The 57084-nt window shown below is 62.9% G+C and carries 53 protein-coding genes and 2 pseudogenes (2 of these 55 running past the window's edge); 40 read left to right on the top strand and 15 right to left on the bottom strand.

Translation table 11 applies throughout. The features are described from left to right. Positions 1-550, bottom strand: partial view of an ABC transporter permease gene (locus JNB89_RS23960; RefSeq protein WP_041729242.1) — the 5' portion only. It extends 482 nt beyond the left edge of the window; the window shows 550 of its 1032 coding nt (coding positions 1-550); the start codon lies at positions 548-550; the stop codon falls past the left edge of the window. Beyond that, positions 543-2063, bottom strand: a complete 1521-nt coding sequence (locus JNB89_RS23965) for a sugar ABC transporter ATP-binding protein (protein ID WP_223216846.1) — start codon at positions 2061-2063, stop codon at positions 543-545. The genes JNB89_RS23960 and JNB89_RS23965 overlap by 8 nt, the downstream gene beginning before the upstream one ends. A 269-nt stretch (positions 2064-2332) precedes the next feature. Between JNB89_RS23965 and JNB89_RS23970 the strand changes: the two genes are divergently transcribed. The 14 genes from JNB89_RS23970 to JNB89_RS24035 all read left to right on the top strand — a co-directional run bounded on the left by JNB89_RS23970 (position 2333) and on the right by JNB89_RS24035 (position 16108). After that, positions 2333-3034 (top strand): FadR/GntR family transcriptional regulator, encoded by a 702-nt coding sequence (locus tag JNB89_RS23970; RefSeq protein WP_220363844.1) that lies wholly within the window; start codon positions 2333-2335, stop codon positions 3032-3034. A gap of 232 nt (positions 3035-3266) precedes the next feature. Further along, positions 3267-4649, top strand: coding sequence for an amidase family protein (locus JNB89_RS23975; protein ID WP_346656224.1), 1383 nt, complete (start codon positions 3267-3269; stop codon positions 4647-4649). A gap of 23 nt (positions 4650-4672) precedes the next feature. Then, complete coding sequence (locus tag JNB89_RS23980) at positions 4673-5554, top strand: polysaccharide deacetylase family protein (RefSeq protein ID WP_135892198.1); 882 nt, start codon at positions 4673-4675, stop codon at positions 5552-5554. A gap of 66 nt (positions 5555-5620) precedes the next feature. Next, positions 5621-6958: an MFS transporter gene (locus JNB89_RS23985; protein WP_013341058.1), complete on the top strand. Its 1338-nt coding sequence runs from the start codon at positions 5621-5623 to the stop codon at positions 6956-6958. Then, positions 6933-7733, top strand: a complete 801-nt coding sequence (locus tag JNB89_RS23990) for an SDR family NAD(P)-dependent oxidoreductase (RefSeq protein WP_049789951.1) — start codon at positions 6933-6935, stop codon at positions 7731-7733. Before JNB89_RS23985 ends, JNB89_RS23990 begins: the two co-directional genes overlap by 26 nt. A gap of 34 nt (positions 7734-7767) precedes the next feature. Beyond that, positions 7768-8526, top strand: coding sequence for an SDR family NAD(P)-dependent oxidoreductase (locus JNB89_RS23995; RefSeq protein ID WP_220363845.1), 759 nt, complete (start codon positions 7768-7770; stop codon positions 8524-8526). 17 nt (positions 8527-8543) lie between these two features. Beyond that, positions 8544-8870, top strand: coding sequence for a hypothetical protein (locus JNB89_RS24000; protein ID WP_220363846.1), 327 nt, complete (start codon positions 8544-8546; stop codon positions 8868-8870). Next, positions 8854-9924, top strand: a complete 1071-nt coding sequence (locus tag JNB89_RS24005) for a CobW family GTP-binding protein (protein ID WP_220363847.1) — start codon at positions 8854-8856, stop codon at positions 9922-9924. Before JNB89_RS24000 ends, JNB89_RS24005 begins: the two co-directional genes overlap by 17 nt. Positions 9925-9965: 41 nt before the next feature. Then, on the top strand, positions 9966-11165 hold the full coding sequence (locus JNB89_RS24010) for an ABC transporter substrate-binding protein (RefSeq protein ID WP_220363848.1): 1200 nt from the start codon (positions 9966-9968) through the stop codon (positions 11163-11165). A 138-nt stretch (positions 11166-11303) separates the two neighbouring features. After that, positions 11304-12296: a GntR family transcriptional regulator gene (locus tag JNB89_RS24015; RefSeq protein WP_223216844.1), complete on the top strand. Its 993-nt coding sequence runs from the start codon at positions 11304-11306 to the stop codon at positions 12294-12296. A 375-nt stretch (positions 12297-12671) separates the two neighbouring features. Then, positions 12672-13454, top strand: a complete 783-nt coding sequence (locus JNB89_RS24020) for a hypothetical protein (RefSeq protein ID WP_220363850.1) — start codon at positions 12672-12674, stop codon at positions 13452-13454. Further along, positions 13451-14758, top strand: coding sequence for an MFS transporter (locus JNB89_RS24025; protein ID WP_220363851.1), 1308 nt, complete (start codon positions 13451-13453; stop codon positions 14756-14758). The genes JNB89_RS24020 and JNB89_RS24025 overlap by 4 nt, the downstream gene beginning before the upstream one ends. A 7-nt stretch (positions 14759-14765) precedes the next feature. After that, positions 14766-15335: a hypothetical protein gene (locus tag JNB89_RS24030; RefSeq protein ID WP_135892206.1), complete on the top strand. Its 570-nt coding sequence runs from the start codon at positions 14766-14768 to the stop codon at positions 15333-15335. Continuing rightward, entirely contained in the window at positions 15332-16108 is a 777-nt protein-coding gene (locus JNB89_RS24035) for a DUF4105 domain-containing protein (protein ID WP_220363852.1), read from the top strand. Before JNB89_RS24030 ends, JNB89_RS24035 begins: the two co-directional genes overlap by 4 nt. A 188-nt stretch (positions 16109-16296) precedes the next feature. On the opposite strand, the gene JNB89_RS24040 is transcribed toward JNB89_RS24035, so the two are convergent. The 4 genes from JNB89_RS24040 to JNB89_RS24055 form a co-directional block, all read right to left on the bottom strand. Beyond that, entirely contained in the window at positions 16297-18081 is a 1785-nt protein-coding gene (locus JNB89_RS24040) for an alpha/beta fold hydrolase (protein WP_220363853.1), read from the bottom strand. Between the two features lie 65 nt (positions 18082-18146). Further along, positions 18147-19967, bottom strand: coding sequence for a clostripain-related cysteine peptidase (locus JNB89_RS24045; RefSeq protein ID WP_220363854.1), 1821 nt, complete (start codon positions 19965-19967; stop codon positions 18147-18149). 319 nt (positions 19968-20286) lie between these two features. Beyond that, the gene (locus tag JNB89_RS24050; RefSeq protein WP_220363855.1) at positions 20287-21936 is read right to left on the bottom strand and encodes an FAD-dependent oxidoreductase; all 1650 of its coding nucleotides are present in this window, start codon (positions 21934-21936) and stop codon (positions 20287-20289) included. Between the two features lie 142 nt (positions 21937-22078). Continuing rightward, the gene (locus JNB89_RS24055; protein WP_218741324.1) at positions 22079-22552 is read right to left on the bottom strand and encodes a DUF3331 domain-containing protein; all 474 of its coding nucleotides are present in this window, start codon (positions 22550-22552) and stop codon (positions 22079-22081) included. A gap of 242 nt (positions 22553-22794) precedes the next feature. Here JNB89_RS24055 and JNB89_RS24060 point away from each other — a divergent pair, with 242 nt between their 5' ends. The 3 genes from JNB89_RS24060 (at position 22795) to JNB89_RS24070 (ending at position 25531) form a co-directional block, all read left to right on the top strand. Beyond that, entirely contained in the window at positions 22795-23766 is a 972-nt protein-coding gene (locus tag JNB89_RS24060; protein WP_218741362.1) for a GlxA family transcriptional regulator, read from the top strand. A gap of 159 nt (positions 23767-23925) precedes the next feature. Further along, positions 23926-24726 (top strand): SDR family NAD(P)-dependent oxidoreductase, encoded by an 801-nt coding sequence (locus JNB89_RS24065; RefSeq protein ID WP_220363887.1) that lies wholly within the window; start codon positions 23926-23928, stop codon positions 24724-24726. Between the two features lie 43 nt (positions 24727-24769). Further along, entirely contained in the window at positions 24770-25531 is a 762-nt protein-coding gene (locus JNB89_RS24070; RefSeq protein WP_220363856.1) for an SDR family oxidoreductase, read from the top strand. A 182-nt stretch (positions 25532-25713) separates the two neighbouring features. Here the strand turns inward: JNB89_RS24070 and JNB89_RS24075 are convergent, their stop codons facing one another. Together JNB89_RS24075 and JNB89_RS24080 are read right to left on the bottom strand one after the other, a co-directional pair. Next, the gene (locus JNB89_RS24075) at positions 25714-27216 is read right to left on the bottom strand and encodes an MFS transporter (protein WP_220363857.1); all 1503 of its coding nucleotides are present in this window, start codon (positions 27214-27216) and stop codon (positions 25714-25716) included. A gap of 220 nt (positions 27217-27436) precedes the next feature. Then, positions 27437-28456 (bottom strand): sulfonate ABC transporter substrate-binding protein, encoded by a 1020-nt coding sequence (locus JNB89_RS24080; protein WP_220363858.1) that lies wholly within the window; start codon positions 28454-28456, stop codon positions 27437-27439. 251 nt (positions 28457-28707) lie between these two features. On the opposite strand from JNB89_RS24080, the gene JNB89_RS24085 reads away from it, so the two are divergent. Further along, positions 28708-29940 (top strand): alpha-hydroxy acid oxidase, encoded by a 1233-nt coding sequence (locus JNB89_RS24085; RefSeq protein WP_220363859.1) that lies wholly within the window; start codon positions 28708-28710, stop codon positions 29938-29940. Then, positions 29937-30665: an IclR family transcriptional regulator gene (locus tag JNB89_RS24090; protein ID WP_220363860.1), complete on the top strand. Its 729-nt coding sequence runs from the start codon at positions 29937-29939 to the stop codon at positions 30663-30665. Before JNB89_RS24085 ends, JNB89_RS24090 begins: the two co-directional genes overlap by 4 nt. An 11-nt stretch (positions 30666-30676) precedes the next feature. Here JNB89_RS24090 and JNB89_RS24095 read toward each other — a convergent pair whose 3' ends face one another. Next, the gene (locus JNB89_RS24095) at positions 30677-31399 is read right to left on the bottom strand and encodes an IclR family transcriptional regulator (protein WP_013341036.1); all 723 of its coding nucleotides are present in this window, start codon (positions 31397-31399) and stop codon (positions 30677-30679) included. A 165-nt stretch (positions 31400-31564) separates the two neighbouring features. Here JNB89_RS24095 and JNB89_RS24100 point away from each other — a divergent pair, with 165 nt between their 5' ends. The 10 genes from JNB89_RS24100 (at position 31565) to JNB89_RS24145 (ending at position 42645) form a co-directional block, all read left to right on the top strand. Continuing rightward, entirely contained in the window at positions 31565-32257 is a 693-nt protein-coding gene (locus JNB89_RS24100; RefSeq protein ID WP_013341035.1) for an RraA family protein, read from the top strand. Next, positions 32257-33204: an NAD(P)-dependent oxidoreductase gene (locus JNB89_RS24105; RefSeq protein WP_220363861.1), complete on the top strand. Its 948-nt coding sequence runs from the start codon at positions 32257-32259 to the stop codon at positions 33202-33204. The genes JNB89_RS24100 and JNB89_RS24105 overlap by 1 nt, the downstream gene beginning before the upstream one ends. A gap of 20 nt (positions 33205-33224) precedes the next feature. After that, positions 33225-34151 carry an SMP-30/gluconolactonase/LRE family protein gene (locus JNB89_RS24110; RefSeq protein WP_220363862.1) on the top strand — a complete coding sequence of 309 codons (927 nt, stop codon included), beginning with the start codon at positions 33225-33227 and terminating at the stop codon, positions 34149-34151. Between the two features lie 99 nt (positions 34152-34250). After that, the gene (locus tag JNB89_RS24115) at positions 34251-35612 is read left to right on the top strand and encodes an MFS transporter (protein WP_223216847.1); all 1362 of its coding nucleotides are present in this window, start codon (positions 34251-34253) and stop codon (positions 35610-35612) included. A gap of 43 nt (positions 35613-35655) precedes the next feature. Then, a complete protein-coding gene (locus tag JNB89_RS24120) occupies positions 35656-36807 on the top strand; it encodes a porin (RefSeq protein WP_220363864.1) in 1152 nt (383 codons plus the stop codon). Positions 36808-36820: 13 nt separating this feature from the next. Continuing rightward, on the top strand, positions 36821-37864 hold the full coding sequence (locus JNB89_RS24125) for an amidohydrolase family protein (RefSeq protein ID WP_220363865.1): 1044 nt from the start codon (positions 36821-36823) through the stop codon (positions 37862-37864). Further along, positions 37864-39138, top strand: a complete 1275-nt coding sequence (locus JNB89_RS24130) for an MFS transporter (protein WP_220363866.1) — start codon at positions 37864-37866, stop codon at positions 39136-39138. The genes JNB89_RS24125 and JNB89_RS24130 overlap by 1 nt, the downstream gene beginning before the upstream one ends. Then, positions 39135-40373 (top strand): MFS transporter, encoded by a 1239-nt coding sequence (locus JNB89_RS24135; protein WP_220363867.1) that lies wholly within the window; start codon positions 39135-39137, stop codon positions 40371-40373. The genes JNB89_RS24130 and JNB89_RS24135 overlap by 4 nt, the downstream gene beginning before the upstream one ends. Positions 40374-40387: 14 nt before the next feature. Further along, positions 40388-41704, top strand: coding sequence for an MFS transporter (locus JNB89_RS24140; RefSeq protein ID WP_220363868.1), 1317 nt, complete (start codon positions 40388-40390; stop codon positions 41702-41704). 2 nt (positions 41705-41706) lie between these two features. After that, positions 41707-42645 (top strand): amidohydrolase family protein, encoded by a 939-nt coding sequence (locus tag JNB89_RS24145; protein ID WP_220363869.1) that lies wholly within the window; start codon positions 41707-41709, stop codon positions 42643-42645. 3 nt (positions 42646-42648) lie between these two features. On the opposite strand, the pseudogene JNB89_RS31155 reads toward JNB89_RS24145, so the two are convergent. Both JNB89_RS31155 and JNB89_RS24150 read right to left on the bottom strand, forming a co-directional pair. Further along, positions 42649-42777: pseudogene (locus tag JNB89_RS31155) on the bottom strand (ABC transporter substrate-binding protein); the annotation flags it as partial. A gap of 11 nt (positions 42778-42788) precedes the next feature. Then, the gene (locus JNB89_RS24150) at positions 42789-43691 is read right to left on the bottom strand and encodes a LysR substrate-binding domain-containing protein (protein ID WP_220363870.1); all 903 of its coding nucleotides are present in this window, start codon (positions 43689-43691) and stop codon (positions 42789-42791) included. Positions 43692-43841: 150 nt separating this feature from the next. On the opposite strand from JNB89_RS24150, the gene JNB89_RS24155 reads away from it, so the two are divergent. The 6 genes and pseudogenes from JNB89_RS24155 to JNB89_RS24180 all read left to right on the top strand — a co-directional run bounded on the left by JNB89_RS24155 (position 43842) and on the right by JNB89_RS24180 (position 49237). Then, on the top strand, positions 43842-45167 hold the full coding sequence (locus tag JNB89_RS24155) for an NAD(P)/FAD-dependent oxidoreductase (RefSeq protein WP_220363871.1): 1326 nt from the start codon (positions 43842-43844) through the stop codon (positions 45165-45167). 70 nt (positions 45168-45237) lie between these two features. Continuing rightward, a pseudogene (locus tag JNB89_RS24160) lies at positions 45238-45461 on the top strand (hypothetical protein); the annotation flags it as partial. A 33-nt stretch (positions 45462-45494) separates the two neighbouring features. After that, positions 45495-46307 carry an ABC transporter substrate-binding protein gene (locus JNB89_RS24165; protein ID WP_220363872.1) on the top strand — a complete coding sequence of 271 codons (813 nt, stop codon included), beginning with the start codon at positions 45495-45497 and terminating at the stop codon, positions 46305-46307. Positions 46308-46361: 54 nt separating this feature from the next. Beyond that, positions 46362-47159: an amino acid ABC transporter permease gene (locus JNB89_RS24170; protein WP_220363873.1), complete on the top strand. Its 798-nt coding sequence runs from the start codon at positions 46362-46364 to the stop codon at positions 47157-47159. A 23-nt stretch (positions 47160-47182) separates the two neighbouring features. After that, positions 47183-48523 (top strand): NAD(P)/FAD-dependent oxidoreductase, encoded by a 1341-nt coding sequence (locus JNB89_RS24175; RefSeq protein WP_220363874.1) that lies wholly within the window; start codon positions 47183-47185, stop codon positions 48521-48523. A gap of 30 nt (positions 48524-48553) precedes the next feature. Next, complete coding sequence (locus JNB89_RS24180) at positions 48554-49237, top strand: SDR family NAD(P)-dependent oxidoreductase (RefSeq protein WP_220363875.1); 684 nt, start codon at positions 48554-48556, stop codon at positions 49235-49237. 83 nt (positions 49238-49320) lie between these two features. On the opposite strand, the gene JNB89_RS24185 is transcribed toward JNB89_RS24180, so the two are convergent. Further along, entirely contained in the window at positions 49321-50301 is a 981-nt protein-coding gene (locus tag JNB89_RS24185; RefSeq protein WP_220363876.1) for a LysR family transcriptional regulator, read from the bottom strand. Positions 50302-50447: 146 nt separating this feature from the next. Here JNB89_RS24185 and JNB89_RS24190 point away from each other — a divergent pair, with 146 nt between their 5' ends. The 3 genes from JNB89_RS24190 (at position 50448) to JNB89_RS24200 (ending at position 53690) form a co-directional block, all read left to right on the top strand. After that, positions 50448-51812 carry an MFS transporter gene (locus JNB89_RS24190; protein WP_220363877.1) on the top strand — a complete coding sequence of 455 codons (1365 nt, stop codon included), beginning with the start codon at positions 50448-50450 and terminating at the stop codon, positions 51810-51812. Beyond that, entirely contained in the window at positions 51809-52303 is a 495-nt protein-coding gene (locus JNB89_RS24195) for a GAF domain-containing protein (RefSeq protein WP_220363878.1), read from the top strand. The genes JNB89_RS24190 and JNB89_RS24195 overlap by 4 nt, the downstream gene beginning before the upstream one ends. Before the next feature lie 145 nt (positions 52304-52448). Further along, on the top strand, positions 52449-53690 hold the full coding sequence (locus tag JNB89_RS24200; protein ID WP_220363879.1) for a metal-dependent hydrolase family protein: 1242 nt from the start codon (positions 52449-52451) through the stop codon (positions 53688-53690). A gap of 225 nt (positions 53691-53915) precedes the next feature. Here the strand turns inward: JNB89_RS24200 and JNB89_RS24205 are convergent, their stop codons facing one another. Next, complete coding sequence (locus JNB89_RS24205; protein WP_220363880.1) at positions 53916-54053, bottom strand: hypothetical protein; 138 nt, start codon at positions 54051-54053, stop codon at positions 53916-53918. Here JNB89_RS24205 and JNB89_RS24210 point away from each other — a divergent pair. Both JNB89_RS24210 and JNB89_RS24215 read left to right on the top strand, forming a co-directional pair. After that, the gene (locus tag JNB89_RS24210) at positions 54052-55074 is read left to right on the top strand and encodes a methyl-accepting chemotaxis protein (RefSeq protein WP_220363881.1); all 1023 of its coding nucleotides are present in this window, start codon (positions 54052-54054) and stop codon (positions 55072-55074) included. The genes JNB89_RS24205 and JNB89_RS24210 overlap by 2 nt on opposite strands. A gap of 433 nt (positions 55075-55507) precedes the next feature. Beyond that, positions 55508-55825 (top strand): DUF4148 domain-containing protein, encoded by a 318-nt coding sequence (locus JNB89_RS24215; protein WP_220363882.1) that lies wholly within the window; start codon positions 55508-55510, stop codon positions 55823-55825. Between the two features lie 141 nt (positions 55826-55966). On the opposite strand, the gene JNB89_RS24220 is transcribed toward JNB89_RS24215, so the two are convergent. Both JNB89_RS24220 and JNB89_RS24225 read right to left on the bottom strand, forming a co-directional pair. Beyond that, on the bottom strand, positions 55967-56950 hold the full coding sequence (locus tag JNB89_RS24220) for an aldo/keto reductase (RefSeq protein ID WP_220363888.1): 984 nt from the start codon (positions 56948-56950) through the stop codon (positions 55967-55969). 13 nt (positions 56951-56963) lie between these two features. Then, positions 56964-57084, bottom strand: partial view of an SDR family NAD(P)-dependent oxidoreductase gene (locus tag JNB89_RS24225; RefSeq protein WP_220363883.1) — the 3' portion only. 653 nt of this gene lie beyond the right edge of the window; 121 of the gene's 774 nt are visible here — the last part of the coding sequence; its start codon lies off the right edge, out of view; it ends in the stop codon at positions 56964-56966.

Genomic DNA, 57084 nt, shown 5'->3' on the forward strand with positions numbered 1-57084 from the left:
GAAAGCCGTCGGGTCCGATATGCGAGATCTTGAAGAGCGCGCCGTTGCCGAGTTCGCCGAAGGCGTCGCCGAGTCCCGAGACGGGGCGTGCGCCGGTGATCTGCAACGCGACGCCGCGAGCGACCAGCATCATCCCGAGCGTCGCGATGAAGGGCGGCAGTCCCATTCGCGTGACGCAAATGCCGTTGACCCAGCCGCAAGCGGCGCCCACCAGCATGCCGCCCAGCATTGCCACCGGTACAGGCACGCCGGCCTTGACGAGCAGCGCCGCCGCGACGCCGGAGAGCGCGAGCACCGAGCCCACGGAGAGGTCGATGCCGCCGGTAATGATCACGCAAGTGGCCGCGACGCCGAGGTACGCGATCGACGTCACCTGCAGCGCGACCGTCATCAGATTGCCGACGGAAAAGAATGCGCTGCTCGCCAGTGAGAACGCGACGATCAGCACCACGAGGCTGCCGAGTGCGGCGAACTTCTGGATCAGGTCACGACGACGTTGGCGCGCCTGCCGCTCGATGGCCTGCGTCTGGTCGGAGGTCATTTCAAGCATGGCTTCTCCCTGATGCATAGTGCAAGATCTCCTGCTGACTGGTCTGTTTGGTGTCGAGGACGGCGGTGATGCGGCCTTCATGGAATACGGCGATGCGATCGGTCATGCCGAGCAGCTCCGGCAACTCGGAGCTGATGAGCACCACGCCGACGCCATCCGCGGCGAGCCTGTCCATCAGTCCGTAGATCGCGTATTTCGCGCCGACGTCGATGCCTCGCGTCGGCTCGTCGAAAAAGAGAATGCGCGAGCCGCGATACAGCCATTTGCCGATCACGATCTTTTGCTGATTGCCGCCGGACAGATTGCGGGCGACCTGTCTGACTGTCGGCGTGCGGATGCCGAGATCGCGCACGTAGCGCTCGGCGACCGACGCCTCGTCTGCAAAGCGCAGAAAACCGCGTGAGGAAACGCCGCCGATGTTGGCGAGCGTGATGTTGGCGGAGACGGTCATCGACAGCGCGAGGCCGTCTTTCTTGCGGTCTTCCGACAGATACGCAATGCCGTGGCGGATCGCCTCGCGAGGCGAGCCGATCGACACCGGCGTATCGCCAAGCATGATGGAGCCCGAGTCGGGCCGCTCCGCGCCGAAGATCGCGCGAGCCACTTCGGTGCGGCCCGCGCCCATCAGGCCCGCAAAGCCGAGAATCTCGCCCTTGCGCAGATCGAACGAAAGGGGGCCGAACGTGCCGGTGCGCTGCAGGTCCTGCACGCGCAGCAGGATGTCGTTGGTGGGTACGGATTCGCGCGGCGGATACGCGTCGTCGAGCGGGCGCCCGACCATGCGCGCCACGATTTCATTGATGGTGGTCGCGGCAAAATCGCTCGTTGCAATATGACGGCCGTCGCGCAGCACGGTAACGCGATCCACGATCCCGGCCATTTCGTCGAGGCGGTGCGAGATATACACGATCGCGACGCCATCGGCACGCAGCTCCTTGATGATGCGAAAGAGCTGGGCCGTCTCGGTCTCGGTCAGGGACGACGTGGGTTCGTCCATGATGAGCACGCGTGCATTCAGTGACAGCGCTTTCGCGATCTCCACCATCTGCTGTTGCGCAATCGAGAGCGCCCCCACCAGCGTCGTGGGCGACACGTTCAGCCCAATGCGTTGCAGGCATTGCCGTGCGTCGGCGTTCAGCTTGCGGTAGTCGACGAACGGTCCGCGCTTGGGCTCGCGCGCCAGGTAGATGTTCTCGGCAACCGACAGGTGCGGCACCAGGTTCAGTTCCTGGTGAATGATCGCGATGCCTGCCGCCTGTGCCTCGAGAGCGGACGCGAATTGCACCGGCTTGCCCTGGTAGGTCACGACGCCGTCGTCCGCGCGGTACTGACCGCTGATGATCTTCATGAGCGTCGATTTGCCGGCGCCGTTCTCTCCGCAAACCGCGTGAACCTCGCCCGAGCGTATATCGAGATTGATTCCGTCGAGCGCAACGACGCCCGGGAAGCGCTTGCCTACACCCTTGAGTTGCAGAATGTCTTCGCATTCCGGCGGCTTGGGCTCGCGCTGCATGCTGTGCTGTGCCAATTGCGTCTCCATTTTTTTCGCGGCTCTGACGTTACGTTGCCGGGGGCGCTCACCGGCTGGTCTGTCCAATCTGGAAAGCATTAGAGCGGAACCGCGTGTTACTGGTCAAGCCAATTTGATGAATCGAGAGGTGGTCAACCGCTAAGGAAAACCCTGGGCGGTCTGTATGGCCCGCCGTTAAAGGCTTTGGGCCGCTGTGCTAGTATTTGTGACCGGTCCGTTTTCGCGGGCCATTCACCCAATCCCTTCGTCCAATGAAGCAAACCGAGCCAAAGCGGCTTTACCAATCTGTCGCTGCCCAGATTCTTTCGCTGATCCACCAGCGCGAACTGGCGGCGGGCACGCGCCTGCCGCCCGAGAGGGAACTGGCCAACACGCTGGGTGTGTCGCGGCCGTCGCTGCGCGAAGCGTTGATCGCGCTGGAAATCGGCGGGCAGATCGAAATACGCATGGGTTCGGGCGTTTATGTGCGGGACCCCGAAGAGGGTGACGACAGCACGGTGCCCGCCTTGGGCGAAAGTCCAACGGAGCTGATGCAGGCGCGAATGGCGGTGGAAGGTTCGGTGATCGTTCTGGCCGCGGGCAAGCTGTCGGCGGCCACGCTCGACAAGCTGCGCCGCACGGTCGAGCGCATGAAGCGTCTCGCGGCCGCGGGCAAATCGCCCGTGGATGCAGACCGGCAGTTTCATATGCTGATCGCCGAGACGGCGGGCAACTCGGTGCTAAGCCGGTTCGTCGCCGAAATGTTCGACAGCCGGCATGACCCGATCGCCGCTGCGATTCGCGACCACTCCGAGAGCCCGCAAACCTGGTCGGCGGCGGTCCGGGAGCACGAGGAGATTCTCAAAGCCTTGCAGGCGGGCGATCCGATTGCCGCTCAGACGGCAATGCGCAGTCACCTGAAAGCCTCAGGTGAGCGGTGGATTACGGATGAGTTGCTCCGGCAGTTAGGCTGAGGTTTGGCTGAGTCAGCCGTGCGGCGGCGGCTGCGCGTCCACTGCTTCCGGGCGCTCCCGCATCCATTGTTCAGCGCTGAGACGCCACATCGCCAGTACTTGAGCTAGCCGCGCGGTGCGACCGCCTAGCTCAGCGTGAATGACAGCAACCAGGGGTTTTCCCTGTGTTGCTGTTTTTTTTTGTCCTGCCCAATGTAAACGTATGTTGTCAACGATATACATTTAATTGGGTGTGAAAGTGACTTTTCATCCGTCGGACAAACCCAGCGCAAGCGACCTCGTTGCCGCATTCAAGGACGGCTCAGCCGACGCCGAAACCGTCGCGCGCCAGTCGGTGGCGTACGCCCGCACGTGTAACGCGGCCTTCATCTCGGTCGACGAACAACGGGCGATTGCCGAGTCGCGCGCCGCCGCGGCCCGCTGGCGCGAAGGCCGCCCGGCCAGTGCGCTCGACGGCGTGCCCATCGCGTGGAAGGACCTGTTCGACGTGGCGGGCAGCGTCACCACGGCCGGCTCGGCGTTGTATCGCGAGCGCGCGCCAGCAACCGGAGATGCGCCGCTCGTTGCCGCAGCGGCGCGCGCCGGGCTCGTCTGCATCGGCAAGACCAACCTCAGCGAATTTGCGTATTCGGGGCTCGGGCTCAATCCGCATTTCGGCACGCCGTTCAATCCCGCATTCGACGCAAGCGTCGCGGACGGTGGCCATCGGGTGCCTGGCGGCTCGTCGTCCGGTGCGGCCGTTGCCGTCGCAACCGGCGTCGTGCCGATCGCCGTCGGCACCGATACGGCGGGCTCGATCCGTGTGCCGGCCGCGTTCAACGGCCTCGTCGGCTATCGCGCGAGCAGGGCACGCTATGCGCAGCAAGGCATGATCGGGCTGTCTGAATCGGCCGATACCTGTGGCCCGCTTGCCCGCACCGTGGCCGACTGCGCGGCGTTCGACGCGGTTGTAGGCGGCCGTGACTTGCACCGCGCACTCGACGATCTGCGCGGGCAGCGCTTCGTGGTGCCGACCGGATGGCAACCGCGTTTTGCGGTGACTGAGGAGGTCGGCGCGGACTTCATGCGATTCATCGCGCGTCTGTCGGAGGCCGGCGCGCGCGTCGACGAAGTCAAGGTAGGCGCTTTCGACGCTGCCTGCGACCTCATAGCCACGCGAGGATGGTTCGGCTCGCTGGAGGCGTTCGAGCGCTATCGCCGCGTACTCGACTCAGAGGCCGCCGCATGCATTGACCAGCGGGTTCGCACGCGCCTCGAAATGAGCCGGGACGTGCCGACATCGCGCCTTGCCGAGTTGCTCGAGGGACGCGCGCGTCTGATCGGCCAATTCGGCGCCGAGCTGGGCGATGCCACGCTGCTTTTGCCCACTGTCCCGCATGTCGCGCCCGAATGCGCGCCTCTGGAAGCGGACGCCGAGCGTTTCGCCCGCGTCAATCTCGCCACGCTTTCAATGACGATGCCCGGCAGCTTCCTCGATACCCCCGCGTTCGCAATGCCCGCAGGTGCCGACGCGGCGGGCTTGCCCACCAGCGTGCAACTGATGCGCGCTCAGAACGACGACGACGCGCTGATCGCGCTTGCCCTGACCGTGGAACGGACGGTCGCCCCGAACTGATTCCCTCAAAGGAGAAACTCAAGATGGCAAAGGAAATTCTGGTCGCATTCGGTATCGACGTGGATGCGGTGGCGGGATGGCTCGGTTCATACGGCGGCGAGGATTCGCCCGACGACATTTCGCGGGGTCTCTTCGCCGGCGAAGTCGGGTCGATGCGCCTGCTCAAGCTGTTCGAGCGCGAGAAGCTCAAGACGACCTGGTTCATACCAGGCCACTCGATCGAGACGTTTCCCGAGCAGATGAAGGCGGTGGCCGACGCGGGCCACGAGATCGGCATTCACGGTTACAGCCACGAAAATCCGATCGCGATGACGCCCGAGCAGGAAGAAGCCGTGCTCGACCGCAGCATCGAACTCGTGACGAAGCTGAGCGGCAAGCGGCCGACTGGTTACGTCGCGCCGTGGTGGGAGTTCAGCAACGTGACCAACGAGTTGCTCGTCAAAAAGGGCATCAAGTATGACCACAGTCTGATGCACAACGACTACCACCCGTACTACGTACGAGTAGGCGATTCGTGGACGAAGATCGACTACAGCAAGCATCCCGACACCTGGATGAAGCCGCTGCAGCGCGGTCACGAAACCGATCTCGTCGAAATTCCGGCGAACTGGTACCTCGACGACCTGCCGCCGATGATGTTCATCAAGAAGGCGCCCAACAGTCACGGCTTCGTCAATCCGCGCGACATCGAGCAGATGTGGCGCGACCAGTTCGACTGGGTGTATCGCGAGCACGATTATGCGGTGTTCCCCATCACGATCCATCCGGATGTATCCGGCCGGCCGCAAGTGCTGCTGATGCTGGAGCGCCTGATTGCGCATTTCCGCCAGCACGAAGGCGTGCGCTTTTGCACCTGTGACGAGATTGCCGACGACTTCCTGCGGCGTCAGCCCCGTCAACCCTGATTTCAACGCAGTCAACCGACAAGAGTCCCGACCATGTCCACTCCGCAGCTCCAAAGGAGCGCCACGATGAAAGAGAATCCGCTGTCCGCCTCCGGTTTCAAGCTGGAGCAGATCCTGCCGTCCGATGTGAAGCGGGCGACCGTCGTCGCCTTCTTCGCGTGGGTGTTCGCTGTGTATGACTTCATCCTGTTCGGCACGCTGCTCCCTGAGATCGGCAAGCACTACAACTGGGACGCGGCAGCACAGGCGGAGATCGCCACGCTGGTCGCCATCGGCACGGCGGTCATCGCGTTTGCGATAGGGCCTTTACTCGACAGACTCGGACGCAAGGCGGGCCTGCTGTGGACGGTCGCGGGCGCGGCGTTGTGTTCGGGGCTTACCGTGGTGGGCGGCGCAATGGGACAGGTGCCGCTCGTGCTGATCCGCTCGCTGTCGGGCTTGGGCTATGCCGAGGAAACCGTCAACGCGACCTACCTCAACGAACTGTATTCAGCCGCCAACGATGCGAAGCTCAATCGCAACAAGGGCTTTATCTACAGCCTCGTGCAAGGCGGCTGGCCGATCGGCGCGCTGATCGCTTCAGGACTGACTGCTTTGCTGCTGCCGCGGATCGGCTGGCAGGGGTGCTTCATCTTTGCGACGTTTCCCGCCATCGTCATTTTCTTCATGACGCGGCGGCTGAAGGAAAGCCCCCAATTCCTGCTGCACCAGCGTATCAAGCACTTGCGCGAAGGCGGGCAGGACAGCGAAGCGCGCACCCTGGCGAGCGTTCATTCCGTCGATTACGAGGAGCACAGCCGCGCGGGCCTTGCCGAAGCATTTCGTGGCAGCGCACTGCGCGCGACGCTCGTGCTGGGCGGCGGCATCCTGCTCAACTGGTCGGCGATTCAGGTGTTCAGCGTGCTCGGAACGACGGTGCTGACGCGCGTGCATAACGTGTCGTTCGAGAACTCGCTGCTGATTCTCGTGCTGTCCAATGTGATCGGCTATTGCGGCTACCTGTGCCACGGTTTCATCGGCGACAAGATCGGCCGGCGCAATACGCTCGCAATCGGCTGGATGCTCGGCGGTCTCTCGTTCGCGGCAATGCTGTTCGGTCCGAGCAGCGCGGGCGTCGTGGTCGCGCTGTATAGCCTGGGTCTGTTTTTCCTGATCGGACCGTATTCGGCGGCGCTGTTCTTCATCGGCGAAAGCTATCCGACGGCCATTCGCGGCACCGGCAGTTCGATCGTCCACGCGATGGGTCCGATCGGCGCGATTCTCGCCGGCGTGGGCGTCACGTGGATGCTGAACCACGGCGGCGACTGGCTGCACGCGGCGCTCTGGTTCGGCGCGGTGCCGTGCTTCCTGTCCGGCGTCCTTATCTTCTTCGCGCGGCATGTCGATCCCGCCAGAACCAAATAACCCAAGTGGAGGTTTTTTCGTGAAAGTAGCTTTGGTAACCGGCGCGGCGAGCGGCATTGGACAGGCGCTCGCAGTGGCCTACGCGCAAGCGGGCGTGGCGGTGGTGGGCGGGTACTTCTCTCGCGACGCGCACGATCCGCGCAGCACCGAGCAGGCCGTCGAGCAGGCGGGCGGCCAGTGCCTGATGCAGGCAGTCGACGTCACGTCGGCCGATCAGGTGGAGGCCTTTGCGTTAGCGGCAATGGAACGCTTCGGCCGTATCGATTACGCGGTCGCCAACGCCGGCCTCTTGCGCGCAGCGCCGCTCACGGAGATGCTCGACGAGCAGTGGCATCAGATGCTGGACGTCGATCTCTCCGGCGTGATGCGGACCTTTCGGGCAGCGGCGCGCCACATGCAAGACGGCGGGGCGATGGTCGCCGTTTCGTCCATCGCGGGCGGCGTGTACGGATGGGAAAACCACACACATTATTCGGCTGCCAAGTCGGGGGTGCCCGGCTTGTGCCGCGCCGTCGCGATGGAGCTCGCGCCGCGCGGCATCCGCTGCAATGCCGTGATTCCGGGCCTGATCGAGACGCCTCAATCGCTCGATGCGGTCAATTCGCTCGGCCCCGATGGTCTGCGCGAGGCGGCCAAGGGCATTCCGCTTGGACGCGTCGGCAGGCCGCAGGAAATCGCTTCGCTGATCCGCTACCTGACGAGCGACGACGCTTCGTACATTACCGGGCAGTCGATCATCGCAGACGGCGGTCTCACCGTGCGGTGGCCAGGCTGAATTTCGCCCACACCTACACAGGGAAATTTTCGAAATGGCATCAATGTTCTCACTCGACGGCCGCCGCGCGGTCGTCACGGGTGCTGCGAGCGGCATCGGCGCCGCCATCGCGCTGGCCTATGCGCAAGCCGGCGCACGCCTCGTGCTGGCTGATCTCGACGAGAAACGCCTCGCGGCTCACGCCGACGCCTGCCGTGCAAGCGGCGTACAGGTCGAGACGATCGTCGCCGATGTTGGTGACGAGTCGGGCGCACACGGCATTGTCGATCGCTGCATCGCGGCTTACGGCGGCATCGACATCCTCGTCAACAACGCGGGCATGCTGACCCAGGCGCGTTGTACCGACCTGACCACGCAGATGTGGGATGAAATGCTGCGCGTCGATCTGCGCAGCGTGTTCTTGTGTTCGCGGCGCGCGCTGCCGTCCATGACCGCGCAGCGCTTTGGCCGCATCATCAACGTGGCGTCGCAACTCGGCATCAAGGGCGGTGCGGAACTCGCGCACTATGCCGCGGCGAAAGCCGGTGTGATCGGCTTCACCAAGTCTCTTGCGCTCGAAGCCGCGCCGGATAACGTGCTCGTCAACGCGATCGCGCCGGGTCCCATCGAGACACCCCTCGTGGACGGAATCAGCGCATCATGGAAGGAAACGAAGTCGAAGGAGTTGCCGCTGCGGCGCTTCGGCCGTGCCGAAGAAGTCGCGCCGACGGCCGTGCTGCTTGCCTCCGATCCGGGCGGCAATCTGTTCGTCGGGCAGACGTTAGGCCCGAATTCCGGCGACGTCATGCCCTGAGCGGCGAGGAGCAGACAATGTGCGGCATGTGCGGATTGCTCGGCGGCGGACGTCACTGGTCCAATTCAGTCGCGCCTGGTGAAACTGCCGGCGCGCGACGGCAGCGCTATGTGCAGGTCGCGCATGCGAATCGCGTTCTTGCAGCTTTCCGGCTCAAACTGGCGGATTTTCACGGGCAGTCCTTTGTGCTGTCTTCGCCCACCGGCGCGCAGATCATTGTCGAGGACTTCATGCAGATCTGGAAAGCCGCCGAAACGATGCTTGGCCGTCCTCTCGATCCGCTGACGCTGTTCGCCGACGAAGAAGAGCGCACATCAAGGAGCACACATGAGCCTCGCTTATGACGTGATTCCGGTGACAATCGTCACAGGCTTTCTTGGCAGCGGCAAATCCACTTTGCTCGCCGATGTCCTCAAGGGCGACGCCGCGCGCGACACCGCCGTGCTCGTCAACGAGTTCGGCGAAGTCGGGCTGGACAACCTGCTGATAGGCGAGCTCGACGCGCAGACCGTGCTGCTCGATAACGGCTGCGTGTGTTGCGCGATACGCGGGGAACTGAAAGATGCGCTTGCCACCCTGTTTTCACGGCGCGCGCGGGGCGAAGTGCCCGCGTTTTCGCGGGTTGTGCTGGAGACGACGGGGCTCGCAACGCCGGCGCCTATCGTTGCAACCCTGCTCGGCGACCCCGTGGTGTCGAGCCATTATTCGGTCGGTGCGATCGTCACGGTTGTTGACGCCGTCAACGCCGGCCAGCAGCGCGCACGGCATGCGCAATGGCTCGCGCAAGTGACGGCTGCCGATCGCATCGTTGTCAGCAAGGTGGACCTCGTTAGTCAGGCCGCACTCGCCGGGCTGGAGCGATCGCTTGCCGAACTGAACCCGGCTGCAAGCATCGCACGCCGTACATGCACGGACGACGCCGCCCTTGTACTGGATTCCGCGTCGAACTCGCACGATTTCGCAGAATTCGTGCGGCGCACGGGTAGCACACGCACAGATGCAACGCACGCGGTCAATCCCCTCGCGCGGCTGAACGCAACGCCTGCGCACCGCGATGAACTGGCAGCGCTGAGAGCCTTCTGCATCGAGTTCGACGAGCCTCTGGACTGGCCGGTCTTCACCCTGTGGCTGACTATGCTGCTCAACCGGCACGGTGATAACATCCTGCGCGTCAAGGGCATTCTGGCGCTCGCCGGTGCGACGCAACCAGTCGTGATACATGCTGTGCATCATCTCGTGTATCCCATCTTGCATCTCGATGCCTGGCCGGGCGACGGCAAGCATGAAGCGCATCGGTCGCGTCTGGTCTTCATCGCGCAAGGTTTCGAAGGCGACGCGCTTGCCGATTCTTACCGGCGTTTATGCCGGCATCTTCAAACAGCGGAAGCGATAGCTTGAAACCTGCCAGTTCTGCCAGTTCCAGTCGATCTGCGCCTGCCGTGCAATCGTCCAAGGTCGAATTGCGTGTGCTGGGCACCACCGTCACACTCCAGGAGCACATTCGCAAGCGGGCGGAGCAGGACCTGGGTATCCGCCTGCGCTTCATCGTTCAGGACGGCGGTGCCGTGCAGCGCGACGGCGCGATGCACCCGGACCGCTACGAACTCTATGACCAGTGGTTCCACAGCCTCGACTGCCTGTGGCCGACGCACGCGCTGCAGCCCATCGAACTGGCGCGCATTCGCCGTTGGGACGAAGTGAATGCGCTGCCGCGCACGGGACGCATCGGTCAGGCACCCGAGCGGGGTACGACGGGTAGAACCGGCGCTGCGGGCTGCACGCCCGCCGACCGGCTCTACGTGCAGGAGGACGGGTCGCTCGGCCAGAAGCCGAGCCCGCATGTCAGCATGCTGCCGCTCACGCACAATGCGGACAGCTTCGTCTATCTGGAAGATGCGTTGCCCGCTTCGCTTGCACAAGGAGAGGAGAGCTGGGCCTGGCTGCTCGCGCCAGAACTGGCGGGACGCGTCGCATTGCAGGCAGATGCCGCCATCGGCGCAATCGACGCGGCGCTCGCGGTCCAGGCGAGCGGCCTCATGCGCTTTGACGACATTGGCAATCTCAGCATCGAGGAAATCGACGGACTGATTGCAATCCTCATCGACTTCAAGCGGCGCGGGCACTTTGCGGGGTTCTGGTCGAGCTTTGCCGAGGCCGCGCAATTGATGATCGCGAATAAGGTGGCGATACAGAGCATCTGGTCGCCGGCCACCGTCGAACTGGAGCGTGCGGGCCTCAAATTCAGGCTCGCGCGGCCGCGTGAGGGCTACCGCGCGTGGTTCGGCGGAATCGGCATATCGCGGCTCGCCCACGGCCGCGTGCTGGACGCCGCGTACAAGTATCTGAACTGGTGGCTGGAGGGCTGGCCCGGCGCGACGGTTGCCCGGCAAGGCTTCTACATTTCCAATCCGGAGCGCTCGCGCGAGCATATGAAGCCCGACGAGTGGGCTTACTGGTACGATGGAGCTCGCGCTTCGACGGATCTTCCCGGCCCTACCAGCAAGCATCTCGTGCCTGCGGGCCAGGTGCGGGACGGGGGCAGTTACGTTGCGCGCATGAGCCGGATTGCGGTGTGGGATTCGGTTATGGATGAGCATAACTACCTGGTGCGCCGCTGGACCGAGTTCATGAGGTCCTGAAGGCGCTTTCGTACGACGATGACAAGACGTGCTGGCGTTCTCCAACCTTCCAATACAGCGAAGGCCAAACATCGGCCGGCCGCACCGCGGGACGCGGTCCCGGTCGATGCAACCGGTTCTGACAATCGAGTCGATACGTTGACCGAAGCCGATAGCCGGCTGCGCTATCGTGTGATTCACGATCAGTTGAAATCGGCCATTGCGCTCGGAAAAATTCCGCCGGGGCTCGTGCTGCTCGAAGGACCAGTCGCGCGCATCTTCGGCACGAGCCGCGTGCCGGTGAGAAAAGCGTTTGAGATGCTGCACGCAGGCGGCCTTCTGGTGACCTTCGAAGGGCGCGGCTTTCTCGCTGCCAGCCCCGACGGCAGCGTGCCCGAGCCGCTGCGCACGCCGATTTCCGAAGACATGCTCGGCTTCGATCGTCCGCCTGAGCCCCTCGATATCCCGTCGAACAGTGAACGCATTTCCGACTCGCTGGAGTCCGCGATTTCGCTCGGCATCGTGTTCGGACATTTTCGTATCGACGAAAGCATTGCGGCCGAATCATTTGGTGTGAGTCGCGGAACGGTGCGCGAGGTGCTCAGCAGACTGCGTGATCGCGGTCTCGTCGAGAAGTCTGCTTACTCCCACTGGCTTTGCGGACCGCTTACAGCCCGCGCGGTGCGCGAAGATTATGAACTGCGTAGATTGCTCGAGCCGGCTGCACTGGCAGCAAGTGCGCCGTCGTTGTCCAGAGCACAGCTGGAGGCGGCGCTCGAGGAGGTGCAGGGCGCTATCGCGCGCCCCGAGTCCGTCGATGCAGGCGCGCTATATCGTCTGGAAGCGACGTTGCATCAAACGCTGCTCGCCGGTGCTCCGAATCGAAAGTTACTTGCAGCCATCAGCCATGCGCACATTCCGCTGATCGTGAACCACGCGTTTTACGATGCGTTCGGGCTTCATCCCGAGACGAGCATGCTGCTCGAGCATCGCACGGTGATCGAGCTTCTTTTGCGCGGAGAGTTTGATGCGGCGGCGAGGGCGCTTGCGCAACACCTCGAGCATGGAGAGGCGCGCACACGTCAGCGGCTGAAAGTGCTCGCCGTGCTGCCCGAGCCTGATTTGCCCGGGTATATGCAGCGGATTGCGTGAGCGTCACTGAACGAATCGGCGGCGAGGCCCACGGGCACATGCCGCTGATTGCGTCCGCATCGTCGCTACCAAGGCTTCCGACGTGCCACGCGCAATCCAGCGCGCATTGCGCCGCGAGCCCCGAGCGTATCCATTGCACAGCGGTTACCTCCGGGCGATAAGGCCATCCAGTTGCATGGCCGATCACTTCGCCATGCCCCCGCAGCAGCCGGAAAGCGGCCTAAAGTTTTCTAAAATTCTTCCGTAATACTGGGAGGCCCCTTTTCCTGTCGACGCTGCCGCCCCACGCTGCAGCGTGTCCGGCCAGGTAAGGCTTGATTCGTGCCGGCTTCCGGCATTGGTCGCGTCGCACCCCCCTCCCAGGATTCGAACTCAATGAAGAAAGCAGTACTCGCGGACGCGGTCGGTGGTGTGGTCCTGACCGTATTTGTCACCGCCGTCCTGACCGGGCTGCATGCGCAGGTGGGCGGCAATCACGGCATTGTCAACTTTCTCGGCAGCGCGGAATTGCCCATCGTGGCATCTGTGTTGATGCTCGACTCGCTACGCGAAGCGATAGGTTCGATCTACGAAGGCGAGCATCGCCAGAACATTTTCGTCGCGGGGATCGTGCTCTTCGTGGTGGCGTTGCTGCTGGCGTCCAAAGGGGTGGACATCGAAGTGGCGCGTCATCGCGCGCTCGAAGACGCGGTGTTAGGAGCAACTGCCGTGACGCAGATGCCGGCGGCGCAGCAGTACGCGTGGTTGCACAGTGCCGAGCAGGCATTGCCATTGCCCGTATGGGTGGTTCCCGCCAACGTGCTGGTTTGGGTTGCGGCAATCGCCGTGTCTATCTGGAATCGCGCACTTGCAATCGGCGAGAAAGAGCGCTCCATCTCGCGCGAAAACGTCGAGGCCTTCGTGCGTCTGCTCGACGAAAGCCGTCGTGGAGACGCAGTCGTCACCGCGCTGCTCGAAGACGAGCGGCGTGCGCGCGCGGAACTGGAGCGTGACGATGGTGCGCCGGGTGCGGAGGAACGCGAAAGCGTACGGCGCCGCCGTGATGCGCAGCGCCGGCACCAACGGGCGCTCGACGCCCTGCAGCTCTGTCTGCGACGCGATCTGTCGCAGCGTGAAACCGAACATCACGTTCAGCCCGCCGTCTGCGAACCAAAATGATCCAGCTTCTTCTACTTCTACTAGGCCCACGCTTCGCAGTAAGGCATTTGCCGAAACTGCTGGCGTTCGGGGCGATATGGCTCGCGATAGGCGCCGTCGTCGTGGTGGACGCGCTCGATGGCGCACTGTGGTTTCCGCTGCAAACCTTCGGCGTGCTGTTACTCGCCGAGGGCATCGCTGCGCTCGCACTCGCACGCAGCGGAATTTCTTTGCAAACCGGCTTCCGTTATGTGAAGGGAGCGATCGGCGTATTGATTGGCGTGCTGGTAATCGCGCGTCACAGCTACAGCGATTTCCTGCTGGCGATGCTGTTTGGTGCAGGCTTCGCGCTGGAGGGATGTCTGCTGATCGCAGCAGCATGGATAGTGCGTTACCGCCATTGGCGCTCGACGATTGCAATCGGCGTGTTCAGCCTTGTGCTCGCCGTCATCTTCTTCCAGCCGTATCCCACACATTATCGCGGCACGGTCCCGTACTGCATCGGCATGTGGCTGGTTGTCAGCGGCGTGCGCATGATCTGGCTTTACCGGCGTTTGCGCAAGAGCGGCTATGGCAGGGATTGCGCGACTGCGCCGGCCTGTGCCGACACCGGCGCGGTGGAAGCAATCAAGGACTCGCCGATGATCGTGCATGTCTGGACGCCAGTCGGATCGTCAAAGAACGCGGCGGTTCGCCGGCCGGTGATTGATCGCTATATCGCGGCGGTCGACATCAACGGTGTCATTTCCACCGGGCATGCGGCGCTCGAAGCGGGCAATCTTTATCTGAGCCTTTATCCGGCAGTGGAAATCGACCGCTCGCCCGACGAATTCGCCCGGCTTCTGCGCGCCGATTCGTCGAACGACGTACGCGGCCGTTATTTGCCGAGCTACCCGGAAGAGGCCGCGGCGTGGTGCGATTCGACGATGAAGATTGCATTTCGCCGCTACGATGCCGCACGGCTCGTAGCATTCGCGACAGAATACAAGGCGACCGAGATCTACAACCTGACGAACCGCAACTGTTCCAGTACGGTCGCCGAAGCAATCGACGCAGCACTGGAAGGCAGCGAATACCGCAACGGCGGCTGGCGCGACGTGCTGGGTCTTATCGTGTTGCCGGAACTCTGGATTGCAGCGCAACTGCGTCATCGCGCGCAAACCATGGCATGGACGCCCGGCCTGGTACTCGACTACGCACGCGCGTTGCGCGTCGTTTCGCAGCCGCCGGCGATAGGCTGGATCGCACTCGCGGCGCTCGCGTGGCGGCAGTCGCGTCGGGCGCGCGTCACGCAGAACGCCAACGCCAACGCGGAACAGCGCTGAGCGGACCATGGAGAAGTTTACGCACGTCCGCATTGTGATGGGCATGATCGTTAGTCTGGGACTCACGCACATGCTCAAGGGCCTGTCATCGGCAATCCAGCATCCGGGTAAGACCCGGATCTATCCCGTGCACATGGCGTGGGTCGCGTCTATGGTGCTGTACATCCTGCACTTCTGGTGGTGGGAGTTTTCGTTGCGGGAGATTGCGCAATGGACTTTCGGCATCTATCTGTACCTGCTGTTTTACGCGTTCATCATCTATCTGCTGTGTTCGATGCTGTTTCCCGACTCGCTAAAGGAATACGACGGCTACGAGGACTACTTCATGTCCCGGCGCGCGTGGTTTTTCGGGCTTCTCTTCGCCGTTAGCCTCGTCGATGTCGGCGATTCGGTCATCAAAGGTGAAGTGCATCTCTCGCGCCTCGGCGATCTGTACTGGCTCAGGACCGCCATGGTGGCGATTTGCTGTCTGGTCGCCATTCGCACACGCAACCGCCTTTTCCACACGAGCTTCGTCGCACTGAATCTGGCCGCACAGGTGCTGCTCATCGTTCATTCCTACTGGAGCGACGCATGATGCGTCGCTGGCTGGCGCAGCCGCTTAATGTTCACCCCGCACCGCCGTGGGCGACGGAATACGAACGCACCGCTTCGGTTCAATGGCAAGAGGGCGTTGCGCGAATCTGCAATGTTCGCCATTTCGTCTATCGCACGCGCGACGATTTCATGCCCGCGTGGTATGACGCGAGCTATGACCTCGACGCACTGCGTTCAGTCGATCTTGTCATGTCGCGTTGGGCCGGCGAATCTGTTGCCCATGTCTTCGTGAGTTTTGGTTTTGCCGATGGCCGCTATCTGGCCGTGTCGATCGAAACGCGCCGGCGCAGCGATCAGCGCTATTCCGCGCTCGGTGGTTTCTGGCGCAACTATGGGCTGATTTACGTGGTGGCCGACGAACGCGATCTTCTCGGCGTGCGCACTGACGTGCGGCGCGAGCGCGTGTGCCTGTATCGCGTGCAGATGCCGGACGAGGCCAAGCGCGCGCTGTTTGCCGGCTATTTGCAGCGGGTGGAAGCGCTCAACCGGCGGCCAGAGTTCTACAACACGCTGTTCAATAACTGCACCACCAACATTCTCGGCCATGCGCGTGCCATTGCGCCGCATTTGCGCTACGACTGGCGCATTCTTTTAAGCGGCCACGCCGACGACTACGCGTACCGGATGGGACTGCTCGACAGCAGTACTCCGTTCGAGTGTCTGAAGGCGCGCAGCCTCATCCGCCGTCCTGCGGATGCGCAGATCGACGAAGCATATTCGCGAGTAATTCGCGAGCAATTGGTGAGCGATTGAGCGATCGGCATGAGCAGTCCGCATGAGCAATAGTGCGGCCTGAGCAAACGCCCAAAAGAAGCCGGCTCCGCTTTGCCGCGCGTCACGCATGGATGACGGGCGGCGCGGCACTCGCGGTCCACTGACCGACGTGTTGACGACATCGGCACGAACCAGGTTCGTGCCGACCATCCGCTCCCAAAGATCATTCAGAAAGCGGCAGGTTGCGCCTGGCCGACCGTGTCGTGGATGCGCTCGAGCAGTCGTTTCGCGGCGACGGGATCGGTGAAGAGCGGCGCGTCATCCATTGCGCTGTGTGCGACGGCGGCGGCCGCACTAGGCGTGGCCTGAGGCACACCCTGAATCGCGATGCCCGCGCAACTCGTGTTGCGGGCCGGCGTCGCGCCGCTCAGGAAATAGTTGGCGACGCTCGCATCGACGCACGACGTGCCATACGGAAACAGCCCGTGCGTGTATTCGCCTTGCACCTGAATCATGCTGGCATGCGGCATGTCGTTGAACGTCGCCAGCGCGCCGGGCAGCGGCGTGAGCACGTCGTACTCGCTCTGAAGCAGCAGAAGCGGCGACGCAGTGCGAGCCGCATTGGCGAGGGCGGGCTTTTGTACCGTCACCGGACCCCAGAACATGCAGGGATTATTGATGTCGCTGCTATCGTGGATCGGCGCAGCTTTGACGATTGCCACGGCGCGCGCGATCCAGTAAGCCGGGCTTGACGGCACCGGCGCATCCGAACAGCGCACGGTAAAGTTCACCCAAGGTAAATCGGACGCGTTGCCGACGACGTAATGGTTCGTGAGGTACGCCTGGTAAGTGTCGACGGTGCCGAGCGCAGCTTCCCGGGCTGCCCCGTCGATGGTCGTGTCCATCGGCGAGTACAGGTATTGGGTTAGCGCGGCGCGATACTGCTCGACGCTCGGATGGCTCGCCGCAACCTGGATCACGGCGGTTTCGGCAGCCATCAGCGGCACGACCAGCCCGATCTTCCCGCGATGCGGAGCGACCTGATACATCAAGCCGGCGAAGTAAGACTTGGCCCAGTCTGGCGTGGCGGTGACAAGGCCGCGGATTCCTTCGATCGTGTTTGGAATCGCTACCTGATCGGCCATCGTCAACGCGTACAGCGAGAGGATGTCGTCGTAGGCGGTTTGTTCCGCCACCGCCTGCGACTGCAGCGGCATCGGCACATCGTAGTCGACCACGCTGTCGAGCAGCATGCGTCCTGCTCTCTGCGGAAAGAGCGACGCGTACCACGCACCGAGCAGCGTGCCGTATGAGTAGCCTATGAAATTGAGCTTTGCTTCACCCAGCGCCGCGCGCAGCACGTCCATGTCGCGCGCCGTGGCGTCGGTGTTGACGAAGCGCGCAAACGGCACGTCGCGGCATGCGTCGGCCACAACCTTCATATTTGCGAGCGCATTGTTGATGTTCTCGTTGCTCATGTCCGCCGGCAGATAGTTCGTGTGAACGAGCGGCTTGCCAAGCGTGCATTCGAGGCGGGTGCTGAAGCCGACGCCGCGCGGCGAAAAGCCGACGAAGTCGTACTTTCTCGCCATGTCATAAACGGCACGATAGCCGCCGCTGGACGGATTGGCGAGACGCGCCACGCCGGCGATCTGCGCGCCGAGGCTGTAGCCGTCGCCGCCGGGTCCACCCGGATTGAAGACGATCGCACCGAGCCGTTGCGAAGGCGCGAGCGCGCTCACGCGCATCACGCCAATCCGAATGTCGCCTGCGGACGGATGATCGTAGTCCTCGGGCACGGCAAGCTCGCCACACGCGAGGTCGGCGCCGAGCGCCGCGACGTCGAGCGTATCCAGGCCGGCGGTTTGAGTGGCGCTGCATGGTTGCCAGGCGATGTGCTGGCTCTTGTACGAGGCGAGCGGGTCGTTCTCTTGCAGGTCGCCGCCGCAGCCGGACAGTGCGAGCGCGGCGAGCGCCGCTATCAGAAGGGCGATAGGAAATAGGCGTTTCATTGGATCGATTCAGGTTCGTTGCCGGGCGCGGTCCGGCGGCGGGCTGCGCCGGACCGGCCGAATGCTCAGGGACGCGCCACCAGTGACGACATTTGCGCCTGCTGCACGAGGTTGGTGACGAGCACGCCTTCTCTGTAGGTTCCTGCTGGAAGCGCGGTCATTGCGAGCGTCAACGCACCACCTGAGAATGCGGGCGAGGCGGCGCTCAGATCGCCGAATGACTGCGTCGTGATGTTGTAGCTCGCCGCGAGCGTGCGGATCTGTGCATCGGGCCCCGGCAGCGGTTCCAGACGCGGCGAGAAAGGGTTGACCGACGTATCTTCGGTCATGCCGAGCAAGGTCCAGGTGCCGGCCGCGTCGCGGCTTGCGACGAGATACTCGGCGGTACCGTCGACGTCGAGCGGAATGCCGTACAGCGTATCGCCGCTGTTGGTGATGCCGGTGCGCGCGAGTTCGCCGATGATCACCGGGTAGCCGTTCAGCGTGAGCCAGTTGCCCGACAGCGGGACGCGCTGCGTCATGCGCGGCAGCATGTCGTCGACCGTCTCCGGAATGATGACCGGCATCGTGCCCGCCACCGTGAGCGTGCCATCCGCGGCGACGGCGGAAACGAGCGTGGCGTCCACCGAGGCAACGGCGTCGTCCGCCGCGATCTGCGCCACGAGGTAACCGGGAACGGACGCGCTCGTGTCGATCGAGATCGCATGCGGCAGCGCGTTCACGGCCGCGACGTATGAACCGGTGAAAGCGATGTAGGCGGGATCGAAGTGTGTTTGCGCGTAAGCGGTCTGCAAATAACTGCTTAGCGACGACGCGGTCGGGAAGTAAACGCTCAGGCCGGCCGCGTCGGGAAACGCCTCGCCGTTCTTCACGTACACCACGGCTGCGCGCGCGGCGTTGGCCAGTGCTTTGGACGCATCCACGGCAATACCGGCGCGCGCGGTCAGATCGGCGAAGCCCGCAATGTCCACTTCGTCATGCTGGCGCGCGCCGTTCATGCCGAATGAGGGAGCAAGCCGCCGCGCCGCACCGAGCGCTGGCCAGGACTGCGGATCGCTCGCGATCGGCGCGATCGCGTTGGTGAACGAAGTGAGCGCGGTCCTCACCGCGCCGACCTTCGACAGATCGACCAGAGAAAGCGTGGCGGTCGGCGTATCCGAATGCCGCTCGACGTATGAATCGATGATGCCCTTGCCGTAGCTGACTGCGTCCGTTGCGAGCGTACGCACCACTTGCGTATAGTCCCAGCCCGAACCCGGCTCCAGTTCTTCGGAGGCGAGCAGGTAATCCGCATACGGTGAAATTGCATCGCTCGCCTCTACTGCGGCCATCAGGCAGGCGTCGAAGCCGATCAGATCGAAATGCACGCCGCTGCGCGCATTGGCGACCGCAAGCGCGGTTGTGAGCGTAGGAAGCGTGAAGTGGTCGTTGCTGAAATTTTCGTCGTAGCCGTAGCCGGACCAGCCGCTGCCGTGATTCCACAGAACCAGCCTGTAGTGCGCGGCCGGATAGGTGTCGTGAGCCCAGCCGATGAAATCCGACAGTGCGGTCGAATCCGCCATGTCGATCTCACCGAGATGTGCGACCGTTTCGAGCTTTCCGCTCTGGCCGATTACGTGACGCTGCACGTCTTTCCAGTCTTTCACGTGGCTGTCGTCGGCGCCCGCGGCGGACGCACCGCCAGTCTCGATCACGACATGGCTGCCGGCGGGAAGCTGCGCTTTGAGCATATCGGCGATATTGCCGCTTGCCTCGCCGCCCTCGGACTCGAGATCCGAGCCGACGATGTACACCATCAGCGTGGTGTTATTCGCAGCAGGTCCGGAGGACGAAGAGTGGATATCGCCGCCGCACGATGCCAGGGCCGCGCTGAGGGCAAGCGCCATCCCGGAGCGCCAGAGACAATGAAACCGCATCAAAAACCTTTCCGTTAGCTGGCAGATGCAGCGCATAGGCGCGTCCGCTCGATGTCGGGTCGAAACGGCGAGAGGCGGGCCGCATCGGAAGAGAGCAACACCTTGCTAACGGATCCATTACCAGGAACTTGAGTTTTTGAAGCCGGTTCTTACAAATTAAATCAGCGTGTGTGATCGCAAGTCCGGTACAACCTGGTTCCAGCTCGATAAAGAGCGCATACGGAATGATTCTGTCGCGCGTGGTCTTCGCATTTCCCGTGTGCCGCAGGCCAATCCACCACCACGGCGCTTATGCCTGAGCGACCGATCGCTCCAGATGACGATGAATCTGTGCAACGACGGCAGCGCCGTCTCCCACTGCAGCGGCAACCCGTTTTGTCGACGTGGAGCGGACGTCCCCCGCGCAGAACACGCCGCGCACGCTTGTTTCATGCTCCTGCAACCCAGGTCCGGCGGCTTCGCCCGTAAGCACGAAGCCGTTCTTGTCGACCGCGACGCCGCATCCGCCAAGCCACGATGTATTGGGAGATGCACCCGTAAACAGGAACACGTGTTCCGCAGATACAACCGACCGTTGCGTCCCGCTCAGCAGCTCTACTTCCTCGAGTGTCGTGGTGCCTCTAAGCGCGGTAATCTGAGTGCCGTACGTTACCTCGACATTGTCCAGCGCAGCGATACGATCGATAAGATATTGCGACATACTGGCCTTCAGGCTTTTTCCTCGTACCAGCATACGAACTCGTCGCGCGCGCGACGCGAGGTACACGGCGGCCTGTCCCGCGGAGTTTCCGCCGCCGACCAGCAATACGTCTTGTCCCGCGCAAAGCTTCGCCTCGACGGGCGAAGCCCAATAGTATGTTCCTCGTCCCTCGAAGCGTTCCAGGCCCTGAATGTCGGGTCTGCGATAAGCCGCGCCCGAAGCAATGACGATTGTTCTGGACCGGATGGTCACGGCGGAGGACAACCGCAGCGCGAACGGTGTGATGCCGCAATCAAGGTGTTCCGCCTGGGCGGGAATGGCTACGTCGGCTCCGAATTTCTGCGCCTGTACGTACGCGCGAGCGGTGAGCGCATGGCCGGAAATTCCCGTTGGGAATCCGAAGAAATTTTCAATGCGCGCGCTGGCACCCGCCTGTCCGCCCGGCGCACTATGATCGAGTACGCTGACTTTCAGCCCCTCGGACGCGGCATATACCGCTGCCGCCAAACCCGCTGGCCCCGCTCCGACAATTGCGACATCGTAAACATGCTCCGGATCGAAGTCGGGGAGCCAGCCCAAGGCGTTGGCAAGCTCGGCCTCATCGGGTGCTCGCAAGATGGTGCCGTCCGGATGCAGCACGAGCGGGTAGTCGGAGTCATCGCGAACCCACTTCGCTACGTAACGGGCTGTCTCGTCGTCTTCCGACGACGCGCCGATGACTGCGTGAGGAACATTGTTACGTCGCAGAAAACTTTGCAATGCGTGGAGGCGGGCGTTATGCGGTTGACTGACGATAACGATTCCATTGCCTCGCTCGATGAGCGCAACCCGCCTGAGAATAAGAGCCCGCATAATGCGCTCACCTAGCTCTGCTTCGGCGATCAGGAGCGCCCGGAGTCTGTCGGGAGGAATGTGAATTGCCGAAACGTCTCCCACAGCATCGCCGTCTACGATGCATCGACCGCCGGATAGCTGTCCAACCTCTGCCACGAAGTGTCCAGGACCGTTTTCACTAACAACAGCAAGACGCCCGAACGCGTCGCGGCTAGTCACGCGAATCATTCCGCGCAATACCACACACATCCCGAATCCGGGTGCGCCGACTTCGAAAATCCGTTGTGACGTCCACGAACGAACAATGCCGTATTGACGCAATCGTGCTATTTCGGCGTCGGTCAGTTGCGGGTACTTCTGTTCATGACGGTCGGTAGCCGGCGCTAACCATGTGAAGCTGGTCATTTGGGTTCCTGCGGTTGCGTGCGCGATGGGAAGTTCCATGCGCCTGATTGGGCTGCCTGGTACGTCGACATGCCTGGTACATCGACACAGCGCGCGGTCAGCCCAAACGAGCGGCACGACACGCACTGCAAGGCGGTATGCGTTATGCGGCGGCTCTTTCGAGCCGGGTAGAAGCGAACCTTGCAATCACGTCCGACGCGAGAATCATGCGACGCCAGTTCGCCGGGACGAACGTCATGCTGCGGCGAGGGCTGAACACATCGTCGCCTGGCCGGATGGGGCGACCGGAGAGAGCACAAAAACCGTCTTCGCGCGCCAGACCCAAACGCCAGATCTGTTCTGCGTAATGCCCCGTTTGCGAATCGCTCCAATAGATACTCAGCGTATTGGCGGACAGCACTTCTTGCACGACGATTCGGGCTGGCGGCGGGGTCCATTCGGCCCAGTGATCTGCGCGCTGAGCCGGAAGTCTTGCCCGGCGCATCTGCTTTTTAGCCGTGCGCTCTAATGGCAAAGTGGAAAGCAACGGTGCTGGGCGAAGCAACATTATCAAGGCCCGTTCGATGATCTCGTCGTCGTTCGGCGGTGACACGGTTGTAGACGATGGCATTTTCATAGGACGAAGACTGCGATGATTGACAACGCGTTGTGTTCTTTCTCGATCTATGGGACGAATCGACGAAAGGTCATGCCATGCTGGTTCGCAATGCTTGTCATCTGGACAGACACGGACTTGGCTCAAGCAATATCCGCTTCAATTATCGACGTAGCCCCACCGGTGCTTATCATCCATGCCGCACACAGTTTTTTACAACGACATTTATACTCATGTTTTCGGACACGACGGCTCGCGCATCAATGCATCGAATTGGCTACTTTTTGACAGACGACTTCCAGGTCATGGCCATTGGGACCCAGACAGTATTTGAAATCGCCAATATCGTTGCGCGTGAGCCTATTTATCATGTGACGAATTACTCGCTCCAGGGCGGAGAAATCCGCTCGTCGCTCGGCGTCTCGGTTATTACCAGGCCGGCCGATTCGAATGCGACGGCAGACACCTGGATGGTCAGCGGCGTAGCCAATCCAACCGGCCGCACCACGAATGCGGAAGCACTCCGATTCATCAGCGAGGCGGCTACGCGCTCACGGCGCACCGCGGGCCTCTGTACGGGCGCGTTCGTTCTCGCTGAAGCGGGGCTTCTAAATGGTAAACGCGCGACCACGCACTGGGCGTTCGCAGAGGCTTTGCAGGCTCGCTGGCCGCTCATTCAGGTCGAAGCCGACCGCATCTTTATTGTCGACGGCGCGATATGGACGTCAGCGGGTTTGACGGCGGCGATGGACCTGGCGCTTGGCCTCGTGGAAAAGGATCTCGGTGCGGACTTCGCGATCAGGGTGGCACGTGCGATGGTCATGCCTCACCGGCGCTCGGGCGGACAGTCGCAGCACTCTGAAATGCTGGCGCTCGCGCCGAAGTCGGATCGGATTCAGAAGGCGCTAGAACATGCACGCCTCAATTTGTCCAAACCCTTGCGCGTAGACGATCTGGCGAAGGCGGCGCATCTTAGCAGCCGTCAATTCACGCGCATTTTTCTTTCCGAAACCGGCATATCCCCCGCGAAGGCAATCGAGCGTCTGCGTCTGGAAGAGGCGAGAAATCTGATTGAACGGGGCCGTCATTCGCTTGAAACGATTGCCCGCGAAACAGGGTTTCGTGACAGACGTCATCTGCGGGAAGTGTTCACGCGAGCCTACCAGATGACTCCGCAGTCGTTGAGGAGAGAGTCGCGCAATGTCACTGGTGACGATCACCGGATCGACGAATAATGAAATGACGGCTTTCGTGCCGCTCGAAATTCGATGCGCCGCCAGTCGGCCATCCGTATCTGGAATGTCCTGAAACATGACCGTTAACGTCATTTGAGTTAGTGACCTTCGGCACCACAATTCACTCCGACACAATTGTCTTCAACACGGAGCGACATGATGGCGCAAGGACATGCAGGCACGGCAGTGATTACGGGCGCATCCTCCGGCATGGGTGCAATCTATGCCGAGCGCCTCGCGCGACGCGGTTATGAACTCATACTCGTTGCCCGCAACCGTGAGCGCCTCGCCGCGCTAGCGAGCCGTATCACGACGCAAACCCAACGCAGCGTTGAAATTCTCGATGCTGACCTCGGGACTCAAGCTGGCCTGTCAGTCGTCGAAGCAAAGCTGAAACAGGACGCGACGATCACGCTGCTGGTCAATAACGCGGGGGTCGGTACGCACACGCCTCTCGTGGACAGTGACGTCGATGCAATGTCGCGCATGGTCGATCTCAACGTGACGAGCGTGATGCGTCTTACCTACGCCGCCGTGCCCGGCTTTCTGTCGCGCGGCAAAGGCGCCGTCATCAATATTTCGTCGGTCGTCGCGATTGCGCCGGAAGCGCTCAATGGTGTCTACGGTGCAAGCAAGGCCTTTGTGCTCGCTTTCAGCCAGTCCCTTCAGCACGAGCTTGCCGGCAAAGGAATCCGGATCCAGGCCGTGTTGCCGGGCGCGACGGCTACCGATTTCTGGCAAACGGGAGGGCTGCCGCTCGAAAACCTGGACAAGTCGATCGTGATGTCCGCGGAAGACATGGTCGATGCGGCGCTGGTCGGGTTCGAGCGGGGCGAACTCGTGACGATTCCTTCGCTGCACGACGTCGCCAAATGGGAAGCATACGAAAACGCGAGGCGTGCAATGTCGCCTCTGTTGTCGACCAACGTTCCGGCACCGCGCTACACGACCATTCATTGAAATCGGCTGCAGGTACACATCTAATTCTAAGGAAGCGGTGATCATGAAACTCTCAGGCAACACGATATTTATTACGGGCGGCACATCTGGTATCGGACGTGCGCTGGCCGAAGCGTTCCATCAACGCGGCAACAAGGTGATCATCGCCGGGCGGCGCAAAGCGCTGCTCGACGAGGTTGCAAAGGCGAACCCGGGCATCGATGTGATTGAACTCGACATTGCGGACGGCGCGCAGATTCAACAGGTGGCGCGGGAATTGATCGGGCGCTATCCCACGCTGAACGTCCTGATCAACAACGCGGGCATCATGCCGTTCGACAACGCGGGCAGCGCGCTCGACGATGCGCGGGCGGTGCATCTGATCAATACAAACCTGCTCGGTCCGGTGCGTATGAGTGCGGCGCTTGTCGAACATCTGAAGCAGCAGCCGGAGTCGACCATCATCAACAACAGTTCCGTGCTCGCCTATGTACCGCTCGCTGCCACTGCGCTGTATTCCGCAACCAAGGCAGCCATTCATTCGTACACCATGTCGCAGCGATTCATGCTGCGCGACACCAGCGTGCGCGTGCTCGAAATCGCGCCGCCATGGGTCGACACGGATCTCGTCCACAGGAGCGGCGATCCGCGTGCAATGCCGCTCGACGCGTTCATCGCCGAGACCATGGACAAGCTCGCTACCGCGACGCACGAAGTGTTGGTTAGCGCTGCGAAGCCGCTGCGAGACAACGTTGGACCGGGCGAGTACGCGTTCTTCGACCAGTTCAACTTCTCGTTGAAAGACAACCCTATTCCAGTAGCCTGATGTACCGCAACTGCAACCGCGATCACGATAAAGCGGCGCCCGGCGCCGCTTTCTTTCCGCTGCCAGTCTGATTATTTCGCCGGCTTCGGTTCAGACATTTGCGCTAAAAAAACGGAAGGCAACGGCGCTGACAAGATCGCTTTACTCCACGACAGCCGCGGGCTACTCATCGCACGAGAGCGTCATGCACTTACGCGATGGCGGGCGTCCGCATCGGCTCGCGCATCGCGATAGTCTTCTGCGTCAATGTCATAGCCCGACGGCTCCCAACGGATTGCGAGCAGTACCAGCAGGGAACTCAGCGGTGCAATGGCGATGACCCAGAACACTTTCGTACCGAGCGCGGCTGCGAGCACGGGGAACAGGAACAGTGAAATGGTCGATGCGGTACGCACGAGCGTCTGGTTGAAGCCTACGCCGATGCCGCGCAACGACGTTGGATAACTGAGCGATGCATAGGTCATCGAATGAGAGCCGGGTCCGAAGCCCTGGCCGAACAGATAGCCGCCCAGCAGCAGAATGGCGACGATCACGAGCCCGCCGCCGCTCGGCTTGCCGATGAGCGCCAGTCCGATCAGCGAGACGAATTGCAGCGAATGCCCGAGTACCGTCATCTTCCACGCGCCGGCCGTGGGCGCGGTGCGCACGCCGATCAAGCCGCCAACGAAAGCGAACAACAGGTTCAGTGCTAGCGAGGCGACGATCGTCGTGAGCGGACCCTGCGCGAAGAAGCTCGTAATGATGACGGGCAAGCCGAAGATGATCGCGTTGTACCCGAACGACGACGCACTGCCGATCACGGCAGCAAGTATCGTGCGTTTGCGGTACGTGGCGTTGAACAGCACGCCATAGTTTCGCCATGAGGCGCGGCGCGGCTGCGCGACGGGCGCCGAGGTCCGCTCGACGGTGGCATCGACGCCATAAGAGCGCTTCAGGATGCGCGCCGCGCCTTCGAGGTCTCCCTGGTTGGCTGCCCAGACGGGCGATTCGCTGATATAGCGGCTACGCACGAGGATGATGGCGATGGCGGGCACCGCGCCGAACGCGAGCGTGAGCCGCCACAACCAGCCAAGCTGATGCTGGGGCAGGATCGCGTAAAGGCCGAGAATCAGCAGATAGCAGGTGCTGGTCGCCGCATACCATGCAGGGCACCACGCGGCCACACTCGCCGCCTTGTTGCCTTTGCCCGCTACGCGCGAGAACTCGGCAAGAAACGCCATCGCCACGGGCAGATCGAGTCCGACGCCGAAGCCCATCAGAAATCGGGCAGTGCCAAGCACCCACGCATTCGGCGCAAGCCCTGCAGCGATTGCGGCGATCACGAAGAACAGCATGTCCGCCATGAACACACGATACCGGCCGATCCGGTCGGTCAGATAGCCGCCGAACAGCGCGCCGAGGATTGCGCCGAAGGTGATCGCCGATGAAACGAAACCTACCTGTACGGGCGTCAAGGCAAACTGTTTGGCAATGTCCTTGATGCCGTACGCGAGTGAGGTCAGATCGTAGGCGTCGAGAAAGACGCCGCCAAGCGCGATCGCGATCACGATGCGGGCATTGCTGCCTTTCGCTGCACCCGCGTTGACGATGCGCGACACGTCTTGCGCCGAACGAATGACGGTGGGAGCCGGCGACTGTTGTGAGGAGTCGTCTACGATAGCGGACGCAATAGCGATAGTGGACATGGTGACGGTCGAACCGGAAGCCGAAGATCCATGCATGCTAGCGGCGGCATTCGCGTCTGTTAAACGACGAATACGTATATGCTAATTGCGGCGTTTCCCTTTCAATCGACAGAGGCTTCTCATGAACGGCGGACTGCGCCCGGCGAGCGCGCCCCAGGTCAACAGTCGTCGGGCACTTTAGCGACCCGGCAATCAGCCATAGGTCGGACGTGGTATGTACTCAACTCTTCCAGCGCGCATCCGCAAGGCTCAGTTTGCCAGGAATCAGCTTGAGCGCACTGAACGCATCGGCAATCTGCTGCTGATAAGCCAGGGTCGCCTCGGTGATCGGTTGAACGCCGTAGCCGGTGCGCTTGAGAGCGACTTCGAGTATCGACTGATCCAGTCCCACGAGCGGCGACAATAGCGCCGCCACTTGCGCGACGTTCTCGCGCGCCCAGGCGTCCACGTCGTTGACTTCGTCGAGGAGCGCGTGCAGCGCCTGCGGTTGCGCCGACGCGAACTTGCGGGCCGCGACGTAGTACTGAATGTTGCGCACGAGGCCGTCGCCGTTGGCAAGCGTGCGTGCGTTAGTCTGACGTTCAATCGCGGCGAGGTAGGGGTCCCAGATCACCCAGGCATCGACGCTGCCTTGCACGAAGGCGGCGCGTGCATCGGCAGGCGTCAGATAGACGGGATGGATGTCCGTATATGCCAACCCGGCCTGCTGCAGCGCTTTCACCAGCAGGAAATGAACATTCGAACCCTTGTTGAGCGCCACCTTCTTGCCACGCAGTTGTGCGACGGTGCGAATCGGCGAGTCCTGTGCGACGACGATTGCTTCGCCGCGCGGCGCCGGCGGTTCGTTGCCGATGTAGACGAAATCGACGCCACCCGCCTGCGCAAAGATCGGCGGCGTTTCGCCGACGCTGCCCACATCGACGGCGCCTGCGTTCAAGCCTTCGAGCAATTGCGGGCCAGCGGGAAATTCCAGCCATTGCACGCTGACGCCCTGGCTTGCGAGCCGCTTTTCGAGCGTGCCGCGCGCCTTGAGCACGACAAAGTTCCCGTATTTCTGAAAGCCGATCCTCAGCCGGTTGTTCGTGCCTTGTGCGCGAGCCGCGCTTGTCGCGAATGGCGCAAGCGGCGTGAGCAGCTCGCCAAGCGCAGCGCCCGCCACGCCGACGCCGACGCGCCGCAGCAGTTGACGCCGGTCGGGATCGGTAGGAGAAGGGGCGATTGATTCGTCGCGTTTGTTCATCGGCTTTGCGTGTCGGTAATGGAGAACAGACTGTTGACGTTAAGTCGCGGGGCGCATGAATTCAAACAACGTTTGCGCATATCGAAAGCAGGGAAACGGCTTTGATGGTGGCTACGAGTCATTGCGCCATTTTCATAATGGCGTTATGATTTTCGAAAGGCCACGGCGCGATTACATGACACGCCGTCGCGGTCCACGAATGCGCACAGGTGTCCTGCCTCTGACGGCATGCGAGCATCGGAGAGGGGGCAATGAAAGCGGAACAGATCAAGCATTCTCCGGCGCAGCCGGTTCCCAATGCGCTGCGGCGATACTTGTCGCTCGATGACTTCGAGATCGCCGCGCGGCGGCATCTTCCGCGTCCGATCTTCGGGTACATTTCGGGCGCTGCCGAGCGCAATGCATCGCTGGACGACAACCAGCGGGCCTACTCGGAGTATCGTTTCGTGACGCGTGTGCTTCGAGACGTGTCGCGCCGCACGCAGGCGACCACGCTGCTCGGCAAGACTTATCGCGCGCCTTTCGGCATCGCGCCGATGGGAATTTCCGCCTTGTCCGCTTATCGGGGCGATCTCGTGCAAGCACAGGCCGCTCGAGAAGCCGCAATCCCCATGATCATGAGCGGCTCGTCGCTCATTCCGCTCGAAACAGTGGCGAGAGAGGCACCAGACACGTGGTTCCAGGCCTATCTGCCCGGTGAACCCGAGAAGATTCGTGCGCTGATCGAACGCGTCGAACGCGCAGGCTACGACACACTCGTCGTGACGGTGGATACGGCCGTGCTGGCCAATCGCGAGAACAACATTCGAACGGGTTTTTCCACTCCGCTGAAGCCGAGCATCAGGCTCGCGTGGGATGGCGTCACGCGTCCTCGCTGGTTGGTGGGGACCGCGCTCAGAACACTGGTCAAGCACGGCATGCCGCATTTCGAGAACTCCTATGCGACCCGAGGCGCGCCGATATTTTCGGGCCGTGTGGTGCGGGATTTCGGCGCGAAGGATCATCTGAACTGGACGCACGTGCGTCAGATCCGGTCGCAGTGGAAGGGAAAGCTCGTCGTGAAGGGCATTATGGCGGTCGAGGATGCGCTCGCCGCGCGCGACCACGGCGTCGACGGAATCATTGTCTCGAACCACGGTGGGCGTCAGTTGGACGGTACGGCCGCTCCGCTTCGTGTGCTGCCGCGAATTGCCGATGCAGTCGGGCGCGACATGGCCGTGATGATTGACGGCGGCATCCGTCGGGGCACCGATGTATTGAAGGCGCTTGCGCTCGGCGCCGACTTCGTTTTCGTCGGTCGCCCGTTCAACTATGCCGCTTCGGTGGCCGGCAAGGCGGGGGTCGCGCACGCTATCGGCATCCTGCACGCGGAGGTGCAGCGCAATCTCGGCTTGCTGGGGCTCAACAGCATCGACGAATTGACTCCGGACGTGCTCATCAGGTTGCCCGAGGGCGCGGCTGCAAGCGGGAGCGCCAGTCAATGAAGCCGGCAGACAAGGAAGCAGAACCGGTCGACCGTTCCGTCGCCGCAGTGGACAGAACGCTCGCGCTGCTGGAGGCGTTTCTGGGCAAGCCGGGCGGACGTTCGCTGTCTGAGCTGGAAGAGCGAACCGGCCTCTTCAAGAGCGTGATCCTCAGGTACATGCTTTCATTCGAAGCGCGCGGCTTCGTCCACAAGGAGCCGGGCGGCGCATACCGGCTGGGCGTCAAGGCCGCGCAGCTCGGCCGCGCATTCGAAAGCAGCGTGGAACTCGTGTCGACGTTGCGGCCGTTCGTTGAACGGCTCAGCGAGCGAACCGGCAGCAGCGCCTCCGTCTACGTGCGCGACGACGATTGTCGCGTCTGTCTGCTGCGTGCGGAACCGGAGCGCGATGTGCGCGTCTCGATCCGCGCCGGCACACGCCGTCCGATGGACAAATCGGCGTCGAGTCTTGCGTTCAGGCGCTTCGAGCGCGAGACCGTGCAGGCATTCGAGGCAGCGGGCGTCGCGGGCGTCGCTTCGTCGGCGGGTGTCGGCGATCCGCTGCTTGCCTCGATGGCGGCGCCGCTTTTCGGCATCGACGATGCATTTGTCGGCGTGCTGACGCTCTCGGGCGTCATCGGCCACTTCAACGTCGACGATAAACGCGTGCGCTCGCTCCTGTTCGAGGAAGCGCTCGCCGCCAGCGCATTGCTCGGCGCTACGCTGACAGAGCACGGTGGCAATTGAGGCGGGCGCGTTCAGCGTCGCTCGCCCGCGCCGTACATGCGCTCGCAGAAAGCGGCGCTCGCGCCGAGCCGGCGCGAAAGGTCCGAGGCGGCCTGCAATTGCGGGGCAATCAGTTCACCCGTTTCGCGCGCCACACTGAGGCGCGAGGCGGGACCGGACAGCGTCAGCGCGGCCATGAACTCTTCGTCCGCGCCGAACACGGGCGTGGCGAATGCCGCGGTGTGCACATCGCGTGCGCCCGAGGTAAACAACGGAATCTGTGGCGGTTCAGAGAAGATCGGCTCGCGCAGTCCCCAGTAGCGAATGACTTGCCCGATCGCGGTGTCGTCGAGTGGAAGCGATGTTCCCGCAAGCCTGGTTTCGCGCAGCCCTTCCGATGGCTCCGCGCGGAACAGGCACAGGCGCTTGTTGCTATCCAGCACGTAATACGAGGCGCTTTCTTTCGTTGCGGCGGCGAGCGAGAACAGCACCGGCTCGACCACGGACGAAAGATGGAACGACTGCTCGTAAAGCTTGCCCAGGTAGAGCACGCGCGCGCCGAGTCCGTACATGCCGTCGTCCGAGCGCACGACGTAGCCCATTCGCTCCAGCGAATTCATCAGCCGGTACACGGTCGTCTTGTGCATGCCCGACGCGGTGGCGAGCGCCGCAAGTGACAGCTTTTCCTTGCCCAGCCTGAAGCAGTCGAGCAGGCCGAGCGCCCGTTCCACTGCCACTACACCGTCGTTGCCCATCTCGTCTCCTTCGTGTTCATTGCGGCTCCATTTTACACAGTAAAACGTCGATTCGCACAGTAAAAGGGTTAACTCTACTGGCACGCGGCAACCTGCCCGCGATAAAGTGGTTTCACTTCGTACACCACCGTTGTACACAGTAAAACTTTTCCAGAGGATTAGTCCATGAGCATCGACACGAATCAACCGATCATCCGCGACATCGAGCGCGTTTCGCCGCAACTCGTCGAAGCGGCCGCCAGGTTCCAGGCCGCCATCCTCGCCGACGTCGCGGGCAGGCGCGGCACCTTGCATGGCCGCGTAAAGCCGCTGTCGCCGAAGATGAAAGTCGCGGGTCCGGCTATTACGGTGGAGGTTCGTCAAGGCGACAACCTCGCGATCCACGCCGCATTGGCCGTCGCGAAGCCGGGTGACGTGATCGTCGTGGACGGCAAGGGCGACGTGAGCTGCGCATTGCTGGGCGAAATCATGGCGACGCAGGCGAAGGTGAGCGGCATCGCGGGCATCGTGATCGACGCGGCGGTGCGCGACGCGCATGAGCTTGCGAACGGCGACTATCCGGTCTTCTCCGCGGGCCTCAACCCGTGCGGCCCGACGAAGAGCGTCGCGGGTCTTGTCAATCATCCGATTTCCGCTGGCGGCGCGGCGGTCAATCCCGGCGACCTCATCGTCGGCGATGCAGACGGCGTGGTCGTGATTCCCCGCGCCGACGTCGCGCGCATCGTCGAACTCGCACAGAAGAAGCTCGATATGGAAACGGCGCGCATTGCTGCGATCCACAAGGGCGACGTGCGTCCGGGCTGGCTCGACAAGGAGCTGCGGGCGGCCGGCATGCTGGCGGAAGGCGAGGCGCTGTAATGGACACGAATGTTCGAAAGCCGGTCGTGCTCGTAACGGCCGCCGACCTCGCGCCGCAGGCGCTCGAGATGCTGGATGCGTTCGAAGTCGTGTTCGCGGGCAAGCAACCGACCGAGGACGACATCGTCGCGCTGTGCGAGCGGACGAAGCCCGTCGCGATCATCGTCCGTTACGGCAAGATCAACGCGCGCATCATGGATGCAGCGGAAAACCTGCAAGTTATTTCGAAGCATGGCAGCGGCATCGACGTGATCGATCAGGAAGCCGCCGCTGCACGCGGCATCGCAGTGCGCGCGGCAGTCGGCGCGAACGCCGCGGCGGTGGCCGAGCACGCATGGGCGCTCATTCTCGCGTGCGCGAAGTCGGTCCCGCAGCTCGACCTTCGGATGCGCGCCGGCCATTGGGACAAGTCGACGCACAAGTCCTTCGAACTCGACGGCGGCACGCTCGGCGTAGTCGGCCTCGGTTCGATCGGACGGCGCGTCGCGACCATCGGCGTCGCGTTCGGCATGAACGTGCTCGCGTTCGATCCGTTCGCCAAGGAAGCGCCGCACGGCGTGACGCTCGCGTCGATGGGGCAGATCTACGCTGCATCCGACGTGCTCTCGCTGAACTGTCCGCTGACGGACGAGAACCGCAACATGATCAATCGCGATACGTTGAGCCGCATGAAGCGGGGCGCGATTCTCGTGAATACGGCGCGCGGCGGGCTGATCGATGAAGCCGCGCTCGTCGAGGCGCTCGCGAGCGGTCAGTTGCGCTCGGCCGGCGTCGACAGCTTTGCGGTTGAGCCGATGACGCATCCGCATCCTTTCCAGTCCGTGCCGAACCTGATTCTTTCGCCGCACGTCGGCGGCGTCAGCGAAGCGGCTTACGTGAACATGGGCAAGGGGGCCGCGGCCAATGTGATCGCGGTCATCGAGGAAAGCGCCCACAAGCTGGCGTGACGTTCGCAGGAAAACTCAGCATGTTCTATCTCACATCGCCCGAAGTGCGCGAAGCGCAGGTCTTCACGCGAATGCCGGACAAATACCGCAAGCCCGACGCAAGGAGCGATTGGGCACGCGCCAATCGCGGCGGCATGACCACCGATTCGTTTCTCGAAGGCCCTGTTTGGGATCCGCGCGGCCACCTGTACGTGACCGACATTCCCTACGGCCGCATCTTTCGCATTTCGCCTTCGGGCGAGTGGGATCTCGTCGCGCAATACGACGGCGAGCCCAACGGAATGAAGCTGTTCGACGATGCGCACCTGCTCATCACGGACTATCGCAACGGCCTGATGCTGCTCGACATCGAGCGCGGTGAAGTGAAGCCCTATCTGGAGCGCCGCAATTCCGAGCGCTTTAAGGGCGTGAACGACCTGACCTTCGATTCGCACGGCAACCTGTATTTCACCGATCAGGGCCAGTCGGGCCTGCACGACCCGACGGGCCGCGTGTATCGGCTCGCGCCGGACGGCAAGCTCGACATGCTACTCGGCAATTGCCCGAGCCCAAACGGACTCGTGCTGTCGACGGACGAGAAGGTGCTGTACGTCGGCATGACGCGGGGCAACTGCGTGTGGCGCGTGCCTTTGCAGGCGGACGGCTCGGTCAGCAAGGTAGGGCAGTTCTTCACGTCGTACGGCCCGAGCGGTCCCGACGGTCTCACGATCGATGCCGAAGGCCGGCTGTTCATCGCGAATCCGGGTCTGGGCCGCGTGTGGGTACTGAATCGCCGCGCCGAGCCGGTCGAAATATTGACGGCGCAGGAGGGCGTCTCGCTGACCAATCTCTGCTTCGGCGGCGCGGACATGAAGACGCTTTTCATGACCGAGTCGACGAACGGCCTGGTGTTGAAGGCCGACATGACCGTTCCCGGACCGCTTCCCAAACAAGCGAAGAAGAACTAGGGCTTCCGTCGCCGGGCCATGCAGGCTCGCGCGACGGTAAGTCGAGACATTGCGCCTACGCAGCGCAGTGGAGGAGCAAGCATGAATCTCTCGCAGACCATGGACAAAACACACGCCGCGCGCTCGACGAACGCGACGGGCGGCAGCACACTCGCCAGCGAAGACTTCGACGCCAGCGAGCGCACGCTCGCGAAGGCGTTCCGGCGCATCCTGCCGTTCATTTTCCTGTGCTACGTCGTCAGCTATCTCGACAGAACGAATGTCGGCTTCGCTGCGCTGACGATGAACAAGGATCTCGGCCTCACCGGCGAACAGTTCGGCCTTGCCGCCGGACTCTTTTCGATCGGCTACTTCCTGTTCGAGATTCCGAGCAACCTGATCATGCAGAGGGTCGGCGCGCGCGTGTGGATCGCGCGCATCATGATCACCTGGGGCGTGTGCTCGATGCTGACGGCGTTCGTCGTCGGGCCGAAGAGCTTCGCCGCCGCGCGGTTTCTGCTCGGTATCGCCGAGGCCGGTTTCACGCCCGGCATCTATCTGTATTTCACGCACTGGTTTCCCGGCAAATGGCGCGCCAAGGTGACGGCCGCGTTCCTCGTCGGCATTCCGGTCGCGAACATGATCGGCTCGCCGATATCAGGCGCATTGCTTCAGTTGGGCGGCTTGCACGGCTTGAAAAGCTGGCAATGGCTGCTGCTGATCGAAGGCCTGCCCGCTGTGCTGCTCGGCATCGCATGTCTGTTCATCCTGGCCGACCGTCCCGACAAGGCCACCTGGCTCAGCGATGAGGAGAAGTCCACGCTCGCGCGCCGCCTCGCCGCCGAGCAAAGGGATATCGGCAGCAAGCACGGCAGTAAGCTGCGCGACGCCATGACGAACTGGCGCGTTTTCGTGCTCGCGTTCGTCAACTTTTGCGGGATCGTCGGCTCGGTGGGCGTCGGCTTGTGGATGCCGCAGATCATCAAGCAGTTCGGCGTCACGCATTCGGTCGTCGGATGGCTGGCGTCCATTCCCTATCTGATCGGCGCGTTCGCCATGCTGTGGTGGGCGCGCGTGGCAAACAAGTCGCAAAAGCGTGTTCCGTACGTTGCCGGCGCCTTGCTGGTCGCGGCAGCCGCTCTCGCGTGCAGCGCCTTGACCGACGTGCCGCTCCTGAAGCTCATTGCCCTGTGTTTCACCGTCAGCGGCATCCTCGCGTTCCAGGCAACGTACTGGGCGATTCCTTCCAGCTTTCTCACCGGCCGTGCTGCCGCTGGCGGACTCGCGCTGATCGTGTCCGTCGGCAATCTCGGCGGTTTTGCGGGGCCGTCGATGATCGGCGCGCTCAAGCAGATGTCCGGCGGCTTCACGCTGCCGCTGCTCGCGGTCTCGGCTGTACTGCTGATCGGCGCGCTGACGATCGCATGGCTCGGCGACCCCGGCGCCAATGCCGGCGAAGCGGGCGCCGCGACCACGAAGTGAAGTGACGCAGCAAACCAATCTATAACACCTGTCTGGAGACAAAATGTCCGTGAAGAAGGCCCACAAGAAAGCCAACCTTAAAACCAGCCTGGCGCTTGGGACGGTCGCAGTCGCAAGCATCTCGTTCGCCCCGGGCGCGGCGCGGGCGCAAAGCAGCGTGACGCTGTACGGCATCGCCGACGTCGGCATTGAATATCTCAACAACACTAGTGCCGGCGGTTCCCAGGTCAGAGAAGCTTCGGGCAATCTGTCCGGTTCCCGCTGGGGCTTGAAGGGTGTCGAGGACATGGGAGGCGGGTTGAAGGCGCTGTTCAACCTCGAGGCCGGCTTCAATATCAACGACGGCACGAGTTCGCAGTCGACCCGCGGTCTCGGCACGAACCCGACTACGACGTCGCGTCTCTTCGGTCGCCAGGCGTGGGTCGGTCTCAGTTACAAAGGGCAGCAGTTGACCTTCGGCCGCCAGAACGCACTGATCTACGAGCAGTCCGTGACGTTCGACCCAATGGGCGTGTCATCGAGGTATTCAGCGCTGTCGCTCGACTACGCGCTTGCCGCGCGTATCGACGATTCAGCGAAATACACCGGCAAGTTCGGTCCGGTAACGGCTCAGGCGATGTACAGCACGCGCTACGACACGGGCTACGGCGCCGAAGTGCCGGGCGCGCCTACCACCGGCCGGTTCTTCAGCGGCGCGCTCACGTATTCCAGCGGGCCGCTCGCGGCCACCGCCGTCTACGAACAGCGCAACAGCAACACGCTGACGACAGCCACCAGCACGGAACGCCGCGTGCTCGCCGCCGCGACGTACAACTTCGGCCCGGTGACGGCTTACGCAGGCTATCGCTATCTGCGCGCATCGAACGCGTTTCTGCCGGCGAATCCCATCAGGGTGGCGAACGGCTCCGACGCCAACGCCGCCAACCTGTATTGGCTCGGCATGCAATATCTGATCACGCGGTCATTCCAGCTTACCGCGGTCGGCTACTACCACGACGTTCACTCGACGGGCGCGGACCCGTGGCTTGCCGTGGTGAGCGCCGACTACTTCCTTTCGAAGCGGACCGACCTGTACGCGACCGTTGGTTACGCGCACAACAAGGACAACTCGGCACTCGGCGTGAACGGCTACGGCACGGTGGCGCCCGGTCGTAACCAGACCGGGGTGACCATCGGCATGCGCCAGAAGTTCTAACGAGGAGTCCGCCGTGCAGATTGTCCATGCGCCTCATTTGCCGGTCCGCGAAGAATGGCTCGCGCTGCATCGCGAGCCGATCCTGGAGCCGGAGTTGCCTATCGTCGATGCGCACCATCATCTGTGGGACCGGCAGAGCGGGCGCTATCTGACGGACGAGTTCGCGAAGGACGTCGGCAGCGGGCATCGCATCGTATCGAGTGTCTATGTGCAGTGCCGCTCGATGCTGCGTCAGCACGGTCCCGCCGCAATGAAGCCGGTCGGCGAAGTGGAGTTCGCGAACGGCATCGCGGCGATGTTCGCCAGCGGGGCTTATGGCCCGACGAAAGCCTGCGACGCGATCGTCGGCGGCGCGGATCTCGCGTTCGGCGACGCTGTTGCGCCCGTGCTCGAAGCGATGCTCCACGTCACGGGCGGCCGCTTGCGCGGCATCCGCAATCCGCTCGCCTGGCATGCGAGCCCCGATGTTAGTTCGAGCCCGGTGACGCCGCCGCGGGATCTGATGTCGAACCCAGGCTTCCGGCAAGGCGTAAAGACGCTGGCGCACTACGGCCTCGCGCTCGACGCGTGGGTTTATCACACGCAACTGACGCAGCTGTACGAGCTGGCCAGCGCCGCGCCGGATGTCACTGTGGTCATCGATCACTTCGGCGGCCCGCTCGGCGTCGGACCGCACGCGAACAGCCGCGAGCAGGTTGCCGCCGAATGGCGGCAGCAGCTCGCCCGCCTGGCGAGCCTGCCCAATACGCGCATCAAGCTGGGCGGCGCGGGCCTAAGCGTGTTCGGCTTCGCGTTCGCGTCGCGCGCAACGCCGCCTTCGTCGGAGGAACTGGCCGCTGCATGGCGTCCTTACTTCGAGACGTGCATCGAACTTTTCGGCGTGAAGCGTTGCATGTTCGAGAGCAACTTTCCCGTCGACAAGGGAATGTTCAGCTACGCCGTGCTGTGGAACGCCTTCAAGCGGCTGGCGCATTCAATGTCCGCGGACGAAAAAACCGCGTTGTTCAGCGCCACCGCCGCAGCGGCGTATCGCTTGCGGCTATCAGGAGACGAATGATGAAAACGAGCGCAGACCTGACAGCAGGCGCAATCGGGCGCGAAGAAGAGGGCAAACGCTACAAGGACATCACGCGCGTCGAATGGCGCTCGCTGTCGCTTGCCGGCCTTGGCTGGACGTTCGAGAGCTATGACTCGTTCCTGCTGTCCCTTCTGTTGCCGACGCTGGCGCTGCAATTCGGCTTGACGAAAGCGCAGCTCGGGCTGTTCACGAGCATCACCGCGGCCGGGCAGATTCTTGGCGGCATCCTGTTCGGCTACGTGTCGGACCGGCTAGGGCGTGTTCGCACGGCGATGCTTTGCATCGCCATTTATTCGCTGTTTTCGGGGCTGCTCGCGTTTGCGCCGAACGAACACTGGTTCGCGGCCATCCGCTTTTGCGGCGCGCTCGGCATGGGCGGCACGTGGACGGCGGGCGCGGCGCTCATCGCCGAAACGTGGCACGCGAGCCGGCGCGGCAAGGGCGGGGCGCTGATGCAGATGGGACTGCCCATCGGCGCGATTCTCGCGATCACGATCTCGGGCATCGTCAGCGGCATCAACGACGGTCTCGCGGGCGGCGGATGGCGCGTGCTGTTTCTGATCGGCGCGCTGCCGTTCTTCATTCTGTTTTTCGTCGCGCGCAAGACCCCCGAATCGCCGATCTGGCTCGAACGCAAACAGGCGCAAGCACAAGCAAGGACGGTTTCCGTCGATGCGAAGCTCAATGTGCGCGGTCTTCTCACCGCGTTCACATTCATATTCTTTCTGCAGTACCTCTATTGGGGCGTGTTCACCTGGACGCCGACATTCCTAGTCACGGTGAAGCATCTGGACTTCGTGCATAGCCTCAAGTTCGTGCTCGCACTGCAATTCGGCGCAATCTCGGGCTTTCTGCTGTTTTCCGCTTTCGTCGATCGCCTCGGCCGCCGGCCGATGTTCATGGCGTATCTGCTGGTGGGCGCAGCCGCGGTGTTCGGCTACATCCTGTCGTGGAATGCGCTCGTGCTGATGGTGGCCATCTTCTTCACGGGCTTCAGCGTCAACGGCATCTTCGCCGGTGCGGGACCGTTCCTCGCCGAGATCATCGGCAACACGGCGTCGCGCGGCTTTCTCATGGGCCTTGCCTACAACGGCGGACGGCTTGGCGGATTCATCGCGCCGCTTGTCATCGGAACACTCGCAACGAACGCGGGCGGGTTCGTGCTGGGCCTGTCGACCACCATCGTCGCTTTCATCGCGGCTGCGATCGTTGTCTACTTCGCGCCGGAAACGCGCGGCAAGACGCTCGTATGACGACGGCCGTCAAACAGCCGGGCTGGATCGGCAGGCTCTTTCCCGCGCTCAACGAAGCGCCGCTGCGGCGCTATCTGAGCGGGCAGGTCGCGTCGGTGCTGGGTAGCTGGACACAGAACGTCACGTTGAACCTGCTCGTGTATCACCTGTCGGGGTCGGCGGCGATACTCGCGCTGCTCAACTTCCTGTTGTATGGGCCGCAACTGGTGGTCGCGCCCGTCGCGGGATCGCGCATTCGCGCAGAAAACGCGCGCCGCGTGACGCTGTGCGTGCTTACAGCATCGCTCGTCATGACGGGCAGTCTCATCACGCTGTCTGCGTTGAATGTGCTGAACGTGCCGCTGATTCTCGCTCATGCGCTCGCGATCGGTATTTCGAGTGCGATCGAGGTGCCCGCGCGTCAGGTATTGCTGCTCACGAGCCTGCGCGACGCGAGCCTGACGTCGAACGCCGTCGCGATGAATACGATGGTCTACAACGTCGGACGCATGGTAGGCCCGACAATTGCGGGATTCGTTTATCCGAGCCTCGGGCCGAGAGCATCGTTCGCGATCTACGCGCTGGCGCTCTGTTTCATGGCGATCTGCGTGCGATCGATTCGCCTGTCTTCGGACGTGCGCGCGTCGCGCCCGGAAAGCAGCCTGCGCGACGCCGTCGGCTACGTGATGTCGGACGCTTTTTCCGCGCGCTATCTGCCGATTCTCGCGTGCATCGGCCTGTTTGCGGCGAGCTACCAGACGCTCGTGCCGCTGCTCGCGGATCGTGCGTTCCACGACGCCGCGCGCTTTACGGGCGTGTTCTTCGCGTGCGCTGGCGCGGGTTCGTTGAGTTCGGCCGTGCTGCTCTCGTCGGCGCTCGGACCGCGGGCGTCGGCGCGGTTCATCGCGTGGGCGCCGTGGACCGCGATCCTCGCGCTGATGGTGCTCGCCACGACCAACGCGGTGACGGCGTCGATGCCGGCGTTCTACGCGCTGGGGTTCAGTCTCACGTTCGCGGCGACATCGACGAACGCGACGATCCAGCGGCGCTGTCCGGAGCACGTGCGCGGCGGACTCGTCGGCATGTACGGCATGGCCTACAACGGAACCATGCCGTTCGGCTATCTGCTCGTCGGCACCGTATCCGAGGCGCTCGGCGTGCGTCACACATTTGCGGCGATGGCGGCAGTGCTCGCAGTGGGCATCGTATCCATCGTCGCATGGCAACGATTCAAACTACAGCGCGAAGGCGCATAAAGGCGGAGACGATCATGTCAATTGCAAGCAACGCGACCCTCGAGCATCAGACGATGCGCAAGGTCATCTGGCGGCTCCTGCCATTCCTGATGATCTGCTATTTGATGGCGTTTATCGATCGTGGCAACGTCGGCATGGCGTCGCTTCAGATGAACCACGACATCGGGATGTCCGCGAAAGTGTTCGGATTCGGCGCGAGTCTTTTCTTCGTGTCCTACTTCATCTGCGAAGTGCCGAGCAACCTGGCGCTCGAAAAGTACGGCGCACGCGTCTGGATCGCGCGAATCATGATCACGTGGGGTCTCGTGTCGGCAGCGACCGCGCTCGTGCACAACGCCACGACGTTCTACATTTTGCGCTTTCTGCTCGGCGCGGCCGAGGCCGGCTTCGCCCCGGGCGTGCTGCTCTATCTTTCCTACTGGGTTCCGAAGGCGTACCGCGCGCGCGTGGTCGCGACCTTCATGGTCTCGATTCCGGCGGCCAGCTTCATCGGCTCGCCCATCTCGGCGCTGTTGCTGCAGATGGACGGCCTCGCGGGCCTGCGTGGCTGGCACTGGCTGTTCATCCTTGAAGGCCTGCCGACGGTTCTGCTCGGCATCGCATGTCTGTTCATGCTGACGGACAAGCCGGCAAAGGCGACATGGCTGAATGAAGACGAGCGCAGGTGGCTGCTCGGCGCACTCGCCGCGGAGAGCGCACAGCCAAAGAAGGTGGCCGCGATGCCGCTGACCAGGCTCTTTCGCAACCGCTACGTGCTGTGCCTCGCGCTCGTCGATACATGTGCTTCTGCTGCCGGCAGCACGCTGTCAGTGTGGCAGCCGCAATTGTTGAAGTCCTACGGGCTTTCCGTGCTGCAGACGGGCATGCTGAACGCCGTGCCGTATGCGTTGGCGTCCATACTGATGATCTTTTGGGGCCGTCACTCCGACCGCACGAAGGAGCATCGCTGGCATACCGTGGTGCCGATGCTGATGATCGGCGGCGGTCTTTTCGCGACTTCGCTCAGTGGCTCGCTGCTGCCCACGGTGTGCATGCTTTGCTCCGTGCTGATCGGCGCCTATGCGTTCAAGGGACCGTTCTGGGCGCTTGCATCGGACATGTTGTCGAACAGCACAATCGCAGCGGGGTTGGCCACGGTGAATGCGATTGCGAATCTTCTGGGCGGCGGCCTCATGGTGAACGTCTACGGCTGGGTCAAGGAGGCGACCGGCAGCTACTCGCTTGCGCTCATGCCGCTTGGCATTCTGACGCTGGTCAGCGTCGCGACGCTGCTTATTCTGACGCGCAAGGGGCAATCTGGGCGTGTGGTCGGTAAGACGGAGGCGGCGTGAGCATGAAAGAACTTTCGCGACGTGGATTTCTGGAGCTGGCCTGCGCTTCGGTCGCGGCAGCCGCGCTGCCGCGAGCGGCGACAGCAGGACAAACATGGTCGAGCGGCTCCGAGCGTCCGTCGTTCTCATTGCCGGAGAATGCCGTCGATTGCCACATGCACATCTATGACGATCGTTTCCCGGTAGCACCCGGCACCAGGCTGCGACCGCCCAATGCGACGGTCGAGCAATATCGGCAGTTGCAGAAACGGCTTGGAATGCGACGGAATGTCGTCGTCACGCCATCGACGTACGGCACCGACAACCGGTGCACTGTGGAAGCGTTAAAGCGCTTTGGCAACGACGCGCGCGGCATTGCGGTCGTCGATACGTCGGTGACCGGGCAGGAGCTTCAGGCGTTGAACAGCGCCGGTGTCCGGGGCATCCGGTTCAACCTGAGCTATCCGGGTGCGACGACGCTGGAGATGCTCGCGCCGCTGGCAGAGCGTATCGCTTCCTTGCAATGGCACGTCGAACTGGTCGTGCAGGGCGAGCGGCTTCCGCAGCTGGAGCGGCACCTCGCGGCGTTGCCTTGCCCGCTGGTCATCGACCATATCGCCCATGTGCCGCAGCCCGGCGGAGCGTCAAGCGAAGTGCTGCGCACGGCGCAGCGTCTGGTCGAGAAGGGCAATACATGGATTACCCTATCGGGGCCCTATGTGGACAGCAAGACAGGCGCGCCGCGTTACGAAGACGTGGCGCCGGTCGCCAGTGCATTCATCGCCATGGCGCCCGAGCGCATGCTCTGGGGCACGGACTGGCCGCATCCGACGCAGACCGCCGGCAAGCCCGACGACGCCAGCCTTGTCGATCTCATCGCGAGCTGGATTGGGCGGCCGGAGTGGCAGCAGATGATATTTGTGACAAACCCGACAAAACTTTACGGCTTTGATGCTGCGTAGGAGTTTCGCTCCCGCGGCGACTTCGAGGCTCTGTTCGAGGAATGTGCGCGCGACGGTAGGGGAGGTCGGCGCGCGTACGATCTGCGCGTGTTTCAGTTTGTGCATGAAGAACGGGGCGTAGGCGTTGCCTTTGAAGGGTGGACTCAGATTTGTGCGCCCCGCCGCAACGCCGCCATCTCCTCATTTACGAGTTCGAGAAAAGCGCCGACCACCGGATTGCCCCGCGGCGTTTGCGGATAGAGCGTAAAGCCGCGAAACCATATCTCCGGCGCGAACGGCCGGAACACGATGCGCGTCGGATCGGCATCTACAGTCACGAGTGGATTGACGATGCCCACGCCCGCGCCGCGCATCACGAGTGCGCAGATGGTCGCGCCATACGGCGTCTCGATGGCGGGCACCTGATCGGCGCCCGCCGGCCGCAGCGCGCGATCCAGCGCTGCGCGCGTATCGTCCGCATAGGAAGGCAGGATGAGCCGTTCGCCACGCAAGTCGGCCCCGCGAATCCGCGTGCGCGCCGCGAGCGCATGACATGCTGGCAACGCGCATAGCCCCGCCAGCTCGTACAGCTCCGCGCTCGTCACGCCGAACGCATCCGGCGTGGTTGTCGCGAAGCCCAGGTCGCAGTGTCCTGACGACACCCAGCGCTGGATCGTGCTCTCGCTGCGCATTTCGAGCGACACCGCGACGCGCGGATGGGCGTCCGCGAACCGCGCGATCACGGCAGGCAGAAACGACAGCGCGAGGACGGGTGCAGCCACGATGCGTAGCCGTCCGCTGCCGAGCTCGAGAATTTCCCGCGCTGAATGCTGCAGCTTCTCAAGGCCGACGAAGCTGCGTTCGACCTCCCGATAGAACGCACTGCCCGCATCGGTGGCATGAATGCGCCCGCCGTTGCGCACGAACAGCGTCAGGCCCGTCGCGGCCTCCAGTTCCGCGATCAACCGGCTGATGCTCGGTTGCGACGTGCCGAGTTCTTCGGCGGCTGCCGTCATGGAACCGCGCAGCATGACCAGCCGGAACGCCTCCACCTGCCTCAGATTCATCGTTTTCTCCGGGCGTGGGCCGCGCAAACAGCGGCCCCGAGCCGTCAGCTTGCCATATCAGAAATGAATGGAAGTCGTTTTTGGCGCTATTTGACCGGATGATTTGCGAGGGCGACACTTGGTTCGAATCAAGCGAACAGGGTTGAGTTCATGCGTCCCGATGCGTTGCTGTTTCACGAAACCTTCCGCTGCACCCCGTACTGGTGGGACGCCGCACCGCCGGAGGTCGCGCCCGAGCCGTTGCCCGCGAAGGCCGACCTCGCCATTGTCGGCAGCGGATATTGCGGACTGTCGGCTGGGGCAGAGGCTGCGAAACATGGCGCGCGGGTCGCGATACTGGATGCGGCCGAGATCGGCGCGGGCGCGAGCACGCGCAGCGGCGGCATGGTGTCGAGCGGCCAGAAGCTCGCGCTGACCGACGCCATTCGCGGCGTGTCCGCCGAACGTCTCACGCGTCTGATGCAGGAGTCGATGGCGAGCTTCGACTATCTGAAGCAGATTGTCGCCGACGAATCACTCGACGCCGACCTGCGTATCACCGGCCGCTTTTTCGGCGCCTATACGCCCGCGCATTTCAACGTGCTGCGTCGTCAGGGCCAGTTGTTGCGCGAGAAGACCGGCGTTACCGTGCATCTGATCGACCGCGATGCGCAGCGCGGCATCATCGGCTCCGACTATTACTACGGCGGCATTCTCATCGACGAATACGGCGGACTGCATACCGCGAAATATCATCGTGCGCTGCGCCACCTCGCGCGCCGGCGCGGCGCGACGCTGCACTCGCATGCGGCGGTGAAGCGGATCGAACCAACGGGCAACACGGGTTTTCGTGTCCATACTGTGCGCGGCGTGCTCGATGCAGACCGGGTGCTCGTCGCCACCAACGGCTACACCGGAGCGCTGCTGCCGTTCTTCTCGCGCCGCGTGCTTCCCGTCGCGAGTTATCAGATTGCCACCGAGCCGCTACCCGAGGGCCTCATGCACGTGCTCAATCCGGGTCACCGCATGGTCAGCGATTCGAAGCGCAATCTCTTCTACGCGCGCCCGTCGCCGGACGGCACGCGAATGATTTTCGGGTCCAGGCCCGCTATCCGCGAGATCGACGAACGCGAGGCCGCGCGGCGGCTGTACGCGCAGCTCGTGCAATTGTGGCCCGCGCTCAGGGACGTACGCGTCACGCATGCGTGGAAAGGCTTTGTCGCGATGACCGGGGACAGGCTCGCACACATTGGCCAGCACGACGGTGTTCACTACGCGCTCGGCTGCAACGGCAACGGCGTTGCGCTCATGAGTTACCTCGGGCATCGCATCGGCAAACACATGGTCGGCGTCGACCAGGATGTCGGTGCGTTCGGCGAAGGGGCGTTTCCGCTCTCAGGCGCGGGAATGGCCAGCACGCTCGCGGTGCCCGTCGGCAGTGCGCTGTACCGGATCGGGGATATGTGGCACGGCCGTGTGCGAGCAGCGCTTTCATGAAGCGAAGTCAAACGCATTCATCAGGAAGCCGAGTTACAGAAAGGAGCCGCGATGATCGAGTTGAACAGGCACGCTGGCGCAGGACGTGATGACCATGCTGTGTGTCACGCACGAGATGGGCTTCGCAAGGCGCGTGGCCGACCGCGTATTGTTCATGGACCGCGGCGTCATCGTGGAAGACGATACGCGCGAGGCCTTTTTTGAGGCTGTTTTTTGAGGCTGTTTTTTGTGGCCTTTTCCGGGCGCCCGCGCTCCGACCGCGCGAGAGACTTTCTCTTGCGCATCCTGCATTGAGCCAACCGCTGTTCACTCCAAGGGAGCCTCACCATGCGATTACTTCGTCTAGCACGCCAACTCGCCGTGGCCGCATCGTTCCTCGTCGGCGCGACGACCGCGGCCCACGCCGCCGATGATGTCGGCACCTTGACGCCCGGCAAGATCGTCGCCGGTGTCGATGCGAACAACAAGCCGTATTCATACATCGACAACGGCAAGATGACCGGCTTCGACGTGGAACTGGTGCGCGCCATCGCAGCGAAACTCGGCCTCACGGCCGACTTCCGCGCGCAGGATTTTGCGGGCTTGCTGCCGAGCGTGGCGAATAAGCAGGTCGATCTTGCCGCGGGCTCGATCTCGATCACCAAGGAGCGCCTGAAGATGGTCGACTTTTCCGAAGGCTATTTGACAGGCCTTTTGAGCGTCGGCACGCTGCCGGACAGCCCTATCGGCGCGGACGTGGCATCGGTCAAGGGCAAGCGCATCGGGGTGGTGCAGGGCACCATCGAGGACACGTATTCGCAGAGCTATCTGCCGGGCGCGCAGATCGTCCGCTTTCCGAACATCAACGCGGGCTTTCTCGCGCTGCGCAACAAGTACATCGACGGATACTTCATCGACAAGACCTTGCTCGAAGGGCTGCAAGGCAAGTATCCGGATCTGAAGCTTGCCGACAGGCTCGATATCTCGGCGTCGAATCTTCCTGCCGGTTTCCCTATCCGCAAGGGCAACGTGAAGCTCGAAGCGGCGATCAACAAGGCCATCGGCGAACTGGTGGCGGACGGCACCTGGCTCAAGCTCTACCAGCAGTTCAATCCGGGCTATCCGAAACCTGATCCGATGCCGCCGTATGCGATGAAGTAACCGCCGGCCATTGTTGCTTCGCCACGCATCGTCAAGCGCAAGGAGAAAGTCGCCATGAACGCATTCCTGCAGAACTTCCTGGATTGGCCGCTGCTCGTCGAATCGCTGCCGACGCTGATCGGCACGGGTCTCGTCAACACGCTGATCCTGTCGGTGATCTCGACTGCGCTCGGCATCGTGGTGGGAATGGCGCTGGCGCTCTGCGCAGTGTCGCACACGCGCTGGCTAACCTGGCCCGTGCGCGTCTTCGTCGACATTTTCCGCGGTCTGCCCGCCGCGCTGGTCATCCTCGTGGTCGGACAGGGACTGGCGCCCGTTGGACTGCTGGTGTTCGGGCCGAATCCGTATCCACTGGCGATCGTCGCGCTGGCGCTGGTGTCGTCGGCATATATCGCGGAGATTTTTCGCTCAGGCATCCAAAGCGTCGGACGAGGACAGATGTCGGCGTGCCAGGCGCTCGGCATGACGTATTGGAGCGGCATGCGTCATGTGATCGTGCCGCAGGGAGTGCGGCGCATCCTGCCCGCGCTCGCCAATCAGTTCATTTCCATCGTCAAGGATTCGAGCCTCGTCTACTTTCTCGGGTTGCTCACTTCCCAGCGCGATCTGTTCACCATTGGGCAAAACGCGGCAGTCAATACGGCCAACCTGTCGCCGCTCGTCGCGGCAGGTGCCGTATACCTGCTCATCACGGTGCCACTCACGCACGCAATCAACCACCTGGACCGTTGGACCAACCGATTTATCAATCCGGTCGCGCGCCGGCAAAAGGCGTCTCGCGCCGCGCGCCTCATGCGCCACGAGGAAGCACTGCAATCGCGGACGGCGGCCGTGGCCGAGCGTCGTCCGTAACTCTCACTTCGATAGAAGAAACCATGGGTCCTAAAGTCGACACCGTCGCAGACGATATAAAACTGCCCGAACGCGCCGATGTGGTCGTGATCGGCGGCGGCATCATCGGCGTATCAACGGCGCTTGCGCTGCACGAGAAAGGGCTGTCCGTCGCGCTGTGCGAGAAGGGGCATATCGCCGGCGAGCAGTCAAGCCGCAACTGGGGCTGGGTGCGCGTCACGAGGCGAGATCCTCGCGAGGTCCTGCTCAGCATCGAGAGCCTCAAGATCTGGCGCACGCTCGACCAGAAGCTCGGCATCGACACCGGCTTCAACCCGTGCGGCATCCTGTACGTATCGAACGATGACGCCGTGCTCGAGCGTCACCGCGATTGGCTCAAGCGCGCCCGCGAGATAGCCGGCGACCAGGCCTTCGACACGCGAGAGGTGGACGCGGGAGAAATCGCAGGGCTGTTGCCCGGCGCCACGCAGACCTTCAAAGGGGGCATCTTCACGCCCGGAGATGCCCGCGCCGAACCACAAAAGGCCGCGCCCGCCATCGCCAACGCGCTGCGACGCAAGGGCGTCAGCATTCTGACGCCATGCGCGGTGCGCGGCATCGAGACGAGCGGCGGTCGCGCGAGCGCGGTGGTCACCGAACACGGGACGATTCGCTGCGATGCGGTCGTCGTCGCAGGCGGCGCATGGACACGCTATTTCTGTGGAAATCTGGGCGTGGAGCTGCCGCAATTGCTCACGCGTGCGTCCGTGCTGCGCACCGAGCCGCTTGAAGGCGGTCCCTCCTGCAGCACCAATAACGAGGAATTCGCGTTTCGCAAGCGTGCGGACGGCGGCTACACGGTCGCGTACGGCTTACGCACGCACGCTGATCTGACGCCCGACTCGTTCCGGCTCTTCTTCAAGTACATCGAAGCATTAAAGAGCCAGATGGGTTCGTTGCAGATTCACATTGGCAAGCGTTTCTTCGACGAACTCAAGCGGCCGCGCCGCTGGTCGCTCAGCGAATCGACGGTGTTCGAGCATGTTCGCACGCTCGATCCGGACCCCATGGTGGCATACGTCGACAAAGGCCTGAAAGCCTTCACCGAAACGTTTCCGCAATTCTCCGGCGCGCGCATCGCGCAGCGGTGGGCCGGGTATATCGACGTGACACCGGACGCAATCCCCGTCATCTCTCACGTTGCGCGTGTGCCGGGCATGTTCATCGGCACCGGGTTCTCGGGACACGGCTTCGGCATCGGGCCGGGCGCGGGCCGGTTGATGGCGGACCTCGTCAACGGCGACGCGCCGCTCGTCGATCCGCACGCGTTCCGTCTCGAGCGCTTTAGCGACGGCTCGAAGATCACCATTGACGCGGGCTTCTGATAGGGAAGGCCGAAGCACCAGGAATTGCATATGAACAAAGTGGCGATGGTGTCGGGCGCGAGCCGCGGCATCGGACGTGAGATAGCGGCGGAACTTGCGCGGCGCGGTTACAGGCTTTCGCTCGGGCTGCGCGATACGCGGGCCTACGATGGTGCGGCCGATGCGTTGCTGCATTCCTACGAGGCGCGCGATCCCGAAGCTGCCCGCGCCTGGGTGAATGCGACGCTCGCGCGGTTCGGGCGCATCGACGTGCTGGTGAGCAATGCGGGCATCTGCCGCATGATCGACTTCGATACGGGCACCGATGCGCTGTTGACCGAGACCTTCGAGATCAATGTGAATGCGCCTTTCCGGCTTGTGCAGGCGGCGCTGCCGCATCTGCGCCGCGCGGGAGCCGGACGTTTCATACAGCTTGCGTCGCTCTCGGGCAAACGCGTGAAGAACCTGAACGTCGGCTATCAGATGTCGAAGCACGCGATGCTGGCGCTCACCCATGCGGTGCGCCGTGCCGGCTGGGACGACGGCGTGCGCGCGACCGCGGTGTGTCCCGGCTTTGTCAATACCGACATGGCCGCCGGCATCGCCGATCTCGAACCCATGGCGATGACGCAGCCGCAAGACCTGGCGCATCTCGTGGTGAATACAATCGAGTTGCCGAATACGACGAGCGTGGCGGAGCTGCTCGTCAACTGCCGCTATGAGGAGACGCTTTAGCGGCGCTTTACTTTCTGCAGGCACACGTTCGAGTTCCGGTGTCGACCACGTAAGCGCACGCTCGAAACCTCTCGCGCCGACAGTTACGAATCCCGCCGCCGGCCGTTGGCCGCGACGCCGTTGGCCGCGCTCATATCCCGCTTATCCAGCCCCGGCGCGGCGAACATATCGACCAGTTGATCGCGCAACCAACGGTGCGCCGGCGCCGTCTCATTGCGTTGATGCCATAACAGACTGACGACGCGATCCGGCGCCTCGAGCGGCGCGCGCACGCTAACCAGCGCGCCATTGCCGGCGCCGCGCGCGCATAGATCGCTCGGCAGCACGGCGATCAGATCGCTCGCACACAGAATCTCGCACGCGACCGTGTAGTGATTGACCGTGGTGACCAGATTGCGCTTAAGTCCGCGTGACGCGAGAAAGCTGTCGAACGACGGCTGCGTCTGTCCTGCGAGACTGATGTCCACGTGACTTGCGTTGAGAAAGCGCTTGGTGGTCAGACGGCCGGGCGCCGCGAGCGGATGGCCGCGCCGCATCAGACACGCGTAGTCGACGGTCCACAGCGAGCGCGAGCGAATATGCGCGGGCGGCAACGTCTCATTCACGTAAACACCGATCACGCAGTCCACACGGTTGCCTTCCAGCAGCGCGGGCGCATCGAGCAAGGTGTTGGGCACCGCATGCCACTGCAGGCGCGGCGCGCCTTTGCTGAACCGCCCGATCAGGCGCGGCATGACGAGCCCCGCCACATAATCGGACATCGACAGACTGAAACTGGCCTCGGCATGTTCGGGCGCGAACGTTTCTTCGTCGAGCGCGGCGCGAATGCGGCTCAGCGAGTCGCCGACCGGGCCCCATAGCGCCATGGCGCGCTGAGTCGGCGCGACGCCCGCGCCGTTGCGCACGAACAGGGGGTCGTCGAATGCCTCGCGCAGACGGCTGAGCGCATTACTGACCGCGGGCTGCGTAAGCGACAGCTTGGTCGCCGCGCGTGTGACGGCGCCTTCCGTCATCAACGCTTCGAATACCTTCAGCAGGTTGAGATCGAGCGATCTAAAGCTCATGTCGGCCATTCACCTTATCAATGTACCGGATCAAGGATATAAATATTTATGACGTTCGACAAGCCATAGAATCCGCCTCAAGCACGCGAGAAAGGCGCATCGCGCAACTTACGGGCGTAACGGCCTGATCATCACAGGAGCACACCGTGTCAAACGTTTCTGCACGCATCGAGCGCCTTCCGTTTGGACGGTTCCATGGTCACCTGCTGCTGATGGGCGGTCTCGGCTACGCGTTCGACGCGATGGACGCCGCCGCCGTCGCCTTTGTGCTACCCGTTCTGCGCCACGACTGGAGTCTCTCCAGCGTGCAGACGGGCGTGCTCGGCAGCGGCAACTTCATTGGCTTCTTTTTCGGCGCGCTGCTGGCGGGCACGCTCGGCGATCTGATCGGGCGACGCAGGGTCATGATGTCGGCGCTGCTGATCTACTGCGCAGCGTCCGTGGTCAGTGCCATGACCGATTCGTGGCCTACGTTCCTCGCGGCCCGCATTGTCGCGGGCATGGGCACAGGCGCGGAGAGCGCGATCATCGCGCCATATCTCGCGGAGTTCGTCGCCAAGCGTTATCGCGGCATTTTCACGGGCGCGCTGGCAGGGTTCTTTTCGTTCGGCTTCGTCGCGGCCGCGCTGCTTGGCTATTTCATCGTGCCCGCATTCGACGCCGGATGGCGCGTCGTGCTGCTGATTACCGCCGTACCGATCCTGATGCTGCTCTGGTGGCGCCGTTCGCTGCCCGAGTCGCCGCGGTGGCTGGAAAGCCGTGGCCGAACGGATGAAGCGACGCGCGTGCTCGACGCCATTGAAGCGAGTTTCACGGCACGCGGCATTGCGTTGCCTGCGCCCGAGCCCGTCGAGGCACGCGCCGCACCGGCGCTCGAAGCGGGCACCCTGATCTCCAATCTGCGCGCGTTGTGGACGGGCCGTCAGGCGCGCATCACGACAATGACCTGGCTCATGTGGCTGTCCATCACCTTCAGCTACTACGCCTTCTTCACGTGGATCCCCGGACTGCTGGTGCAGCACGGCATGAGCATCACGCGCAGCTTCGGCTACTCGGTCGCAATGTACGCAGCGCAGGTGCCAGGTTACTTCAGCGCGTCGTGGTTCAACGAACGGATCGGACGGCAGGCGACCATCGCCACCTACATGCTGTTCGGTTGCGCTTGCGCCCTTGGCATGGCTTTCGCGCACACCAACGGCCAGATCATGGTGGCGGGCATCGGCCTGTCGTTCTTCATGAACGGCACGTATGCCGGCGTCTACGCCTACACCGCAGAAGTCTTCCCGACGGCCGTGCGCACGACGGGCGCAGGCACAGCATCGGCGATCGGGCGCATCGGCGCGATCGTTTCGCCGATTCTCGTCGGCTATCTGTACCCCAACTTCGGCTTCGCGGGCGTGTTCGGCGTGACGACGGTCGTGCTGCTGCTCGGCGCAATCGCCGTGGTGGTGATGGGCGTGCCTACCCGTGGACGCTCGCTGGAAGACATTGCTGCAGGAGAAGCGGCATGAACGCGCTCGCCGCAAGCACCTTGCATCCGTTCGTCGTGCTGGCGGGCGCGCAAGCAAAAGGCGATCAGCCGGCCACGCTCTTTCGCGCGCTCGATACGGTGCTGGCCGATACGCTCGGCCATACGCTCTTCACGATTCTGCGCTACGACGACTTGACAGGCGAATCTGCACGCATCTACAGCAATCGTCCGGCCGAATACCCGGTTGCCGCAACCAAGCCGCTCTCGGGCGGCAACTGGGTCGAGACGGTGCTCACGCGCGGCGAAGCGTTCATCGGCGCAACGCCTGACGATCTGCGCGCCGTTTTCGCCGATCATGAACTGATCGCCTCGCTCGGCTGCGAGAGCGTGCTGAACGTTCCCGTGCGCTGGGACGGGCGCACGCTGGCGTCGCTGAATCTGCTGCATAGCCGCGCGTGGTATCGCGACGAACATGTGCCATTCGCGCAGGCGCTCGCGCAGTTCACATTGCCGGCGCTGCTCGATGGCTGATGGCTGATGCGTCAGGCCTGGTGCTCGACGCCCGATGGGTCGCAGGCGCTCAAGCGCCGGTTAACCGAAACACTCACGGACTACTGACGGATTCTGCTCAGGGACTACTCCGTGACTAACTCACGAACGACTAAGGGGAACACGCGTGGAAAGCATTCTGTTGTCGAACGCCAGCCTGCTCGACGTCGAGCGCGCCGAATTGCGCGAAGGGCATCACGTGCTGGTCGAAAACGGCTTGATCAAGGAGGTTTCGGACCGTCCGTTGAAGAGCGCCGCCGCGCGTGAGATCGACCTGCGCGGCAAAACCCTGATGCCTGGTCTGATCGATCTGCACGTGCACGTCGTCGCAGTGCAACTGAATCTCTCGCAACAGGTGAACATGCCGAACGTGCTCGTTACGTTGCGCTCGGTGCCGATCATGCGAGCGATGCTGCGGCGCGGCTTTACCACCGTGCGCGATGCGGGCGGCGCCGGTTATCCGCACAAGCAGGCCGTCGAAAGCGGCCTCGCGGTCGGGCCGCGCCTGTTCGTGGCGGGCCGCGCGCTAAGCCAGACCGGCGGGCATGGCGACATGCGGGCACGTTCCGACTATATGGGCAGCAGTGCGCCGTGCGGTTGCTGCGTGCGCGTCGGCGCGCTGGCGCGCGTGGCGGACGGCGTCGACGAAGTACGTCGCGCTGCCCGCGAAGAACTGCAGATGGGCGCGGATCATCTGAAGATCATGGCGTCAGGCGGCGTCGCATCGCCGACCGACCCCGTCGGCGCGTTCGGCTACGCGGAAGAGGAGGTGCGCGCGATCGTCGAGGAAGCGCGTGCGCGGCACACGTATGTGATGGCGCATGCATACACGGCAGAGGCAATCGCGCGCGTCGTGCGCTGGGGCGTGCGCACGATCGAGCACGGCAACCTTGTCGATGCCCCCACGGCAAGCTTAATGGCGGAGATGGGCGCATACGTGGTGCCAACGCTTGTCACTTACGAGGCGCTCGCCAAAGAAGGTGCGCAATACGGCCTTGGCGAAGAAAGTGTCGCGAAGATCGCGGACGTGCGCGAAGCGGGCCTGCGCTCGCTCGAAATCTACAACGATGCGGGCGTCAAAATGGGCTTCGGTTCGGATCTGCTGGGACCGTCACAGCGTCTGCAAAGCGACGAGTTTCGCATCCGCGCAGAGGTGCTCGGCAATGCCGCCACGCTCAGCAGCGCGACCACCACGGCCGCCGAAGTGCTTGGGTTGGCCGATAAGCTGGGGCGTATCGCACCGGGGGCGTTCGCCGATATGCTGGTGGTCGACGGCGATCCGTTACGCGACATAACGTGCCTGCTCGGACAGGGAGAACACATACCCCTTGTCATGAAGGGCGGTGAAATCTACTTCAACGAGATGTAAGCGCGACTGCGGTTTCGCTGTAGCCTCGGCAGCAGCAGCGTTGGCGTTCAACCGCTAGCCGCCAATAGCACCTCGACCAGCACGTGGGTTCCTTCTGGAACTCACGTTTTTTTTCGCCAGCCACATTCGTTGACCGGCTACCAGGTTCTTGCGACCGACCGACAATTTCAATCTTAAAGAAATCGCCTTGTAATGCCGTTGATGAGTTGTTGCACGCTAAAGCCTTCAATTGGCAACAAGAAGCGCCCAAAAGAAGGGATTAAAAATGTGCGGCGGCACAACAATGGCGCTCAACTGCATTGTCTTGGTGCGGTTGGTCGCGCGAGAAAGATAAATCCAGATCATAAGCTTGGGGAAGGTCATGGCGGACGCCAATGAGATTGTCGATTTGACGCGAGAAGTTCACCGTATTGCGAAGGGCAATGTATCGGATATCAACGACATCAATCGTGAAACCACGTTTCTCGCCATCAACGCACTGATCGAATCGGCGCGTGCCGGCGACGCCGGCCGCGGTTTCGCCGTGGTCGCCAATCAGGTCAAGGTGGTGTCGCAACGCATCGGACAGTTGACCACCGAACTGGGCCGCGAACTCACGGCCCTCGGCGACCGGATGATCACGCAGCTCGAGCAGCAGGAAGCGCAACGCCTCACGGATCTCGCGCTGAACATGATCGAGATTATCGATCGCAACCTCTACGAACGTTCCTGCGACGTGCGCTGGTGGGCGACCGACTCCGCGATCGTCGATTGCCTCGCGCACGATACGCCCGAACACCGCGCGTTTGCGTCAGAGCGGCTAGGCGTGATTCTCGACAGCTACACCGTGTACCTCGATCTGTGGGTGATCGACATGGCCGGCAACGTCGTGGCCACCGGCCGGCCGGGTCAGTTCGCCGCGGCAGGGCAGGAGAACGTGGCGGACAAGCCGTGGTTCAAGGCGGCCGCCAAGTCGGCATCGGGCGCCGAGTATGCGGCGGCCGAACTGGAGTCAGTGACGGCGCTTGGCGGCGCCGCCGTGGCGACGTACGCCGCGGCCATTCGCGAAGGCGGCGCCAACCGCGGACGTCCGCTTGGCGTACTGGCGGTTTTCTTCAACTGGGCGCCGCAAGCGTCGACGGTAGTCAAGGGTGTGCGTTTGTCCGCGGAGGAGTGGACGCGTACACGCTGCCTGCTCGTGGATGCAACCAAGCGCGTGATCGCCAGTTCAGACGACAAAGGCATGCTGCAAGAAGTGCTGCCGCTTAAAGTGGGTGGTCCGAAGGCAGGCGCGTATCGACCGGACGCGGACACATTGGTGGCCTACGCGCTCACGCCGGGCTACGAAACATATGAAGGCATGGGGTGGTACGGCGTGATCGTGCGCAAGCGCGCGGGACGATGAGAGGAATTGCACACACCATCCGGCGCTTGAGCGGATGGTGCGTCTGTCCGGTCTCGCCGGTGATCTGGTGCAGGGCGGTTTGATCAAGCCTGGTCGGGCCGGTACCCGGCGTGTGGCGCTGTCGGACCTGATTCTCAGGATCAGCGAGGCGCGGGCTACGAACCCAGCTTCACCAGCGGCGACCAGTCCACACATGCGGGAAGCGCTGCGGGGCCCGGATACTCTTCGGCGCATCGTGCTTCTGTGAAGGCCAGTTCTGCAAAGACGTGGGGCGCTGAGCGCGCACGAAGATGACAAGTTTGTAATGCGCTGGTCAGCGTCGGGTCGGTGCTCATTGACCACAATCCGTTCAACCCTTCACGAATCGCAACGAAGGGAACCCGGACCGCGCTCATCGTGAATGTGGCCGCCACTCACAGACAGGTGAATGATCATGAAAGCACTGCTCAACGTAGTTCTCGTTTCCTGCGCACTGGCCGCGCCCGCGCTTTCGTTCGCGCAAACCGTCGATCAGCCGGTGACGCGTGCGGAAGTCCGCGCCGATCTCGTACAGTTTGAAATGGCCGGATATCGTCCGGTCGCATCTGACGCGCAGTATCCCGCGGACATCCAGACCGCCGAGGCGAAGGTGTCCGCCGAAAAATCTGCTAGCTATACGACGTCGGTAGGGGGAGTGTCGATGCACGGCTCGTCGCAAGCAGGCGCGCCGGCATCGGTGGACGGTGCCGGGCACATCTACGTCGGACATTGAGCCGCGTTGGCGGTGTCATGTGCAACCGCCGGGCGGGCAATGAATGCGTTTCCCGCGATGCGGGCCGCCCGGGCTCTCACTGGTTGCCGGTGCTTGCGCCGGCAAGCGGGAAGCAGTGTTCGACGGCTTCTTAACGAGGCTTTACCACTGCTGATGGACAAACGGCGCGATCTTTTGCAGATATAGCGCGCGAAGAACCTCCATCGCCGAATCCGTCAGGGGCGGCAGTTCGCTTGCCTCAGCGTTTGCCTTGGCTTGCGCTGCGTTCTTCGCCCCTGGGATGACAGTCGTCACTCCATCGTTCATGAGAATCCAGCGAAGCGCGAACTGCGCCATCGTGGCGTTTTGCGGGACGAGTGAGCGGATTTCGTCGACGGCTTCCAGAGCGACGTCATAAGGAACGCCGGCAAACGTCTCGCCCTTGTCGAAGGCCTCGCCGTTACGATTGAAAAGGCGATGGTCATTGGCCGCAAACGTCGTCTCGCGCGTCATTTTTCCGGTGAGCAGGCCCGACGCAAGAGGCACCCGGACGATAACGGCGACTCCCCGATCGCGAGCTTCCTGAATAAAGCGGGCAGGCCTTTGCCTGAAGATGTTGTAGATGATCTGTACCGACTTCACGCCCGGATATTCGATTGCTTTCAGACCTTCTTCGACTTTCTCGACCGACACACCGTAGCTGCTGATCTTTCCCGCTGCGACCATGCGGTCCATTGCATCGAAAACCTCTGGCCGGTAATACACCTCAGTCGGGGGACAATGAAGCTGGACGAGATCGAGCCGCTCCATCTCCAGGTTCTTCAAGGAGCGGTCGATAAAGGCATTCAGATTCGCTGCTGTGTAGCCTTGCGCCACGTGAGGGTCCAGGCGCCGCCCAGCCTTGGTCGCAACGAAGGGGCGCGGTCCCGGACGTTCCTTGAGCACGGCCGCGATGATCCGCTCCGAGCGGCCGTCGCCGTAAACGTCGGCGGTGTCGATGAAGGTCGTACCGCTATCCAGCGCTGCATGCAGAGCCGCCTTTGCATCGCTCTCGGCAACGTCGCCCCATGAACCTCCAATGGCCCACGCGCCAAACCCGATTTCAGAGACGCTCTTTTCTGCGTGTCCGAATTTCCGTTGTTTCATCTTGATTCTCCGTTCATGGCATGAGTTGTCCGCCGTTGACCTCGATGATCTGCCCCGTGATGTATCCCGACATGGCGGCAGACGCGAGGAACAGGAACGCACCGACGCACTCCTGCGGCGTGCCTTCTCTGCCC

The sequence above is a fragment of the Paraburkholderia phenoliruptrix genome, assembly GCF_019511605.1.
In the GTDB taxonomy this organism is placed as follows: domain Bacteria; phylum Pseudomonadota; class Gammaproteobacteria; order Burkholderiales; family Burkholderiaceae; genus Paraburkholderia; species Paraburkholderia phenoliruptrix_A.

Excerpts from the sequence above, each read along its gene's own strand:
- JNB89_RS23970 (WP_220363844.1), top strand. The coding sequence starts at position 2,333 with ATGAAGCAAACCGAGCCAAAGCGGCTTTACCAATCTGTCGCTGCCCAG.
- JNB89_RS23990 (WP_049789951.1), top strand. The coding sequence starts at position 6,933 with ATGTCGATCCCGCCAGAACCAAATAACCCAAGTGGAGGTTTTTTCGTG.
- JNB89_RS24085 (WP_220363859.1), top strand. The coding sequence starts at position 28,708 with ATGAAAGCGGAACAGATCAAGCATTCTCCGGCGCAGCCGGTTCCCAAT.
- JNB89_RS24220 (WP_220363888.1), bottom strand. The coding sequence starts at position 56,950 with ATGAAACAACGGAAATTCGGACACGCAGAAAAGAGCGTCTCTGAAATC.
- JNB89_RS24060 (WP_218741362.1), top strand. The coding sequence starts at position 22,795 with ATGCATCGAATTGGCTACTTTTTGACAGACGACTTCCAGGTCATGGCC.
- JNB89_RS24135 (WP_220363867.1), top strand. The coding sequence starts at position 39,135 with ATGACGACGGCCGTCAAACAGCCGGGCTGGATCGGCAGGCTCTTTCCC.
- JNB89_RS24195 (WP_220363878.1), top strand. The coding sequence starts at position 51,809 with ATGAACGCGCTCGCCGCAAGCACCTTGCATCCGTTCGTCGTGCTGGCG.
- JNB89_RS24050 (WP_220363855.1), bottom strand. The coding sequence starts at position 21,936 with ATGACCAGCTTCACATGGTTAGCGCCGGCTACCGACCGTCATGAACAG.
- JNB89_RS24115 (WP_223216847.1), top strand. The coding sequence starts at position 34,251 with ATGGACAAAACACACGCCGCGCGCTCGACGAACGCGACGGGCGGCAGC.
- JNB89_RS24150 (WP_220363870.1), bottom strand. The coding sequence starts at position 43,691 with ATGAATCTGAGGCAGGTGGAGGCGTTCCGGCTGGTCATGCTGCGCGGT.
- JNB89_RS24065 (WP_220363887.1), top strand. The coding sequence starts at position 23,926 with ATGGCGCAAGGACATGCAGGCACGGCAGTGATTACGGGCGCATCCTCC.
- JNB89_RS24180 (WP_220363875.1), top strand. The coding sequence starts at position 48,554 with ATGAACAAAGTGGCGATGGTGTCGGGCGCGAGCCGCGGCATCGGACGT.
- JNB89_RS24035 (WP_220363852.1), top strand. The coding sequence starts at position 15,332 with ATGATGCGTCGCTGGCTGGCGCAGCCGCTTAATGTTCACCCCGCACCG.
- JNB89_RS24170 (WP_220363873.1), top strand. The coding sequence starts at position 46,362 with ATGAACGCATTCCTGCAGAACTTCCTGGATTGGCCGCTGCTCGTCGAA.
- JNB89_RS24095 (WP_013341036.1), bottom strand. The coding sequence starts at position 31,399 with ATGGGCAACGACGGTGTAGTGGCAGTGGAACGGGCGCTCGGCCTGCTC.
- JNB89_RS24025 (WP_220363851.1), top strand. The coding sequence starts at position 13,451 with ATGATCCAGCTTCTTCTACTTCTACTAGGCCCACGCTTCGCAGTAAGG.
- JNB89_RS24210 (WP_220363881.1), top strand. The coding sequence starts at position 54,052 with ATGGCGGACGCCAATGAGATTGTCGATTTGACGCGAGAAGTTCACCGT.
- JNB89_RS24110 (WP_220363862.1), top strand. The coding sequence starts at position 33,225 with ATGTTCTATCTCACATCGCCCGAAGTGCGCGAAGCGCAGGTCTTCACG.
- JNB89_RS24075 (WP_220363857.1), bottom strand. The coding sequence starts at position 27,216 with ATGTCCACTATCGCTATTGCGTCCGCTATCGTAGACGACTCCTCACAA.
- JNB89_RS24120 (WP_220363864.1), top strand. The coding sequence starts at position 35,656 with ATGTCCGTGAAGAAGGCCCACAAGAAAGCCAACCTTAAAACCAGCCTG.
- JNB89_RS24185 (WP_220363876.1), bottom strand. The coding sequence starts at position 50,301 with ATGAGCTTTAGATCGCTCGATCTCAACCTGCTGAAGGTATTCGAAGCG.
- JNB89_RS24130 (WP_220363866.1), top strand. The coding sequence starts at position 37,864 with ATGAAAACGAGCGCAGACCTGACAGCAGGCGCAATCGGGCGCGAAGAA.
- JNB89_RS23965 (WP_223216846.1), bottom strand. The coding sequence starts at position 2,063 with ATGCAGCGCGAGCCCAAGCCGCCGGAATGCGAAGACATTCTGCAACTC.
- JNB89_RS24105 (WP_220363861.1), top strand. The coding sequence starts at position 32,257 with ATGGACACGAATGTTCGAAAGCCGGTCGTGCTCGTAACGGCCGCCGAC.
- JNB89_RS24030 (WP_135892206.1), top strand. The coding sequence starts at position 14,766 with ATGGAGAAGTTTACGCACGTCCGCATTGTGATGGGCATGATCGTTAGT.
- JNB89_RS24205 (WP_220363880.1), bottom strand. The coding sequence starts at position 54,053 with ATGACCTTCCCCAAGCTTATGATCTGGATTTATCTTTCTCGCGCGACC.
- JNB89_RS23995 (WP_220363845.1), top strand. The coding sequence starts at position 7,768 with ATGGCATCAATGTTCTCACTCGACGGCCGCCGCGCGGTCGTCACGGGT.
- JNB89_RS24070 (WP_220363856.1), top strand. The coding sequence starts at position 24,770 with ATGAAACTCTCAGGCAACACGATATTTATTACGGGCGGCACATCTGGT.
- JNB89_RS24040 (WP_220363853.1), bottom strand. The coding sequence starts at position 18,081 with ATGAAACGCCTATTTCCTATCGCCCTTCTGATAGCGGCGCTCGCCGCG.
- JNB89_RS24000 (WP_220363846.1), top strand. The coding sequence starts at position 8,544 with ATGTGCGGCATGTGCGGATTGCTCGGCGGCGGACGTCACTGGTCCAAT.
- JNB89_RS24100 (WP_013341035.1), top strand. The coding sequence starts at position 31,565 with ATGAGCATCGACACGAATCAACCGATCATCCGCGACATCGAGCGCGTT.
- JNB89_RS24045 (WP_220363854.1), bottom strand. The coding sequence starts at position 19,967 with ATGGCGCTTGCCCTCAGCGCGGCCCTGGCATCGTGCGGCGGCGATATC.
- JNB89_RS24055 (WP_218741324.1), bottom strand. The coding sequence starts at position 22,552 with ATGAAAATGCCATCGTCTACAACCGTGTCACCGCCGAACGACGACGAG.
- JNB89_RS24020 (WP_220363850.1), top strand. The coding sequence starts at position 12,672 with ATGAAGAAAGCAGTACTCGCGGACGCGGTCGGTGGTGTGGTCCTGACC.
- JNB89_RS24165 (WP_220363872.1), top strand. The coding sequence starts at position 45,495 with ATGCGATTACTTCGTCTAGCACGCCAACTCGCCGTGGCCGCATCGTTC.
- JNB89_RS24140 (WP_220363868.1), top strand. The coding sequence starts at position 40,388 with ATGTCAATTGCAAGCAACGCGACCCTCGAGCATCAGACGATGCGCAAG.
- JNB89_RS24175 (WP_220363874.1), top strand. The coding sequence starts at position 47,183 with ATGGGTCCTAAAGTCGACACCGTCGCAGACGATATAAAACTGCCCGAA.
- JNB89_RS23985 (WP_013341058.1), top strand. The coding sequence starts at position 5,621 with ATGAAAGAGAATCCGCTGTCCGCCTCCGGTTTCAAGCTGGAGCAGATC.
- JNB89_RS24155 (WP_220363871.1), top strand. The coding sequence starts at position 43,842 with ATGCGTCCCGATGCGTTGCTGTTTCACGAAACCTTCCGCTGCACCCCG.
- JNB89_RS23980 (WP_135892198.1), top strand. The coding sequence starts at position 4,673 with ATGGCAAAGGAAATTCTGGTCGCATTCGGTATCGACGTGGATGCGGTG.
- JNB89_RS24090 (WP_220363860.1), top strand. The coding sequence starts at position 29,937 with ATGAAGCCGGCAGACAAGGAAGCAGAACCGGTCGACCGTTCCGTCGCC.
- JNB89_RS24145 (WP_220363869.1), top strand. The coding sequence starts at position 41,707 with ATGAAAGAACTTTCGCGACGTGGATTTCTGGAGCTGGCCTGCGCTTCG.
- JNB89_RS24215 (WP_220363882.1), top strand. The coding sequence starts at position 55,508 with ATGAAAGCACTGCTCAACGTAGTTCTCGTTTCCTGCGCACTGGCCGCG.
- JNB89_RS24080 (WP_220363858.1), bottom strand. The coding sequence starts at position 28,456 with ATGAACAAACGCGACGAATCAATCGCCCCTTCTCCTACCGATCCCGAC.
- JNB89_RS24005 (WP_220363847.1), top strand. The coding sequence starts at position 8,854 with ATGAGCCTCGCTTATGACGTGATTCCGGTGACAATCGTCACAGGCTTT.